Origin of the sequence: Paenibacillus xylanexedens (assembly GCF_007680605.1) — a bacterium.
In the GTDB taxonomy this organism is placed as follows: domain Bacteria; phylum Bacillota; class Bacilli; order Paenibacillales; family Paenibacillaceae; genus Paenibacillus; species Paenibacillus xylanexedens_B.
In genome coordinates this window covers 207,951-265,621 of record NZ_VEIO01000003.1, presented here as the reverse complement: position 1 = coordinate 265,621, position 57,671 = coordinate 207,951, and the positions used below count along the sequence as shown (strand labels likewise).

The 57,671-nt window shown below is 47.6% G+C and carries 53 protein-coding genes and 1 pseudogene (1 of these 54 only partly in view); 45 read left to right on the top strand and 9 right to left on the bottom strand.

Features of this window, described 5'->3' with window-relative positions:
• Positions 1-1,409, top strand: the 3' portion of a protein-coding gene (locus FS818_RS18985) for an alanine/glycine:cation symporter family protein (RefSeq protein WP_145333691.1). It extends 16 nt beyond the left edge of the window; the window shows 1,409 of its 1,425 coding nt (coding positions 17-1,425); its start codon lies off the left edge, out of view; it ends in the stop codon at positions 1,407-1,409.
• Between the two features lie 164 nt (positions 1,410-1,573).
• Here the strand turns inward: FS818_RS18985 and FS818_RS29515 are convergent, their stop codons facing one another.
• The gene (locus FS818_RS29515; RefSeq protein ID WP_145333839.1) at positions 1,574-2,413 is read right to left on the bottom strand and encodes a methyl-accepting chemotaxis protein; all 840 of its coding nucleotides are present in this window, start codon (positions 2,411-2,413) and stop codon (positions 1,574-1,576) included.
• Between the two features lie 293 nt (positions 2,414-2,706).
• Here FS818_RS29515 and FS818_RS18975 point away from each other — a divergent pair, with 293 nt between their 5' ends.
• Positions 2,707-3,399, top strand: a complete 693-nt coding sequence (locus FS818_RS18975; RefSeq protein WP_145333690.1) for a Crp/Fnr family transcriptional regulator — start codon at positions 2,707-2,709, stop codon at positions 3,397-3,399.
• A gap of 94 nt (positions 3,400-3,493) precedes the next feature.
• Here the strand turns inward: FS818_RS18975 and pepT are convergent, their stop codons facing one another.
• Positions 3,494-4,732, bottom strand: coding sequence for a peptidase T (pepT, locus tag FS818_RS18970; RefSeq protein ID WP_145333689.1), 1,239 nt, complete (start codon positions 4,730-4,732; stop codon positions 3,494-3,496).
• 428 nt (positions 4,733-5,160) lie between these two features.
• Here pepT and FS818_RS18965 point away from each other — a divergent pair, with 428 nt between their 5' ends.
• A complete protein-coding gene (locus FS818_RS18965) occupies positions 5,161-5,346 on the top strand; it encodes a 2-hydroxymuconate tautomerase (protein ID WP_145333688.1) in 186 nt (61 codons plus the stop codon).
• Positions 5,347-5,886: 540 nt separating this feature from the next.
• Entirely contained in the window at positions 5,887-6,921 is a 1,035-nt protein-coding gene (locus tag FS818_RS18960; RefSeq protein WP_145333687.1) for an NADH:flavin oxidoreductase/NADH oxidase, read from the top strand.
• A gap of 529 nt (positions 6,922-7,450) precedes the next feature.
• Here FS818_RS18960 and FS818_RS18955 read toward each other — a convergent pair.
• On the bottom strand, positions 7,451-8,221 hold the full coding sequence (locus FS818_RS18955) for a class I SAM-dependent methyltransferase (RefSeq protein ID WP_145333686.1): 771 nt from the start codon (positions 8,219-8,221) through the stop codon (positions 7,451-7,453).
• A 194-nt stretch (positions 8,222-8,415) separates the two neighbouring features.
• Here FS818_RS18955 and FS818_RS18950 point away from each other — a divergent pair, with 194 nt between their 5' ends.
• From FS818_RS18950 to FS818_RS18910, 10 genes are all read left to right on the top strand, one after another.
• Entirely contained in the window at positions 8,416-8,835 is a 420-nt protein-coding gene (locus FS818_RS18950) for an SRPBCC family protein (protein WP_145333685.1), read from the top strand.
• Positions 8,836-9,254: 419 nt separating this feature from the next.
• The gene (locus FS818_RS18945) at positions 9,255-12,368 is read left to right on the top strand and encodes a hybrid sensor histidine kinase/response regulator (protein ID WP_145333684.1); all 3,114 of its coding nucleotides are present in this window, start codon (positions 9,255-9,257) and stop codon (positions 12,366-12,368) included.
• 104 nt (positions 12,369-12,472) lie between these two features.
• Positions 12,473-13,642, top strand: coding sequence for a response regulator (locus tag FS818_RS18940; RefSeq protein ID WP_186331744.1), 1,170 nt, complete (start codon positions 12,473-12,475; stop codon positions 13,640-13,642).
• A gap of 186 nt (positions 13,643-13,828) precedes the next feature.
• Positions 13,829-15,184: a cryptochrome/photolyase family protein gene (locus tag FS818_RS18935; RefSeq protein ID WP_145333682.1), complete on the top strand. Its 1,356-nt coding sequence runs from the start codon at positions 13,829-13,831 to the stop codon at positions 15,182-15,184.
• Positions 15,185-15,353: 169 nt separating this feature from the next.
• Positions 15,354-15,842, top strand: a complete 489-nt coding sequence (locus FS818_RS18930) for a GyrI-like domain-containing protein (RefSeq protein ID WP_145333681.1) — start codon at positions 15,354-15,356, stop codon at positions 15,840-15,842.
• A 211-nt stretch (positions 15,843-16,053) separates the two neighbouring features.
• On the top strand, positions 16,054-17,226 hold the full coding sequence (locus FS818_RS18925; protein WP_145333680.1) for an acyltransferase: 1,173 nt from the start codon (positions 16,054-16,056) through the stop codon (positions 17,224-17,226).
• 458 nt (positions 17,227-17,684) lie between these two features.
• Positions 17,685-17,834: a hypothetical protein gene (locus FS818_RS28900; RefSeq protein ID WP_186375546.1), complete on the top strand. Its 150-nt coding sequence runs from the start codon at positions 17,685-17,687 to the stop codon at positions 17,832-17,834.
• 36 nt (positions 17,835-17,870) lie between these two features.
• Entirely contained in the window at positions 17,871-19,112 is a 1,242-nt protein-coding gene (locus FS818_RS29590) for an HNH endonuclease (RefSeq protein ID WP_397351789.1), read from the top strand.
• Between the two features lie 191 nt (positions 19,113-19,303).
• Positions 19,304-19,963: a TVP38/TMEM64 family protein gene (locus FS818_RS18915; RefSeq protein ID WP_145333834.1), complete on the top strand. Its 660-nt coding sequence runs from the start codon at positions 19,304-19,306 to the stop codon at positions 19,961-19,963.
• A gap of 29 nt (positions 19,964-19,992) precedes the next feature.
• Positions 19,993-21,072, top strand: coding sequence for a DUF1835 domain-containing protein (locus tag FS818_RS18910; protein WP_145333679.1), 1,080 nt, complete (start codon positions 19,993-19,995; stop codon positions 21,070-21,072).
• A gap of 54 nt (positions 21,073-21,126) precedes the next feature.
• Here FS818_RS18910 and FS818_RS18905 read toward each other — a convergent pair whose 3' ends face one another.
• Complete coding sequence (locus FS818_RS18905; protein ID WP_260984682.1) at positions 21,127-21,615, bottom strand: cupin domain-containing protein; 489 nt, start codon at positions 21,613-21,615, stop codon at positions 21,127-21,129.
• Positions 21,616-21,808: 193 nt separating this feature from the next.
• Here FS818_RS18905 and FS818_RS18900 point away from each other — a divergent pair, with 193 nt between their 5' ends.
• Positions 21,809-22,810, top strand: a complete 1,002-nt coding sequence (locus tag FS818_RS18900) for an NAD-dependent epimerase/dehydratase family protein (protein WP_186331746.1) — start codon at positions 21,809-21,811, stop codon at positions 22,808-22,810.
• Here FS818_RS18900 and FS818_RS28895 read toward each other — a convergent pair.
• The gene (locus FS818_RS28895) at positions 22,805-22,972 is read right to left on the bottom strand and encodes a hypothetical protein (protein ID WP_186375545.1); all 168 of its coding nucleotides are present in this window, start codon (positions 22,970-22,972) and stop codon (positions 22,805-22,807) included. The two genes, FS818_RS18900 and FS818_RS28895, sit on opposite strands and share 6 nt — an antisense overlap.
• 43 nt (positions 22,973-23,015) lie before the next feature.
• The gene (locus tag FS818_RS18895) at positions 23,016-23,192 is read right to left on the bottom strand and encodes a CsbD family protein (protein WP_090921556.1); all 177 of its coding nucleotides are present in this window, start codon (positions 23,190-23,192) and stop codon (positions 23,016-23,018) included.
• A gap of 735 nt (positions 23,193-23,927) precedes the next feature.
• Here FS818_RS18895 and FS818_RS18890 point away from each other — a divergent pair.
• From FS818_RS18890 to FS818_RS18850, 9 genes are all read left to right on the top strand, one after another.
• Positions 23,928-24,365 carry a DUF1641 domain-containing protein gene (locus FS818_RS18890; RefSeq protein ID WP_145333677.1) on the top strand — a complete coding sequence of 146 codons (438 nt, stop codon included), beginning with the start codon at positions 23,928-23,930 and terminating at the stop codon, positions 24,363-24,365.
• Between the two features lie 25 nt (positions 24,366-24,390).
• Positions 24,391-25,572 carry an NAD(P)/FAD-dependent oxidoreductase gene (locus FS818_RS18885; protein ID WP_145333676.1) on the top strand — a complete coding sequence of 394 codons (1,182 nt, stop codon included), beginning with the start codon at positions 24,391-24,393 and terminating at the stop codon, positions 25,570-25,572.
• Between the two features lie 493 nt (positions 25,573-26,065).
• Positions 26,066-26,710, top strand: coding sequence for an SDR family oxidoreductase (locus FS818_RS18880; protein WP_145333675.1), 645 nt, complete (start codon positions 26,066-26,068; stop codon positions 26,708-26,710).
• Positions 26,711-26,763: 53 nt separating this feature from the next.
• Positions 26,764-27,516 (top strand): response regulator transcription factor, encoded by a 753-nt coding sequence (locus tag FS818_RS18875; RefSeq protein WP_145333674.1) that lies wholly within the window; start codon positions 26,764-26,766, stop codon positions 27,514-27,516.
• Positions 27,513-28,898, top strand: coding sequence for a sensor histidine kinase (locus FS818_RS18870; RefSeq protein ID WP_145333673.1), 1,386 nt, complete (start codon positions 27,513-27,515; stop codon positions 28,896-28,898). The genes FS818_RS18875 and FS818_RS18870 overlap by 4 nt, the downstream gene beginning before the upstream one ends.
• A 105-nt stretch (positions 28,899-29,003) precedes the next feature.
• Positions 29,004-29,840: a PepSY domain-containing protein gene (locus FS818_RS18865; RefSeq protein WP_145333672.1), complete on the top strand. Its 837-nt coding sequence runs from the start codon at positions 29,004-29,006 to the stop codon at positions 29,838-29,840.
• 241 nt (positions 29,841-30,081) lie between these two features.
• The gene (locus FS818_RS18860; RefSeq protein ID WP_186375544.1) at positions 30,082-30,711 is read left to right on the top strand and encodes a PepSY domain-containing protein; all 630 of its coding nucleotides are present in this window, start codon (positions 30,082-30,084) and stop codon (positions 30,709-30,711) included.
• A gap of 235 nt (positions 30,712-30,946) precedes the next feature.
• Positions 30,947-31,744, top strand: a complete 798-nt coding sequence (locus FS818_RS18855; protein ID WP_145333830.1) for an ABC transporter ATP-binding protein — start codon at positions 30,947-30,949, stop codon at positions 31,742-31,744.
• Between the two features lies 1 nt (position 31,745).
• Positions 31,746-33,413, top strand: coding sequence for a hypothetical protein (locus FS818_RS18850; RefSeq protein WP_145333670.1), 1,668 nt, complete (start codon positions 31,746-31,748; stop codon positions 33,411-33,413).
• A 1,072-nt stretch (positions 33,414-34,485) separates the two neighbouring features.
• Here the strand turns inward: FS818_RS18850 and FS818_RS29585 are convergent.
• Positions 34,486-35,472 carry a Glu/Leu/Phe/Val dehydrogenase family protein gene (locus tag FS818_RS29585; RefSeq protein ID WP_397351794.1) on the bottom strand — a complete coding sequence of 329 codons (987 nt, stop codon included), beginning with the start codon at positions 35,470-35,472 and terminating at the stop codon, positions 34,486-34,488.
• 216 nt (positions 35,473-35,688) lie between these two features.
• A pseudogene (locus tag FS818_RS29355) lies at positions 35,689-35,949 on the bottom strand (Glu/Leu/Phe/Val dehydrogenase dimerization domain-containing protein); the annotation flags it as partial.
• Positions 35,950-36,380: 431 nt separating this feature from the next.
• Between FS818_RS29355 and FS818_RS18835 the strand changes: the two are divergent.
• From FS818_RS18835 to nikE, 7 genes are all read left to right on the top strand, one after another.
• On the top strand, positions 36,381-36,896 hold the full coding sequence (locus FS818_RS18835; RefSeq protein ID WP_145333669.1) for a DUF2179 domain-containing protein: 516 nt from the start codon (positions 36,381-36,383) through the stop codon (positions 36,894-36,896).
• A gap of 314 nt (positions 36,897-37,210) precedes the next feature.
• Entirely contained in the window at positions 37,211-38,638 is a 1,428-nt protein-coding gene (locus tag FS818_RS18830; RefSeq protein ID WP_145333668.1) for a pectate lyase family protein, read from the top strand.
• Between the two features lie 357 nt (positions 38,639-38,995).
• Positions 38,996-40,633 (top strand): nickel ABC transporter substrate-binding protein, encoded by a 1,638-nt coding sequence (gene nikA, locus FS818_RS18825; RefSeq protein WP_145333667.1) that lies wholly within the window; start codon positions 38,996-38,998, stop codon positions 40,631-40,633.
• Positions 40,634-40,726: 93 nt separating this feature from the next.
• Entirely contained in the window at positions 40,727-41,671 is a 945-nt protein-coding gene (gene nikB, locus FS818_RS18820; RefSeq protein WP_090921753.1) for a nickel ABC transporter permease subunit NikB, read from the top strand.
• On the top strand, positions 41,671-42,498 hold the full coding sequence (gene nikC, locus FS818_RS18815; RefSeq protein ID WP_145333666.1) for a nickel ABC transporter permease subunit NikC: 828 nt from the start codon (positions 41,671-41,673) through the stop codon (positions 42,496-42,498). Before nikB ends, nikC begins: the two co-directional genes overlap by 1 nt.
• Before the next feature lie 34 nt (positions 42,499-42,532).
• On the top strand, positions 42,533-43,339 hold the full coding sequence (gene nikD, locus FS818_RS18810) for a nickel import ATP-binding protein NikD (RefSeq protein WP_145333665.1): 807 nt from the start codon (positions 42,533-42,535) through the stop codon (positions 43,337-43,339).
• Between the two features lie 76 nt (positions 43,340-43,415).
• A complete protein-coding gene (gene nikE, locus FS818_RS18805) occupies positions 43,416-44,216 on the top strand; it encodes a nickel import ATP-binding protein NikE (protein WP_145333664.1) in 801 nt (266 codons plus the stop codon).
• A gap of 103 nt (positions 44,217-44,319) precedes the next feature.
• On the opposite strand, the gene FS818_RS18800 is transcribed toward nikE, so the two are convergent.
• The gene (locus tag FS818_RS18800) at positions 44,320-44,781 is read right to left on the bottom strand and encodes a hypothetical protein (protein WP_145333663.1); all 462 of its coding nucleotides are present in this window, start codon (positions 44,779-44,781) and stop codon (positions 44,320-44,322) included.
• 253 nt (positions 44,782-45,034) lie between these two features.
• Between FS818_RS18800 and FS818_RS18795 the strand changes: the two genes are divergently transcribed.
• From FS818_RS18795 to FS818_RS18735, 14 genes are all read left to right on the top strand, one after another.
• Positions 45,035-46,111 (top strand): phosphotransferase family protein, encoded by a 1,077-nt coding sequence (locus FS818_RS18795; RefSeq protein ID WP_145333662.1) that lies wholly within the window; start codon positions 45,035-45,037, stop codon positions 46,109-46,111.
• A 38-nt stretch (positions 46,112-46,149) separates the two neighbouring features.
• The gene (locus tag FS818_RS18790; RefSeq protein WP_145333661.1) at positions 46,150-47,148 is read left to right on the top strand and encodes a glycosyltransferase; all 999 of its coding nucleotides are present in this window, start codon (positions 46,150-46,152) and stop codon (positions 47,146-47,148) included.
• A gap of 127 nt (positions 47,149-47,275) precedes the next feature.
• Positions 47,276-47,563 (top strand): hypothetical protein, encoded by a 288-nt coding sequence (locus FS818_RS18785; RefSeq protein ID WP_145333660.1) that lies wholly within the window; start codon positions 47,276-47,278, stop codon positions 47,561-47,563.
• Positions 47,563-48,030 (top strand): hypothetical protein, encoded by a 468-nt coding sequence (locus tag FS818_RS18780; protein WP_145333659.1) that lies wholly within the window; start codon positions 47,563-47,565, stop codon positions 48,028-48,030. Before FS818_RS18785 ends, FS818_RS18780 begins: the two co-directional genes overlap by 1 nt.
• Positions 48,031-48,276: 246 nt before the next feature.
• Complete coding sequence (locus FS818_RS28885; RefSeq protein ID WP_186375543.1) at positions 48,277-48,438, top strand: hypothetical protein; 162 nt, start codon at positions 48,277-48,279, stop codon at positions 48,436-48,438.
• 98 nt (positions 48,439-48,536) lie between these two features.
• Positions 48,537-50,774, top strand: coding sequence for a ribosomal protection-like ABC-F family protein (abc-f, locus tag FS818_RS18775; RefSeq protein ID WP_145333658.1), 2,238 nt, complete (start codon positions 48,537-48,539; stop codon positions 50,772-50,774).
• A gap of 688 nt (positions 50,775-51,462) precedes the next feature.
• The gene (locus tag FS818_RS28880) at positions 51,463-52,011 is read left to right on the top strand and encodes a hypothetical protein (RefSeq protein WP_260989914.1); all 549 of its coding nucleotides are present in this window, start codon (positions 51,463-51,465) and stop codon (positions 52,009-52,011) included.
• Positions 52,011-52,283, top strand: a complete 273-nt coding sequence (locus tag FS818_RS18765) for a hypothetical protein (RefSeq protein ID WP_145333657.1) — start codon at positions 52,011-52,013, stop codon at positions 52,281-52,283. The genes FS818_RS28880 and FS818_RS18765 overlap by 1 nt, the downstream gene beginning before the upstream one ends.
• A 54-nt stretch (positions 52,284-52,337) precedes the next feature.
• The gene (locus FS818_RS18760; protein ID WP_145333656.1) at positions 52,338-53,732 is read left to right on the top strand and encodes a glutathionylspermidine synthase family protein; all 1,395 of its coding nucleotides are present in this window, start codon (positions 52,338-52,340) and stop codon (positions 53,730-53,732) included.
• Positions 53,720-54,124: a DUF350 domain-containing protein gene (locus tag FS818_RS18755; protein ID WP_145333655.1), complete on the top strand. Its 405-nt coding sequence runs from the start codon at positions 53,720-53,722 to the stop codon at positions 54,122-54,124. The genes FS818_RS18760 and FS818_RS18755 overlap by 13 nt, the downstream gene beginning before the upstream one ends.
• Positions 54,125-54,237: 113 nt before the next feature.
• Positions 54,238-55,185, top strand: coding sequence for a nucleoside hydrolase (locus FS818_RS18750; RefSeq protein ID WP_145333654.1), 948 nt, complete (start codon positions 54,238-54,240; stop codon positions 55,183-55,185).
• Between the two features lie 208 nt (positions 55,186-55,393).
• Positions 55,394-55,720 carry a PadR family transcriptional regulator gene (locus FS818_RS18745; RefSeq protein WP_090921618.1) on the top strand — a complete coding sequence of 109 codons (327 nt, stop codon included), beginning with the start codon at positions 55,394-55,396 and terminating at the stop codon, positions 55,718-55,720.
• A gap of 6 nt (positions 55,721-55,726) precedes the next feature.
• Positions 55,727-56,704: a permease prefix domain 1-containing protein gene (locus FS818_RS18740; RefSeq protein ID WP_145333653.1), complete on the top strand. Its 978-nt coding sequence runs from the start codon at positions 55,727-55,729 to the stop codon at positions 56,702-56,704.
• Positions 56,705-57,030: 326 nt separating this feature from the next.
• On the top strand, positions 57,031-57,671 hold a 641-nt coding region (locus FS818_RS18735), incomplete at its 3' end, for an S-layer homology domain-containing protein (protein WP_186375542.1).

The following is a 57,671-nucleotide window of genomic DNA, read 5'->3' as shown; positions in this document are numbered from 1 at the left end:
AAGATGTTGTCGTTATTTTCAATGATTTTCTCTGGTCTAAACTGTTAATCATTCTGCTGGTCGTCTGCGGAGTCTATTTCACAACGAAAACGAGGTTCATGCAATTCCGTATGATCGGTGATATGGTCAAGGTGCTCAAAGAGCCAAAGAGCAAGGAGCCGGGGAAAATTTCTCCATTTCAAGCCTTTTGTATCAGTATGGCCGCACGTGTGGGTACGGGAAACATTACAGGAATCGCACTTGCCATAGCTTTAGGGGGACCTGGTGCTGTTTTCTGGATGTGGGTTATTGCAATTATTGGGTCGGCTTCGAGTTTCGTCGAGAGCACATTGGCTCAGATCTACAAAGTTAAAGACAAAGGTGGATTCCGCGGAGGACCAGCTTACTATATGGAACGTGGGCTTGGAAAACGATGGATGGGGGTTCTTTTTGCTATCCTGATTACCCTTTCGTTCGGCTTGGTCTTTAACGCTGTACAGTCCAACACCATCACAGTGGCATTCCAAAACTCCTTTGGAACAGACCGCTTAACGGTTGGCATTATTATGGCAGTTGTTTTTGCAGGTATCATTATGGGCGGAGTTAAACGGATCGCGAAAGCATCAGAATATATCGTGGTTGTGCTCGCCGTGTTGTATATTGGGGTGGCTGTATTTATCGTGCTCGCAAACATCACAGAACTTCCAGCAATGATTGCGTTGATTGTGAAAAATGCTTTCGGCATCGAACAGGTCGCTGGCGGGACACTGGGTGCTGCGCTGATGAATGGTGTTAAACGTGGACTATTCTCGAATGAAGCCGGCATGGGTAGTGCGCCAAATGCTGCGGCAACGGCAGATACCTCTCATCCGGTCAAACAAGGCCTGATCCAGGCGTTTGGCGTTCTGACAGATACACTGGTTATTTGTACAAGTACGGCTATGATTATTTTATTATCCGGGGTATACCAGGGTTCAGATCTGGGTGGTATTGAGCTGACTCAAGCTGCGCTCAGTGTACACATCGGTTCGTGGGCTTCAGGCTTCCTGGCGGTGATGGTATTCCTGTTTGCCTTCAGTACGTTGATTGGTAATTACTATTACGGCGAAACAAACATTGAATTCATAAAGTCTAACAAAGTCTGGCTCTGGGTTTATCGCGTTGCTGTCATTAGCATGGTGGTATTTGGTGCGGTGGCGAAGGTGCAACTGGTATGGGATTTGGCTGACCTGTTCATGGGTCTGATGGTTGTAGTTAACTTGATTGCCATCCTGATGCTGTCTAAAGTCACTTTTGAAGCGTTAAAAGATTATAAGCGGCAGAAGGCTGAGGGACGTGATCCTGTCTTCACCCGTGATCTGATTCATATTCCGGGCGAGATTGAATGCTGGGAGTCAGAAGAGGAAGTAACAGGTGCAAAAAAGGTTTAATAAACCAACGAATAAGCTTGTCATAACACCATAAAACAGGACTTGGACTACCATGATGGCATTCCAAGTCCTGTTTATTACATCCTTCAATCGAGCAGTAAGGTTTTTATGCGGATCGTTCGTGTATGAGTTGTTGTTATTGTTATTGTTGTTGTTTCCCCATGTTACTTTTCTACGGAGTAGCTGATCAATTGTTCGGACAGAGCTTTCATGCGTGCACCTGTATCATTCAGCTTCTCAATAACATCGGTGAAGGATGCAACCAGATTTGCCTGTTCCTGCGAGGAAGCAGCGATCTGGGATACTTCAACCTCCATCTGCTGAATCACTTGTTGTACGTCTTTCAAACTGGCATCAATATCGGTCGTTGCTTGTTTCGCATCAACAGAAAGTTTGCGTACTTCGGATGCCACGACACCAAACCCGGCACCGGCTTCACCTACACGGGCAGCCTCGATTGCGGCATTCAGGCCGAGCAGGTTGGTTTGTTCGGAAATCTCACGAATGAAGCCAGCAACCTTGTTAATCTGGGATGAGTTCTGGACAGCCAGTCTGGTGTTCTCCAAAATCTGTTCACTGGTAGCCTGCAATTCTTCGGCATGAGCGGCTACATGCTGCACCATGTCAACCAGGTTTGCATTGATGTCTTGATTTTCCTGAATGATGTCTTCAAGCTGATTCTGATTGGACTGGTCATACGATGCACAGAATACGGCAACGACATTGTTATCATCATCAAAGATAGGAATGTTTAGTGTGTCCAGCTCAATCCCAAACACTTCTTTGGACAGTGTAGAAAGCGTAGCTTCTCTTCCATTTTTCAAAACCGCAAAGTTCTGATAGGAATCCAGAAGTTTCATGCCTTTTTCAAATCCAAGGTCGAACTTCTCGGTGGCCAAGACATCGAGTACTTTTTCGTGATCGTAAATGGAGAGGCTGGCTGGCTCTCGGAGGATCAGACTAATATAAGGCAAGGCTTTTAACAATGCATCAACAATGTTTATGTTACTCATGGAATTAAATCATCCTCTCAATATTTAAATGTGAAGTATATTGGAAAATTTGCAGAACCTCTATTGTTCATCGGACAAAAATCGGATATCCTGAATGCCTGATTACATGAAAATCGAACTATTTTCCAAATCATATTCAAACTTTTTCCCATGTGGTGCGTTTTCTTGGATATTAGTTCTAGTTGTAACTGTTTTTATGCCAATTGATGGATGAGTTTTCAGTTGAAATATAGGACATGTGTCCATTTTGTATAGCAGGAAGATCACATTGGAGGTGGGGCTGGATGAAGGAAGTGTTGAACTTTGAGCTTATGCGGCAACTGGTTCGGGAGCATGGACTGGATCAGGTGTTGGACGAAACATTGCTTGGCGAGCTACGTCTTCTGGAGGCGGAGAAGGGCGAGATTATTTGTGAAAAAGGAGAACGTCCTGAACGTTTATATTTTCTCGTTGAAGGTAAGCTGAAAATCTTCACAACACTGCCGAATGGCAAGTCGCTGTTGCTGAGATTCAGTACACCACTCGCCCTTGTGGGTGACTTGGAGCTGGTGAACGGGAAAGAAGCGAACAATATCGTGCAGTCTGTGAATCGCTGTTTGTTACTCGCTATCAGCTACCGTGTCATTCAGAACACGTATGCCGAGAATCCGAAATTCCTTCATTTTATGCTGAGTCAGGTCACACACAAGCTGTACACGTTCTCGAATCTGTCGAGTTTGAACATGTTGTATCCCGTGGAAAGCCGATTTGCCAGCTATATGTTATCTACGGCTGATCAGGATACAGCTGCATCAGAGGAGATTCAGACATCCAAATTAACGGAACTTGCTGATCTGCTCGGTACCAGCTACAGGCACCTCAATCGGGTCATTCAGGACTTGTGCAGACGGGATATTATTCGCAAAGTAAGACGAAAGATTATCATTCAGAACGTGGAGGAACTGCGAGAGATTGCAGGAGGTAATGTGTACGAGTGAAGTGATACTAAAAAAGAGCACCCTTCAACGAAGAAGGTGCTCTTTTGCGTTCCGTCTATTCTGTATGAATCAACCTTGATCCCGTCTGCTTTGATCAGACATTCCCATGTTGTTCAAACAATTGTGCAATCTCCACAATAACCTGTGTGGCCTTGACCATATTATCTACCGATACATATTCGAACTTGCCGTGATAATTTTCCCCGCCTGTGAAGATATTCGGTGTTGGCATGCCCATGTAGGAGAGCTGGGAGCCGTCTGTTCCTCCCCGAATTGGACGAATAATTGGCTCGATACCCAGTTTTGTCATGGCTTCGTGCGCAATATCAACGATCTGGCGAACCGGCTCAATCTTTTCACGCATATTGTAGTACTGGTCGTTCATCTCTACCGTAACACTTTTATCTCCATACTTCGCTTTCAGTTCGTCCGCAATGTTTAACAAGTTGGTTTTGCGTGCTTCAAACTTCTCCCGATCAAAATCGCGAATAATGTAGTGCATCTTCGTCAGCTCTACATCACCTTCCATTGCCAGCAGATGGTAGAAGCCTTCGTAGCCTTCGGTGGATTCAGGTGCTTCCTCTACAGGTAGCTTGCTGTTTAATTCCATCGCGATTTTCAGTGAATTCACCATTTTGCCTTTTGCCGTGCCGGGATGCACATTTGTACCTCGTACCGTAATCTTGGCCCCTGCTGCGTTAAAACTCTCATACTCCAGTTCCCCCAGCGGCCCGCCGTCCACGGTATACGCATATTTGGCGCCAAAAGCAGCCACATCGAACTTATGCGGCCCACGACCAATCTCTTCATCGGGAGTAAAAGCAACCCGAATCTTGCCGTGTTTCACTTCCGGATGCTCGATCAGGTAAGCCATCGCCGTCATGATCTCGGCAATTCCAGCTTTATTATCTGCCCCTAGCAACGTTGTGCCATCGGTCGTAATCAGCGTATGTCCTTTGTACTCATGGAGTTCAGGGAAGTCCTTGGTGGACAAAATAACGTCCAGCTCCCGGTTCAGCATGAGATCAGAGCCATCATAGTTCTCGACAACCTGTGGTTTTACATTTTTCCCGGTAAAGTCGGTAGCTGTGTCAAGATGAGCGAGGAACCCAATGACAGGCACATCCTTGTCCGTATTGGACGGAAGGGTAGCCATCACGTAGCCATTCTCATCCATCGTGACTTCTTGCAGTCCAATGGACGTACATTCTTCGACAAGCAGTTTGCCCAGCGCCAGTTGTCCGGGCGTGGATGGGCAGGTGTCGCTATTTTCATCGGATTGGGTATCCATCTGTACGTATGCGCTGAGTCTCTTAATTAATATATCTTTCAAGTGAAATCGCTCCTTTACGGGTAATATATAGGTTGAATATGACGTGCCAGACTTTACATGTGGCTGACCACCCTCGTCATGAAGCAGTGCACTGCGTGCTGGGAGCTACACGTATTTCCATCTGATCTCCATCTGATCGCGTCACTTCAGGAATCTGGCACTTCAGAATGTCTTTGCCCTTCGCGGGATGGTAATATCCTCTTGAGCCTTTCAAAATGGAATTCATATTGGTAGGATATCCCTTTTGTTTGGTTTGTAACGATATCATACCATGTTTTGACGTGATTTCGAGAAGGGTATTCTGTTGATGGGATGGATTGGGGATATGAAGCTGAGGCGACTGCCTATGGAAGGGCACCAAAAAGTGCGTACTTGAATTTTTGAACCCCAGGTTCATAATAGCTATGAAGAAAGGATGTGTTTAGATCATGCCGTTTATTACAGTGAAGATGCTGGAAGGCAAAACGAAGGAGCAGAAGCGCCAGTTGATCGAACGAATGACCGAGGTTGCTTGCGATACGCTGGGTGTGGAAGCAAGTAAGGTTTTTATTTTCATAGAGGATTTGGAGAAGGATAACTACGGCAAAAACGGGAAAATGTTCTCCGATCTGTAACCAAACTGATCAAGTCAAGGAGATGCAATGCTAAAGCAATGCAAAGTGAAACGGAAATAATCGAATTAAAGGATAGATTAGTGAACAAACAAGATATACGCATGCAAGCATTCGTTTGAGGTGTGAATGAGTCTGCGTGAATAGCGTGAATAAGTGCGTGTGAACGTTGTTAAATGGTGTTTATAAGTAAACCGGTGTATAAAAGATGTGAGTAATGCGAATACGTGAGTAATGTGAGTGATGTCGCGCGCTAACGATCAGGAGAAGCCTTATTCAGGCGAATTTAGCCATTCCGATTTTCTAACGATCACCAGAGACGTTATTTGCTTCATTTTGCTTGAATGGAGCCTGTTTTTCAGGTTTTTCGATGATATAAGCTTACTGGTGATCGTTAGAATTCTGAGAGCCCCTTTTAGGCCGAAATAACGTCCGTGGTGATCGTTAGAGCAGAAACTAGGCTGGTGCTGATCACAAAGCTGATGACATATTCACAAAGCTGAACCTACAAATATAGACCATGGATAGGAGTTGTACCCAACAATGACAGAGCAATTATTCTCACCTTATCAATATAAAAGCCTAGAGCTGCAGAACCGTGTCGTCATGGCACCGATGTGCCAATATTCGGTTACGGCAAAGGATGGCATTCCGAATGATTGGCATCAGGTTCACTATGTGAGCCGTGCTGTGGGTGGAACAGGACTCATTATTATTGAAATGACAGACGTTGATCCGGATGGGCGGATTACAGACAATGATCTGGGGATTTGGTCAGACGAGCATATCCCTGCCTTCACCAAGCTGGTAGACGCAATGCATGCGTACGGCTCTAAAGTGGCGATCCAGATTGCACATGCAGGACGTAAAGCCGAGGATGCACCCCAGCCTGTGGCTCCATCTGTTGTCACGTTCCCGGGAGAAAAATATAAAGAGCCACGCGCGTTGACTACCGAAGAAGTGGAAGCAATGGTGCAGAAGTTCGCGGATGGGGTGCGTCGTGCGGTTCAAGCGGGTGTGGATGCAATCGAGCTACATGGTGCACATGGTTATCTGATTCACCAATTCCATTCTCCGCTAATGAATCATCGCGAAGATGTATATGGACAAGATCTGTCTCGATTTGGCGTAGAGGTGATTCGCGCGGTGAAAAAAGAAATGCCTGCTGACATGCCGCTGATTATGCGAATCTCTGCGGTGGAATATGCGGACGGCGGGTATGATCTCGACCATACTATTCAGATTGGTCGTGCCTATCAGGAGGCAGGCGTGGATATGTTCCACATCAGCTCCGGCGGTGAAGGGCCGTCCGGTCAGCGTAAACCTGGGAACTATCCGGGGTATCAGGTTCCTTTTGCCCGCCGTTTCCGTGAGGAGTTGAAGGCACCTGTAATCGCTGTAGGCATGTTGGAAGATGCGGCACTGGCACAGGCCGTAATCGGCAACGGAGATGCTGATTTGGTTGCCATCGGCAGAGGTATGCTACGTGACCCGTACTGGGCGAATCATGCAGCCCTTGAGCTGGGCGTTAGCAAAGAGCAGGCGGCGATTGCCGAGCAATATTCGCGCGGATATTAAAGGCTCGGGGGCTGACGCCTCCTATCGGGAAGCAGGGAACGGGATACCCATTGCTGGGAAAGTGATCCTGCGGATTATTTATGGATAGAAATGTCCAGGGAGCATATTAGTATGGTCCCTGGAAGGTGAGCGTGTAGTACCGTAAGAGATGATATGAGCAATCAGCATAAGCATAATGTGAGTACGAGTGCTAGCGTTTGGCGTGAGTGTGAGCATGAGTGCCGGTGTGAGGTAGGAGCAAGGCAGGAATGTAAGTATGAGTATGAGCATGAGTATGAGTAAGAGTGAGGGTGCTTCATATACGTAAAACGGATGTGGAGAGCGCTAACGATCAGGAGAAGCCTTATTTAGGCGAATTTAGCTATTCCAATTTTCTAACGATCACCAGAGACGTTATTTGGCTAATTTTGCTCTAATGGATACTGTTTTTCAGGTTTCTCGATGAAATAAGCTCACTGGAGATCGTTAGAATTCGGAAAGCCCTATTTAGGGGCAAATAAGGTTCGTGGTGATCGTTAGAAGTTCGGTTCTATGATGATCTGCGTCTTGCTTCATAGACGAACTTTTGACTGGATTGTGTAGGGGCTTGCCCGGGATTAAAGTCTGCATAGACTTCAATATCGGTGAATCCAATCTTCTCCAGCACAAGACGTAACTCTTCTACGCCATACCATCTTAGGGTGAGCTCCTGCATCTCCGTGCCCACAAGTTTGCCTTCGTGCCACTGTTCGTAGCGAATCAGGCTTGTTTTGTACTGGTGTAGCAGATTGATTTCGGTCGTTCTCGCTTCAACGGTAACCGTGTCACCATCTGGTAAGCGGACAGTTGATGTATCAATGGATGCGGGCTTCGTAACGTCTGGCAAAAAGAGATCAAAGATTAGCCTGCCCCCTGCCTCCAGGTGATCATAGAGATTTTGCAGGATTCGAATAGAAGAACGACGATCCTGAATAAGCATCAGTGAGCCGCTTGGAATAATAATGGCTTCGTAACGATAGGGAAGCTGCACATTTTCGAGATCGGCTACAAATAGCTCAGGCATAAGTAGATTACGTTCGGTGCATCGGGAACGGCAGGACTGAACCATAGCTTCTGAGTAATCGACTCCATCGACTTTCAATCCTGTTTCGAGTAATGGAATGAGCATTCGGCCTGACCCTGACATCGCTTCAAGGATGCGTCCGTTGCAATGCTGCAGCAGGTTGCTGTAAAATTCAATATCGCCTCCTAAGGCGTGTCCGATAGGCTTGGTAATATCGTATACCTTGGTGCATAAAGGGCCGTAATAACTGAATGACATTGTATAATACCTCCACGAGTAAGTATGTTAAAACAGAAGTGTGGAAGGTGAATTCTTGCGGAACTATCCCTTCCGGCAACCGTGTTTGGAAATGGATTTTTCAGAGCAGACTATCATAGGAATCACACACCTTATATGTAAGATAAACCCATTATAGGTTGGGTTAGAAAAAAGCGTCAAGGAGGTAACCCTGAATGGAATCATCACCAACGGCATTACCGGATATTAAGGAAGAACTTGTATTGATGGCATCTATTGAAAAAGTATGGCCTAAGGTCTCGACAGCAGAAGGACTGGGGTCATGGTTCATGCCCAGCAATCTGGAGCCCATCGAAGGACATGAATTCACACTGGAAGCAGGGCCGTTCGGACAATCCCCTTGCCAAGTGATTGAAGTGAAGCCGCAGCAAAAACTGGCCTTTCGCTGGGGTAAAGACTGGACGTTGACATTTGAACTCGCGGAACAAGCAGAAGGCACCTATTTTACATTGATTCATAGCGGCTGGGATGCGGATAAACTGACTGAATTCGGACAGGCTCACGCAGTGATCCGCGAACGCATGGCTCAAGGTTGGGCCGGACTTGTACAGAAGTTGGCCGAGGCCGTCAAGTAAAGCTTAAAACGCAGCCTTATATGATGAAATTGATGATGTGCATTGTGCAGCTAAATAAGAAAGTTATGAACCAATGCTTGGCTGTTAATTCGGATGAATATAGGAAGCCATGAATGGATGACAGGCTATCGTTAGATTAACAGATGATAGGTAGGTGTAATTCCCTGCTGGATTTACCCTGCGAACATTATTTGAGCCCCGGCTTCTCCCTGGTTTCCATCTGGCGAGAATAGTTCGGGGCTTTTTGGCCTGCTACCCTACCATAAGAAAGCCTCAAAAGTATTTTTTTGCTATGAAATGAGCTAAAACTGTTCATGAACTATTTCCGTGAGCACCGGAAACGTGTAACATGGATCTATAGGAATAAATCGACAAAAAGTGATATCTGTCGCTGTAATGAGGGTGGAAGGAATACATAGATGAGAAAACACTGGATCATGTTGACGCTAAGTTTCATTTGTGTTGTTCTGCTTCCACTGGGCTGGATCGCCCAGGTATGGATCAGTGAGCGGGACAATCCTCAGGTTATAAAGGGGCGTATAGATCTACGACAATGGGATTTCAGCCAAGAAGGTGTCGCACCGCTAAATGGCATCTGGAACTACTATCCTGACAAGCTGCTCGGTCCGGAAGATTTTGAAGCGGATATGTCAGGCCGCAGACCATTGTCCGCTCCTATGGATGTTCCCGTTCCTTCGAAATGGAATGCTGCACTTGGAAAAGGACAAGGTTATGGAACATACCACTTGCAAGTGAAACTCACCCCTAGCCACTTACAAAAACGTTATGGGATTCATACACAGAATATACGCATGTCACATCGCATTTTTATTAATGGAAATCTCATAGGGGGGATGGGATCTCCTGGGGTAACCAAAGATTCAGACCGTCAAAAGAATCTACCCTTTACAGGCTTTACTTCCATAGAGGGAGATACAGCTGACATTATTATTCAGGTATCCAATTATAGCTATGCCTCTGGAGGTATAGTTGCATCTGTTTTATTCGGGGATGAGGCTAGTATTTTCCGAAGGCAGCAGTTGGACGGGCTTAAGGATCTAATGACCTTGTTTGGATTTATTCTGCCCGCTGTTTTTTTTCTCGTATTGTTCAGGCTGCGTCGAAGTGAGAAAGAGCTTCAATTTCTAGGGCTGTTCAGCCTCTGGGGTGCATTGTATGCACTCACGCATGGAGAGAAGTTGCTGGCCACATTTATACCTTTACTGACGCACGATGCGATGCTTCGGCTTCAACTTCTCAGCGGAGCATTCTCGTATTACTTTTTGCTTCGATATCTGGCTGCACTAGTACCGGGGGCCGTCCATGGTTGGTTTGTGCGTTTGGGCTTGATTCTGCTTGTTGCTCAGTCTCTGATAGGTCTTACTTTTCCTACCACACTATTCTCGGCTTTTGAAGCACCGATGCTTCTTATTTCGTTCTCAGTGTTAATCTATGCTATACGAACCATGATCTTCTGGTCGCGTAAGAGGACAAACGATAGCCACTTTGCACTGGTCGGGCTAATGAGTATTATCATGGTTGTTGTGTTGTTCACGATCGGGGCATTTGTGGCGATTGACACCGCCTTTCTCGCATTGCTTGAACTTCTGTTATTTGTTCTGATTCAGATGTTTGTTACCGCTATTCGTTTTGCACAGTCATTCCTTGAAGTGGAAGCTTTGTCGGAGCGTTTGCTGGTGATTGACAGCCTCAAGGATGAATTCATGGCCAATACGTCGCATGAGCTGAGGACACCGCTACATGGCATTATTAACATTGCGGAGTCTATGCTGGAAGGAGCGGCAGGAGCTGTTACGCCAAAACAGGCCAAAAATCTGTCCATGATTACCGCTACGGGGAAAAGATTATCCCTGCTAGTCAATGACATTTTGGACTTCTCCAAACTAAAAAACAGTGAAATTGAGTTAAATCGCGTTCCTGTTGATTTGGAGTCGGTCGCTCGAACAGTGGTTGAGGTTTCGGGGTTTACGTTTGATGACAAGCCCATTGTGCTGATTCAGCAATGGCCTGATGCATTACCGCTGGTGGAAGCGGACGAGCATAGGCTACGGCAGATTCTCTATAACCTTCTTGGCAATGCTTACAAGTTTACAGAGCACGGCGTGATACGGCTGTATGCCTCTGTTGAAGGGGACAAGGTCATAGTATCTGTTGCAGATACTGGCGTGGGAATCGCATCCGAAAGGTTGGATGATATTTTCCAATCTTATGAGCAAAGCAATGGAACGATGGAACGGGCTTATGAAGGGACTGGGCTGGGACTCAGTATTACGAAAAAACTCGTTGAGCTGGGTGAAGGCGAAATATGGGTCGAATCAGAACCGGGAGTCGGATCGACGTTTCATTTTACGTTACCCATTGTACAATTACCGTTACTACAAGAACAGATCAGCCCCGTTCCGGCTCGTTATGTGACAACACAAGGGAAAAAGGCGAAGGACTATGTTGCCAGGGATTTGAATGACTCCAGTCCAATGCATGAGCAGGATGGGAATCATGCCGGGGAACCTACGATTCTGATTGTGGATGATGATCCTGTGAATCGGCATGTGCTTCTGAACTTGCTCTCTACGGAGCATTACCGGGTTATTGCAGCGGATAGCGGTTTTAAAGCAATCGAGCTGTATGAGCAACACCCATCCATAGATCTGGTTATTACCGACTGGATGATGCCCAAAATGTCCGGTCCGGAGCTTTGCCGCAAGCTACGGGAGCATCGTTCGTTGTCTGAGTTGCCTATTCTGATGCTGACTGCTCGCGGATTACCTGAGGATATTCGGCATGGTTTCCAGGCAGGGGCAAATGACTTTTTGAGTAAACCGGTCGATGCGGGTGAATTGCGGGCGCGGGTTCGAACGCTGATCGACCTGCGTACCTCCGTACAGGATACGATCCGGGCGGAGATGGCTTTTCTCCAGGCGCAGATCAAACCTCATTTTCTCTACAATGCGCTGAATGTAATTATTGCAACTTGTGCTGTAGATCCCGATAAGGCAACGGACCTGCTTATCGAATTGAGTCATTATTTGCGAGGCAGCTTTGATTTTCAAAATAGGGATCAACTGGTTCCTTTGTACAAAGAGCTTGAATTGGTGGAGTCCTACGTTCATCTCGAACAGGCGAGGTTTGAAGACAGGCTTGTCGTTAAATATGAAGTACAGCCGGATTTAAGATTGTTTTTGCCACCGCTCACCATTCAACCGCTTGTAGAGAATGCGATTCGTCATGGGGTCATGGAGAGGGAAGCAGGTGGTACGGTGCGGCTTCATATTTTCCAGGAAGGTGACGATGTCATCGTTCGTGTACAGGATGATGGTGTGGGGATACCTCCTGAACGTATGGCTCAGGTGAAGTCAGGCCGAACAGAAGGTCCCGGAGGTGTTGGGCTGCAAAACATCAATCGCCGTCTTATGTCGCTCTATGGACAGGGATTGAATATCCAGAGTCATGTGGGAAGCGGTACACAAATTCAATTTCATATTCCGCTGAACCAGGTTAATCATTTTACATGAGACTTTGAGTTCATGGAATGGGTAAGTATGGTTAACATGAATAAGCAAAAGCCGATATAGCGGCTATCCATATTAAATCTCTCATGGCAGGAGGTTGGGGAACGTTGAGAGCCATAGTCATTGATGATGAGAAGCCAGCGCAGCTTCATCTGCAGCGTCTGCTGCAGTCCGATGGAAGAATTAATCCTGTTCAATGTTTTTCAACAGCACGCGAAGGTATTCACTATTTGACCATCGATCGTGTGGATGTTGTATTTCTGGATATTGGTATGCCAGAGGTTAATGGTCTGGAAGCAGCTGAATATATACAGCAACTCGATTCAAGCATTCGAATCATATTTGTAACCGCGTATGCGGACCATGCGGTGGAGGCATTTGAGTTGCATGCTCTGGACTATGTATTAAAACCGGTCAGTTCTGCCAGACTTAGCAAGACCATTGATCGTATTGCAGGTACGATGTCTTATCACGCTCAGACAGCAGCGGCGATGGAGGTGCAGGAATCGGAACCTGAAGCCGAAGCCGGGGAGTTGGAATTCAAAGCACCCGGTTTGTTGACTTTTAAACATCTGGATATATTCAGAAGTATGGATCATAGCGACGAGAAACATAAATGGCGAACCACCAAATCACAGGAGTTATTTGCATTTTTGTTTCATCACCGGGAAGAGTGGGTAAGCAAGGAGGTTCTGCTTGATAAGCTTTGGGCCGATGTATCTCAGGATAAAGGGCTGACACTGCTACATACTTCTGTCTATCAGATTCGTAAATTATTGAAGGAATGGAATATGACAGGCAAGCTGGAGTACAATATGAACCGTTATCGTCTGCTGACAGGTAACTTGGTGAGCGATATTGAACAATTTGAGCAGGCCTTGTCCTATGAAGCGGTTACTTCGGATAATGTGAATCAGCTGAGACAGATTGCCTTGCTCTATCGCGGCGATTATCTGGAGGAGCATGATTATGATTGGGCCAGATCCAAGAGCAGGGAGCTTCGTCGCAAGTATATGGGACTTGTCATGGATATCGCTCATTGGGAGATGGCGCATGAGCGGGGAGAGCAGGCAATCGAGCTATTAATGGAATTGCAGGAGCGTGAGCCTTATTCGGAAGAAATCTGCCGGTTAATGATGGAAGTCTATGCTTCTATGGATGATCAACAAGGCATATTGCGACTGTATCATTCCTTTACATTGACCTTGAAAGAGGATCTGGGTCATCAGCCCGAGCCCGAAACGAGCAAACTCTACGAAAGTCTGACCAAACCATAGATATTAGGTCGTGTCTGAAAACGCTGAAGAAGGCAGATTTTGCTGAAGTTTCGTTCCAAGCAAGGAAGTTTCTGCAGGCGTGCCGGGGCACGTCAAGGGAAACTGACGCAGCAGGGGGCGAAAAGGCGGTGAAAGATGCACTTCAGCAGGTTTCAAGACACGCCCTAGGCAGAAGGGGTGTAGCGCGTGAAATTATTCATACACCGCAAAGATCTGCGTACAGATGATTTAAGCGCTTTGGATTATTTGCGTGAGCAGGAAGAAGAGAGCCTGCATGTGTTGATCTATGATCCATTCCTGCTCCGGCAAGGCCGGGAGAAGGAGCATAGCGGTGCAAACTTCCTCCGTCATGCTGCAGCACTGGGCAGAAAGTATACGAAAGCGAAACGGCAACTGCAAGTAGCTTACGGTAAACCCGCTGAAGTGGTGGATTGGTTACTGAGCCACATGGAGGGTAAGATCAGTGAGATTGTCGTCCATCGGGATATGACGCCATATGCGATGGAACGGGATCGGGAGATACGTAAAGTCTGTGAATCCTATGGGATCACATTCACCCAACTGACGGATCATTTGCTGATTGAACTGAAAGCCTTTGCCAGTTTCACAGGCAAATCAGAACCCTATAAAGTTTTTGCTGCCTTCCATCGACGCTGGGTTGAATTCATGAACGAACATCCTAATCCACCATCGGCAATTACGATTGCAGATGTGGACGTCTCTGAACGAAATGTGGATTGGCCGGAGGTTATGAAGGTTCCTGGTGCTTTGTTGGAGAATTCGGATGAGGCAGGAGATGGAGAGGACCCGCATATGTTGCTGGATCGTTTTCTGGCCGAACGGGTGGCGGATTACGGGGATCATCGGGATGAGTTCGAGGCCTATGAGCCAAGTCATCTCAGCTCTTATGTAGCTGTGGGGGCAGTATCTATTCGCAAGATGTATGATGCTGCACAGCGTATCTCCGAAGCTGGGGAGTGGATCAGACAGCTCTGTTTCCGCGATTTCTACTTATACAGGGCAGTTTATGAGCAGGATTACTTTACGTATGAAAAAGTGTATGATCTCTCTGTTCTTCAAGATACTCATTTCGAACGTTGGTGCAAAGCGGAAACGGGCATCCCGATTATCGATGCCGCGATGACAGAACTGAACGAGACCGGGCATATGCCCAATCGGCTCCGCATTCTGACAGCGATGTTTTTGACCAAAAACCTTCAGTGTCCGTTCACGCTGGGTGAAGCATACTTCAGAAGAAAGCTGAAAGATTACGATAACATCCAGAACCGGGGGAACTGGCTGTGGTGCGCATCACTGGGTGAAAATGCTGCGCCATATTTCCGTGTGAATAATCCGGTTACACAGTCGGAGAAGTACGATGCTCAGGGCGACTATATTCGCAAGTGGCTACCCGAGTTGAAGGACTTGCATAGCAAGGAGATTCACCAACCACGCAAGGATGCGATCGTAGATCTGAAAGTTTCCAGACAGGCAGCCATTGACGTGTACAAGCAGATTCTGGCGAGCCGGGAGAAAAACTAAATTTTGATAGGATGAGGAAGGCAGGGAGGCGACTCCTTGTCTTTTGTTTTATATATCAGGACATGTGCGACATATAATTACAAATTTTGTGATTTTTATAGTATAAGATAGAGTTAGAACAGAAAACATGGCATTGTCAATTCCATTGTTGAACGAAGGGATGAGGTGTATGAAACCAATACTATCGGCAGAGTTGGTCGGTAAAGAGGCCGCCACAATGATCGGTCTGAGATGGGAGGGAACGTTCGCTGAGGCAGGGGCTGGAGGTATTCGCAAGGTGCAGATCGAATTTAAGCGTCGCCTGCATGAAATCAAGAATATGATGCACCCGGATGAGCTATTGGGTTTGTCGTATCATATGACAGAAACCGGGTTTGTCCACTATGTTGCCGTCCAGGTAGATGACGTGGCATCTCCGAATGTCCCGGAGGGTATGGTTCAATTTGAAGTTCCGGCACATGATTATGCGAAATACAACCATATCAAAGGAGAATCCATTGAATCTTCATATCATCGAATCTATGCATGGATTGAAGAACAGGGACTCGTTTTATCGAATGAACCGCTTACGCATTATGAAATGTACCCTATGAAGCAGGATTCCAATGATCAAGAACCTGAATTTAACATTTTTGTACCGGTAAACAAAAAAAGTTAGAGTAATGACACAACAAGCCGTAGGCCGCGTCATAGCGGTCTTTTTGACATGTGTGACAATGTGAATAGTATAAAAACTTCTTGGAAATTAAAGAAAAATTAAGGAATTGGACTACACATGTTAAGCGATATGCTTTTTAATAGATAGAGAGCTTCATGGACTAAGTCATATTTAACATATTGACGAATACATAAAGGAGAACCTCTATATCATGAGTCAAACACTGAAAAGAGAACGAATCCCGGAGTTAAATCTCGTACGGGCTGTGGCGATTATCGGTGTGCTATTTGTACATTCCACCTCCAATGCTACGCTGGAAATGACCAATTCCAGTTACTATTGGTTGTACAACTTTGTTAATATTTTCATGAAATACGGTACACCAACCTTTATTTTTTTGAGTAGCTTTGTGCTGTTCTATAATTATTACACCCGTCCGCTAGACAAGAAATTAGTCACGAATTTTTACAAGAAGCGCTTTGTCTACATTTTGTTGCCTTACTTCCTGTTTTCGATTATGTATTTTGTTGTACAGCATTACCTGTATTACCAGGGACGCCCGTTTAATGAGTCGTTGATTACTTTTATTGAAAGGCTGTTTACAGGCAAAGCCTACACGCATCTATATTTTGTCTTTATTAATATGCAATTTTATCTCATCTTCCCACTCGTGCTATGGCTATTGAAGAAACATCCTTCTGTTGTAAAGTGGTCTATCCCGATCGGGCTTTTTATTCAATGGGCCTTCATCGTAAGTAATAAATACGGGTTCCAGGTGCCTAACAAAGGAAGCTGGGCTTTCTCTTACTTCTCCTATTTCATGCTTGGAGCTTTTATGGGGGTGTATTTCCCGCAAATCAAACAATGGTTTGTGATCAGCCGGGCGAATGCAACTAAAGTGCGCGTAGCTTCATGGATTGTCCTGTGGGTTGTGTGGATCACGGCGGGACTTGCTCACGTCTATATTTATTATTTGCTACGGTTGAAAATTGCGACCTATAACACGTTATGGTATGAGCTTTTCTGGAATGTGCATACCTTTGCCTGTGCGCTGGTCATTATCCAGATTGCATACTTGCTCTATCGCAAAGGTCCTGCACTAATCGTCAAACCGCTAAATCGACTGGGTGCATTATCCTTTGGCATTTATTTGATCCATCCGTTTTTCCTTCTGTTTTATCGTGAGCATCCACCCCAAACGGGGGTATCCTGGTTGATTCATCTGTGGTACGCCGCCGGATTTGGTATTGCACTGATCGCTTCATGGATTGTGGTCGGGCTGGCGGCACGATTCCTGCCACATGCCTGGATTATCTTTGGTAATCTGCCCAAACCGAAGCCACGTCTTGTACCGCAACAACATTCGGGGCAAGTGGATGTTTGATCTTGAAGTCAGATCATACCTGATTAAAAGCCATTTTCCGGTTCAGCCTTAGGTTGAGCTTGAGAATGGCTTTTTGTTGTGCTGAAGTGATTCGGGGGTTCTGCAGATACTATGGGTGTGTATCGTGGGAACGAATGTTTCTTTTTCAGAATACAAGGGTAATCATAAGGCGGAACGATAATAACTACTATATAAGTTGAACTATTTATTTACGCAGAAACGGAGAGTGCAGGAAAAATCTGGAAAGTCGAAGCGGTCGGCTAAAAGCTTTCTGCAAGAAAGCTACATCGGAAGCATAAGCTTATCATCGGATTTTTTTGATTCCCTTTAGAAAAGGGAATCAAAAAAATCCGGGGATAATAGCGATGGGAAGGTTATTCTGTCGTCGTAGTGCTCCGTGTAAACAGCTTTAGTTCAACTTATAGAAAACTTCGAGAACAGGATCAAGGTGATCATACATGACAAGATGTGAACAATGCGGGAAACCGATGCAAGATATATTGGAATATGTGGAGCACATTCTCCACGAATGCAGTGAGCAGGCAACTGAATTTAAGTCGGAAGAGTACAAGGGTTACGGCTATGAGGGTGTTCGCGAACAGTTGTGATACAATAGAAAGAAACCGGATTCATTCGGAACCGAGGTGACAACCGTGGAGACAGGATCAGCCGCTTTCCGCGAAGGGAAGACAGAACAGGAAACGCGGCAAACCAAGACATGTTTGTATTGCGGAGAGCGACGGCCTGCGTCGGAGTTTCGGCGTAGAACGGGAAGGCGTGCGAGTTCGGGAGCCAGGCGCGGAGCTTGTCGCCGTTGTCGTCAACTCGGTGTACGAGAACAACGTATGGCCGAAACAGCTCAATCCGTAAAGTCTGAACAGCGTCGAAATGCGATGGACAACTCCCTTCGGGAAGACATGGCTTCATCTCCGGTGAAGAATGATCGGGAACGGAGCAAGCATATTGGCTCAATGGAATCAGCCGCTGGAGATGAACCCGGCCGTGATCTGGTTAACCGGGTAGATTCAGATGAATTAGCAAGTCCGGTATCTTCTGAATCTGGTACTGTGCGGATCGGCCAGACGGAGAAGGATGGTACGATTGCTTCGGTTAGTGCTACGCCCAGCCAGCGGAAAAAGCGCCGAAGACGGCGGAAAAAGAAGCCGTCAGAGATGATAAATGCGCATGCTTCTGCTCAGGCAGAGAGCGAGAGTAAGGCATCCACCGATCTGCACGCGGTGGATGGTAGGCTGCCGGGCGGGGAGCGTCCGCCCGGCGATGTGCATTCGCCAGGCGTAGCCGCTGCGAATGGCAAGGGCAGTGCGGCGGCGAAGGCACAGCCAGCCGCCGCCGGGCGCGAGCCATCGCATGCCAGCCGCAGTCACGGGGCTGGCATGGATGGCCGTCCGCGGCGTCATCACGCGCCGCCGGCAGCGATTGACCCGGAAGATCCGGCTTCGCTCCGGACCAACCGTCAGGGCATGGTGCGCATGCGCGGCAAAACGGACAAAGGACGCCGCTGGCATCAGGAAGTGGATATGGAACTTGCCGTTACACTGGTGAAGGAAAAAGCTGCCGTTGTGATTAATCGGTATACCATTCGCCGATTGTTCAGCAACAAGGATTTCAAGCGGTTTATTCTGGAGCGTGACAAGTATACCTGTTACTTCTGCGGCTCCTATGGAGATACCATTGATCATCTTCTTCCACGGGCCAAAGGTGGACATACAACACCGCTCAATTGTGTATGTGCCTGCAATCTGTGTAATCAATCCAAAGCGGCGATGGATGCCGACGAGTTCATGCGCTCGGGCATTCCAGAGTGGAATGCAGCCCATCAGGCAGAACTACTCGCGCTGGAGATACAGGAAACGGGATTGGAATAAGCGATAGACAAGCTAAGCTCCTGAAGATTCAGGAGCGTTCATATGCAGAGCACACCTGGGTGAATGATCAGGGTGTGCTTTTTTGGCTTGTGCCCCAATTCGAATATTTCTTCAAATTGACAACGATGCGACATCCGAATGTACGTTATACTTGATAAATGAACTAGATCGAATAGATTGGATGGATGCGGATGACACCAGCGGCACTTGATATTATGTCATACATCACGGAAGAAAATATTCGGTTCTGGCTGGAGAAGTTTCGTTCTCTCGGTCCATTGCCGGGCATTTTGCTTACGTTTATGAAGTCTTTTGTACCACCGCTTCCAACGTTATTAATTGTGGGTGTGAACGGAGCGGTGTACGGGTTGTGGGCAGGGTTTTTGTACTCCTGGATCGGCATGGTGCTTGGCTGTACCGTGACCTTTCTGATCGTGCGAGAGATCGGGAAGTCTGCATTTGTGGAAAAGTGGGCACGCAAACCGCGTGTGCAGCGCAGTATGGTATGGATTCGCAGAAACGCATTCAGTTATGTATTCCTGCTTAGCATTTTTCCCGTGGGGCCATTTGTCATAATTAATGTGGCTGCAGGTATCGCCCGTATGCGATTGTTATCTTTCCTGCTCGCGGTGGGGCTCGGTAAAGGGATTATGATTTTCTCTGTAACGTATATTGGTTCAAATGTAGAGCAGTTTCTGGAGCATCCGGTACGCTGGATCGGCGTCGTGTTGTTCATTGCGGTATCCCTGTGGGCGAGCCGGAAATTGGAACGTCACTTCACCCGGTTTAACCCTGATCAAGATGAACAACATCCGATACATCAGGCTTCGGAAAAATCGATTTCCTCATGAACACCACTCAAATCTGAGGAGGCTCCTGCATGATACAAAGTGTCTTTGATTTTGATAACGAATTACACCAGATGAATGAGGATGAGTTAAGAGCATTGTTGCGTGAGCTTTACCTGCGGACAGACATGGCACGGAGTGACAAGCTTAAAGACACAGATAATATGTCGTTTGCAGAGAGGCAATACCAGTTGTTCAGCCTATTGCACCAAGAGCGGAAGCTTAGACAAGAGGGACTTCCATGGCCAGATTTGCAAAATATAAAGGAAATCCATATCGCTATTGGGGAATCCCCTTTGGGAAGTGTCAAAGTGGCCATGGGGAAGTTCCCCAATCGGGAACATAGACATTTCTTTTCCCTAAATGATCATTATGCTGTTGGTCCTTTGGGTGATTTGACGGATGCAGTGGTGTTGCAACGTAGACATCTGTGGTTGGCGGAGAAACTTTACCTGACGGAGCATGGGCAGTATCTTCTGCAAGGTTTGGAGCAGTTGAAGCGTATAGGGCTATTTATCAATTCAATTGCTGAAGAAACCCGGATCATTATCTGGTATGCGAATAATGCTCATGAACGAACCGGCCTGTTATATGTACTTCATCTGCTACGCCATCGTCGTCGAAGTCCAATTCAATTAATCGATACCACGAAACTGTTTCAAGCATTTGATGATGACGAATCTGAACGGGATCTTTTCCGTTTGGGCGAGTTGATGCCTGATCAATTGGCCTCCATGTGGAAGAAAAGTATGCATGCCCAGCCGTTATCTTCAGAGCAACGGAGCGTTATGGAACAAGAGTGGCTCGACTTGGCAACACAGCCAGGAACCTTGAGACTGATGAAAGATCATGTAGTCCACAGCGTCTCTGAGGACAGCCTGGATGAGTTCATTTTGGAGCAGGTGAAAAAACTTTCTGCTGAACGGGAATCCGGCGAATTCATCAATGCCGCACGAATCGTGGGAGAGGTGCTCGGAAATCTGTCTCAAGCTGTCGGAGACTCATTTATTGAATACCGGGTGCGTCAGCTTGTACTTCAGGGCAAACTTGATATGGAGGGCAGCCCGCGTGCCATGCGCTTCTATCGTGTTCGAATAGCAGGGGAAATGTAGCTCCATTCGGAAAATCATCCCCCTGCTTATATGGTTTTCATTACGACAACAAACTCAAACCCTGTGATTGAACCACAGCTTGGTTAAAGGTCCGCCTTTCCCATACACCGGGTCTGTGTCCGGTACAGGAACCTCTAGAATTTCTTGCAACACCTCAGGCCGCTCCCCCGGTTTGCCTGTACGAGTGTTGTAACGCATACCTTCAGGATAAGCTCCCGCGATCCGAAAATCAGGACTGGCTTCGAGACGTTTATGGCCGGTTCCGGCAGGCAATACAACCACGTCCCCACTCTCCAGATAGACCTTCTTTCCGTTCTCACCGCCGATAATTAACTTAACAAATCCGCTCATTACCGCAAGCGCCTCGTGTGCATTGCTGTGATAATGATGATAATCATATACACCGTTGATCCAGCTGTTGCCCCATCCGTTCCGGTTCAAGCCGGATTCGGCAAGGGTAGGTTCGGTACGCCAGACTCCTTTGTACAGAAGTACTGGCAGATGCGGATGATTTGGAATGACTCCGTCGTCTTGAAATTTCATGGAATGGATATCGCTATAATCTTGCCTTGGATCTCTCATTTTGGTTTCACCTCTTTCCATCTATTAACCTTTCAGGGAATAAAGGAATAAAAAATATTTGTAAAATGATACAAAATGTATCATTCTCAGGTTATACTCGTACAGACATTCTCTTTAAAGCGCCCGATGAAAAAAATGAGTAGGGGGAAAATGTGTGAACATTGTGGTTACAGGAGCTTCAGGATTTGTTGGATTTAATCTTTCACAGTTTTTGGCGCAAAAGGGACATCAGGTCACTATGCTTGATCAGGATGACTACTGTCAGAGACTTGTTCACCGCTCTCCATTGCACGACATGCCATTCATCAAGTGTAACCTTGCTAAAGACAATATTCATTTGCCCCCTAATACAGATTACATTATTCATCTCGCCGCCATGCCTCACGTCGACTATTCATATCATCAGCCTGCAGAGGTATTTCGCAACAATACTCTCAGTACACAAGCTATCCTGCAATATGCTACCGATCACGACATTCCTTTTTTACTGGCTTCGTCCGTTGAAGTGTATGGTGGAGAATGGGGCAGAGTGTACAACGAATCAGACCCTTATGCGCCTGTCTCCCCTTATTCTGCCTCGAAAGTCGCTTGCGAGACACTAGCCCAATCCTACGCTCAATGTTATCAACTTCCGGTAAAAACATTCCGTCTGACCAATTTATACGGACCATGGCAACTTCCCGATCGCATTATCCCGCGTAACTTCGGGCGCATGCTGGATGGATTGCCGCTGGATATTCAGGGATCAGCTGTACGTGATTTCCTGTATATCGATGATGCGCTACGAGCGATCGAGCAGATTATGACCCATGGCCAAGATGGACAGACCTATAACATCTCTACCGGTATTGGAACGACAATGCAAGAGATCGGGATGTTACTGGAACCTCTCGATCAATCGGCAACAGCGAAGGAGATCAGGGAGCTGGAGCCTACGCAATCCAGAGGTTCGAGCTTAGTTGTTCATTCCGGCAAGTTGCGCGCATCGTTTGGCTGGTATCCCCAGAATACACTGGAGCAGGGTCTGGAGAGGACATTCCAATGGTACCAGGAGCATGCCGACTGGGTTAGACTATTCAACCGGGAGTACCATACAACACGTACAAGTCGCAGCTTTATCATTGATATGGCACGGTATTCCGTACCAGCGTTATAAAAAAACAAAAAAAAAGCCAGGGAAGGGTGGTTTTTCGGCACCTTCCTTGGCTTTTTTTTGCGCCCCCGTCATCAGATTCAGATTCAGAATGTTCAGTGTATCCGAACGAATTGAGCCCAAACTTTGACGGTCAGGCTGGCTTGCCACTCTTGCGATCTTCACGCAAGGGGCGTAAAGACGATCCAAGAATGCAAGCCAGACTACATTATTCGTGATGTTTTTTCACATCGGCCACTTTATCTTGAACGGCCCCTTTGGCCTTATCCATTTTACCCTCAGCCTGAAGGGACTTGTTGTTCGTCGCGTTACCGATCTGATCCTTCACTTCGCCTTTGGCTTTGTTAATGCCTGCTTTGATTTTATCGCCAGTTGAATTACTCATATCGAACATCTCCTTCGTTGTCTGGTGTAGTCCTTATTAACCGGGCTGAGGATAATTTAAACGTTCACGATTACAAGAGATTTGAGAAGGGGTTCTAAACTGAAGTTGTGAGCACACCTATCTAGTGTGGAAATTTTGCAATCTCTTTCAAGAAGGTCCATACTTGCTTGAGTAAGATGTTTGAACGGGGAGAATAAGGCTGGGGCTGTCGCTGCATAATAACCAAAGTGACCAAATTCGTTGCATGAACGGTAGATTTCTGGGAATCCAATCCTGAAAAAACGTTCAACATGCACTTTCATATGTGCTTTTCGTACATATGGTTTGTTGTGATCATGTCTTAATACCACATATGGTAGCTTGTGGCGTTTGGCAAAGAAATATGACCCGTCGAGACAAGCCAACACTCCTTGACAAAAAAATCGATTTTGTTACAATGTTCACAATATCTTCACAAGTGTAAAAAATTTCTTTTTCATGTTCATGTGTAAGAGGTGTAATATAAGGGTATAGAGTTCGATTTCGGCCTGCTTGTCGTTTTGTGCGTCAACATGCGTTGTGCGCAACAGACCCAACATACCATGCATGCGTGAGAGTCGTCTTTTTGGATGCTCTTATCCTAATGTGTGAAATTTGGTACATTTAGTGTATTGATGTATTTGTGGTTCGGCTCAGCTTGACAGGCATCATGAAAGTCGCGGACTTCTATCCCAAAGTAAAGGAGGACTTTCTCTTATGTCACAATCGCCTACTCAACAAGAGGTGCCAGTAACAGAAGGCGCAGAGCGCCAGTCCCTGGACGTACTGGATCAACTGATGAAGCCCGAGGTACAGGAGTCTTTAACTGTATTGGTGGAGAACCTGCCTAAATTGGCTGAAATGGTTACTGCAATGACGAAAGCTTACGACTTCGCACAAGGTATCGCTACGGACAAAGTTCTGATCAGCGACACAATGAGTGCAATGGGCGAGTTCGCTAAACCTGTTGTAGACAAAGCCAAAGGTGTTGCTTCTGCTGCCATCGAGGCAAATGACCGTGCGCAAACCGAACAATCTTCGGTTGGCCTGTTCGCTATGCTCAAAATGCTTAAAGATCCAAACGTACAACAAACGCTTCGTTTTGCTCAATCTTTCCTGAGCGTCCTGAACGAGCGTGGGCAATCGAAACGTTAAGACTTAGAAAGAACGGAGGATGGATATGTCGAAGCAAATTTTGATCTTGGGTGGAGGATACGGCGGTCTGTTGACTGCGCTGACTGCGCGTCAATACTTGACCCCGGAAGAAGCGACAATTACAGTCGTGAACCGTTACCCTACACACCAAATTATTACGGAACTGCACCGTCTTGCAGCAGGAAGCATTTCTGAGCAAGCTGTTGCTCTCCCGCTTGAAAAATTGTTGCGCGGTAAAGATGTGAACCTGAAAATCGATACGGTGGATACAATCAAGCCGGACGAGAAAAAAGTTCTCATGACTAGCGGCTCCACATACTCTTACGATGCACTCGTTGTTGCTCTGGGTAGCGAAACAGCTTACTTCGGAATTCCGGGACTGCAGGAATACAGCTTCACGCTGAAATCCGTTAGTGATGCAAACCGTATTCGTGCGCATGTTGAAGCACGTCTGGATGCATACAAGCAATCCGGCAACAAAGCAGACGCTACATTTGTTATCGGTGGCGGCGGCTTGACAGGTATCGAGCTTGTCGGCGAATTCGTTGATCTTCTTCCAGGTGTATGTAAAGAAAAAGGTATCGATTTCAACGATATCTCCCTCTACACGGTTGAAGCAGGTCCTTCCATCCTGGCAGGTTTCCCGCCAGAGCTGGTTGATCGCGCAAAATCCAGTCTCGAAAAACGCGGCGTAAACTTCATTGTTGGCGTAGCGATTACAGAGATGAAAGAAAACGAAGTTATGCTGAAAGACGGCAGCTCCATCCCTACAAACACACTGGTATGGACAGGTGGCGTACAAGGTAATGCAGTTGTTGCCAACAGTGGAATCGAAGTGGATCGCGGCCGTGCAAAAGTAACGGAAGTGCTGCAATCCACATCTCACAAAGATGTGTTTGTTGCTGGTGACAGCGCAGTAGTCTTCCCTAGCGAAGGCGCTCGTCCTTACCCTCCAACGGCACAACTGGCTTGGCAAATGGGTGAAACTATTGGTCACAACCTGGGCGTAATGTTCAAAGGTGGCGCAATGGAATCCTTCTCGCCAATCTTCTCCGGTACGCTGGGAAGTCTGGGTCGTAAAGACGCTGTCGGCATGATCGGTGGCAACCAGACTCGCCTGAAAGGTCTGCCTGCAACCATGATGAAAGAAGCAAGTAACATCCGTTACCTGTCCCACATCCATGGCTTGTTCGCACTGGCTTATTAATCTATAACACTAACGTTAAAGGGCGCCCATCGGGCGTCCTTTTTTGTTATGCAGTCGTTACCTAACGTAAACCCAAAGAGGCGAAGACGGGAGCTTTACAGGTATGAACGCATGGATTTATACAGATATTATACGGAACGAAGAAGCGAAAGAGAGAAATAGTGAAGGAGAGGCAGGGCCCCTTTATCGTAAGCAGGAAAATACACATGCATGTAACCAAGAATCCTGTTGGTATACCTTATTATGACACGTATCATAGGGCCTCCATGTGAGACAGTTTATATATCCACAGACTGTAGGATGAATACGGTGCGGTGTGGCACGGAGCCAAGATGTATAGGGTCTACCGACTCAGCTAGCGCTTAAAAGCAGCCGCTTTCGTTTAAAAGATAAGGTGAGGCTTTTACATTAAAAGTCTATAAGATAAACAAAATTATAGCAGACAGGGAGCATTGTTATTGCTCTTTTACACAACCTGAGAGGAGAATGAACAATGAACGTACTGGTGATTGGAGCAAATGGACAGATTGGTAAACACCTGGTGGAACAGCTGTCTCAGGAAGGCAAACATCAGGTTACGGCCATGATTCGCAAGTTGGAGCAGGCAGATGCACTGAAGGAACTTGGTGCACAGGTTGTCATGGGTGATCTGGAGGGTACCGTGGATGAGCTTGCCGAAGCGATGAAAGATCAGAATGCCATCGTGTTCACAGCTGGTTCAGGCGGCTCAACGGGTCCGGACAAAACATTGTTAATTGACCTGGACGGTGCAGTGAAAACGATGGAGGCCGCAGAGAAACAGGGTATTTCCAGATATATTCTGGTCAGCGCCTATGGGGCCGATCAGCGGAGTAAATGGCCGGAAGAGATCAAACCGTATTATGTGGCAAAGCATTTTGCGGATCGTGCATTGTTTGCCAGTGATCTGAACTATACCATTATCCGTCCCGGAGGTCTGAAAAATGAACCGGGAACCGGCAAAGTGGCTGTGGGTACTGACCTGAAACCGGGTAGCATTGCTCGTGAAGATGTGGCACGTGTCATCGTAGCCTCCTTGCAGGAAGAGAAGACGTATCGGATGGCCTTTGATCTGATAGCTGGAGATCATGCCGTATCGGACGCTTTAGGCAAATTGTAAACAGATGTTGTAAACTAGCGGGAGAAGGATATGACGGGTGAGGGGGAATCAGCATGAATGAAGCTGTGCTGGTCATTGAAGATGAACCCAAGATTGCAAGGTTGCTTGAACTGGAATTGCAGTACGAAGGGTATCAGGTCACGAAAGCAGGCAGTGGAACAGAAGGGTTGGAAAAGTATAGCGAGGGGCAATGGGATTTGATTTTACTGGATATCATGTTGCCTGGTCTGAGTGGCATCGAGGTTTTGCGACGAATTCGAGCCAGGGATGCTGCTATCCCAATCCTCATGCTGACAGCGAAGGATTCAGTGGAGGATAAAGTGTCCGGTCTGGATCTTGGCGCCAACGACTATATCACGAAGCCTTTTCAGATTGAAGAGTTGCTGGCCCGAGTTCGTGCAGCATTGCGACTTGCTGCGGCTTCTTCTGCAAGGACATTGAATCATGCCCCGGAGCAGGAAACGGTGAATGAATCAGCAGTTCAGCAACAGGAAGCAGACACAGCGTGGTTAACTGCTGCTGATTTGAAACTGCATGAAGGGACGCGCGAGGTTTTTCGGGATGGACAAGCAATAGAGCTTACCCCTCGAGAGTTTGATCTGCTGGTGTATTTGCTACGCAACCAGCGTCAGGTGCTCAGTCGGGATCAGATCGTACAATCCGTGTGGGGATACGATTATTATGGGGATACCAATGTGGTGGACGTGTATATCCGTTATGTGCGCAAGAAGGTGGATAACGGATTCACGCCACCTCTAATACATACCGTAAGGGGCGTAGGATACGTCCTGAAGGAGCAATCATGAGCTTGCGCAGTAAAATCTACGGATATTCGTCGGTTTTATTTGCTGTGCTATTAATTGCGGCGAATCTTTCCGTTTATCTCGTATTTGAGCGAGTATCCATTAATAATGAGATTCGCCGAGTCGAAGCGGAAGCCGAGTCGATCGTCGCGGGAGTACGACAGTCCGCTGGCTCAATTCCGCCAGACGATCTGCTTCGGGCTTATGCGCCCGTGAACGGCATGCTACGCATTGTACATGAAGACGGTAGCAGTTCACCTGTGACTACAACGGGAGCATCCGAACAACTCAGCAAGTTGTCTTTTCAATATGAGAATGAGAAGAAAGCCGCGTATCTCCAGTTGGATCAGGTTGGTTATGTGTGGGTTTCCATGCCATTAATTTGGCCGGATGGAGAAGTCGTAAACTTGCAGGTTACCCAGAGTGTGGCAGAAACAGAGCAGGGGCTTGCTACCCTACGAACGGTATTAGTGATTGTCACCATTATTGCGCTGATTCCTGCGGTGGTCTCCAGCCGAATTTTGGCGAACCGCATGACAAGACCAATTCAGCAAATGACACGTACGATGAGTGATATTCAAGCGAGTGGACATTTTAAGCGGCTAACGCTGGAGGAAACCTCAAAGGACGAATTGAACACGATGGGCCAGACGTTCAATCGCATGATGGATCTGCTGGAGTCGAACTTCGAACGGCAGGAACGCTTTGTCTCGGATGCATCACATGAGCTAAAAACACCGCTGACGATCATTGAGAGTTATGCCAGTCTGCTCAAGCGCAGGGGGAAGGAGCGGCCTGAAGTATTCGATGAAGCGGTGGAAGCGATTCTGTCGGAATCGGTACGTATGCGTGAGTTAACGGAGCAGCTGTTGCTCCTGGCCAAGCAGCCGGAGCAATGGAATGTACAACTGGAGCGTATAGATATTGCGAAGCTGGCTGAGGGTTCTACGCGTGCATTCCGTGAAGCATATCACCGTGAAGTGCATTGTGACGTTTCGGGCCCCATCTGGGCGATCAGTGATGAGAGCAAGCTGAAGCAGCTACTGTTTATTTTGCTGGATAATGCACGGAAATATAGTGAAGATGCCATTGAAGTCAGACTGGAGAGCCAGGGCGAAAACTGCCTGATACGGATCGTGGATACAGGTATAGGTATGCGGCAGGAGGATCTGGCGAAAGTATTTGACCGTTTTTACCAGGTCGATGTCTCCAGAACCCGAAGCGGAATTGCCAGCGGGTCTGGTCTCGGACTGTCGCTTGCCAAGGAGCTGGCAGGCGCTGTCGGAGCACAGATTGAGCTAACGAGTGCAGAGGGTGTTGGCACGGAGGCATGTATTATTTTACCGCGATCCAAATCGGATAGCCGAAGTAGCACACTCTCATGAAATTCTCATTCTTCTCTTCTATACTGATGACATACAAGGCTGGTAAATGGCGTTTCAACGTAAATACTCAGATAAGTTGTGGAAGAACGTGAGGAGGAAGTGCGTATGACAGAGCAGGAAAAGCGGCCTGAAATGATACGAAGTGAACATGAGCATGAGCATAGGCTCGGAAATAAAAATATAAATAGAAGTCACAGAGGTATAGGATCACCAAAGGTACTGTGGTTGGGGGCCGGAACACTGGCTGTAATGCTCCTCGTAGCAGTGATATGGTGGAAACCTTGGGAACCAGCCCGTGAGCAGTTATCTGCTGATGCGGTTGCTCAATCTGTGCTGAATCAATATCCGGGGGAGATCGTTCATTCTACCCTGAAGGACGGTACGTATTCGATGCAGCTCCGTTCGGAGACCGGTTTATACGATGTGCAGGCCGATGCATTCACGGCGACCGTTCAATCCATCAAACGTCTGGAATCGAGTCCGCAGGCTGAAGAGAAGACGTTATGGAGCCGTGAGCAGATGAAGGCGGAGTTACTGAAGCAAAGAGCCGGGGAGCATCTTGTGTCGCTGGAACTGGTTGAACAACAGGGTAGTCCCGTGTACACCGCAGTGGTGGAAGCCAGGGATAACAGCCGCCAAGAACTGACGCTTGATCCATATACGGGCGAGATTATTTCCTCCAAAGCGATCAAGCCATCTCCGCCATCAGCAACGGGAGGAACGGATAAAGAGCCACAGTTTCTAAATGAGAAGCAGGCCGAGCAGAAGGCGCTTGCGAGAGTTCCCGGCGAAGTGGATGATGTGGAACTACGTGGCACGAACAGTGGCAATCCGTATTACCTGGTTGAGATCGATCTGGAAGACGGGCGGGAGGCGACGGTGCAGGTGAATGCGATCTCGGGTGCCATACGTTCGGTAACTTGGGATAAGGACGACGATTAGGAATTTCTATAAGGATCTATGTATTGATAAGTGATGGTCCCCTGAAAGGATATTTCTTACATTGAAGTAATCGTGTCCATACTCATTGTAGTTCAATTTATGTTATTTTCTGAAAAGGGGTAAGAATACTCTCCTCATTTTCTCATCAAATTCTAATCTTTCTCTCTCTAATCTCTCATTCGCCCAGGTTATTCTAAATATGTAGACGAGAACGAGAACAATAACAAGGAGATGAATGATGATGATGAACAAACATAAACTTTGGATTGGAAGCTTGTCGGCAGCGGTGTTGCTTGGTGGATCAGCGGTCGCGGCTAGCGGCAATATGAACGGGCAACCGGCGCCACAAGTACAATCTCAAACGACACAATCCACGAGTGCGAACCAGAACAACAAAGGTAAACTGCTGACCGTATCCCAAGCTAAATCCATAGCGCTGAAAGCAGTGGAAGGCAAAGTGGATGATGTGGATCTGGAGCGTAGAAACGGTCAAACCTTCTATGAAGTCGAGATCGACAGAAAAGGTAACCCTGATGTGACAGTTAGGTTGGACGCTTATACGGGTAAAGTTTTGGCCGTTGTTAATGATGATGACTACGATGACGATGATGATTATCGGGATAATGGAACAGGTAACTCTTCAAGTACTTCTGTTTCCAATCAGGTGAAATTGACGGTTGCACAAGCTTCCAACATTGCACTGAAACAAGTGACTGGTGGCAAAGTAACGAAGGTTGAGCTGGATCGTGACAATGGTCGTTATGTCTACGAGATTGAGCTGAGAACAGCTCAAGGTGAGGCAGACGTGGATATCGACGCGAACACAGGTAAGGTGTTGTCGTTTGATCAGGATTTTGATGACGAGGATTAATTGATAAATTGCAACGAAGTGTGGAATGGATGGAATTGATTTTCGACTAGGATCACTGTTTGTAGTATATACAGCTTAGACCGATCATATTAGCAGAAAGACGCTTTGAATGAAGCGTCTTTTTTTGTCGTACTTTATAGAGTTCATAGATCCCCTAATCCAAACTGTGGTAAACTAGTAGAATTGTAGAAATAGTATAGACAAGGAGCTGGATAACGAAGTGGCTGGTGAACAAATGAGATCGGAAACGACTGGAGAACAAGTACTGTCAATTGAAGGCTTACGTATGCGGTATAACGGGCGTTATGTATTAAACGGCATCGATCTGGAAGTGAATCGCGGGGAGATGATCGGATACATCGGGCCCAATGGAGCTGGCAAGAGTACAACGGTCAAAATTTTGCTTGGATTAGTGGAAGGTTATGTAGGTAACGTTCGTATTTTTGGACAGGATATCGCTGGCGGCGATGTGGAATATAAGCGTAGAATCGGGTATGTGCCGGAAGTGGCAGAACTGTATGAACAATTAACTCCGGCGGAGTATTTAACGTTTACGGGAGAGTTATATGGCTTGTCTTATGAAGATGCGGATTACAAAGCAAAGCTGTTGATGGATTGTTTTGGACTGGAAAAATCATATCATTCCCGCATTGCCTCCTTCTCAAAGGGGATGCGTCAGAAAGTGCTGTTAATCTCGGCTCTGCTGCATGATCCTGATCTGTTATTCCTGGATGAACCGCTGAGCGGGCTGGATGCCAATAGTGTGATGGTAGTGAAAGAGATTTTGTCACAGTTGTCCGCAAAAGGCACAACCATCTTCTATTCGTCACACATTATGGATGTGGTGGAGAAGATCAGTAGCCGGATTATATTGATTGCCGAGGGGCGTGTCGTGGCAGACGGTACGTTCAAGCAACTTCAGCAGCAATCGATGGAAGGGTCACTGGAGGAAGTGTTTAATCAATTGACAGGCTTTAATGAACATAAGGCGATTGCTGAGCGCTTTGTGTCCATTGTGCAGGAGGTGAACTAATATGGCGGAACCCTCCGATTTTCGTACGCTCCAGATTATGGATCGTTTTCGGCCGATTATCACCAAGACGGGTGCTGATTATGACGTGCTACGCCTCATTTTACGGGTGAAGTTCCAGATGGATCAGCGCAGAGTGCCTACGATTATGGCCGGAAGGTCAAAGAGTAAGGAGAACAAAGAAGGTAACCAGTATGTTCGTTCTCTCTGGCTGTATGCCTTGATGGGAGCAATCATGGTTCCCTTTGTCGTCTGGAATACAGGGCAATTCATGCTTCAGATGGGCATTCTGTTTGGCGTGCTGATGTTTATGATTATGACGTCGATGATTTCCGATTTTTCATCGGTGCTTCTGGACATCCGGGATCGCAATATTATTCTGACCAAACCCGTCAATGCGCGAACCGTGGGAATGGCCCGAGCTATTCATGCGGGGGTCTATCTGGTGCTGCTGACAGGTTCAGTGACGGCTGCGCCGCTCATTGCCGGATTGGTTACGCACGGAATTGGTTTCTTCCTGATCTTTCTGTTTCAGATTATTCTGATTAGCATACTGATCTTGGTGACCACATCCCTCATCTATCTCTTCATGATGAAGTTTCTGGATGGGGAGAAGTTGAAAGACATGATCAATATGGTGCAGATATTGCTTTCCGTGGGGATCGCAATTGGATATCAGTTTGTCGTTCGTTCCTTCGATATGATTGATTTTAAAGTAGCTTTTACGCCGGAATGGTGGCAACTGCTCTTACCTCCGCTATGGTATGCTGCTGCATACGAATGGTTATTCGCAGGTCATGGCGGGGGGTGGATCTATACGTTAACAGCGCTTGCTGTTGTTGTTCCGTTGGTTTGCCTGATTGTATATGTGAAGCTTATGCCATCCTTCGAGCTGTATTTGGAAAAAATGGCCCACTCCGGCCAGACATCCAGCCGCCGCCGGGGAAACTGGGATCGCATGCTTGCCAAGCTGTTCAGTCGCTCTACAGAGGAGCAAGCCTGCTTTCGTCTGTCAGCCAGCATGATGCGCAATGAGCGGGAGTTCAAGCTGAAAGTGTATCCTTCGCTAGGTTTTTCATTAGTAATGCCTTATATCTTTTGGTATACCGCTTTACAATCATCGACCTGGACGGAATTCAGGCAAAGTTCATTTATGTACACCTTATATATTATGCTGGTTCTTTTGGTAACGATCGTAATCATGCTGAAATATTCTGGTCAGTACAAGGCATCATGGATCTTTCGCGCCGCGCCAATGGCTAATGAAAATGTATTATATCGAGGCGCCCTGAAGGCATTTCTAAGCAACATATTCATACCTGTATTCCTGCTGAATGCGGTTGTGTTCACATGGACATTCGGACTTCGAATTTTGCCAGATATTGCGATTATTCTGCTCACAGCTACGGCTCTGATCCCGGTATCCGGGAAGTTTATGCTACAAAAGCCGCCGTTCTCCCAATCGTTCAGTGTGGCCCAGCAAAGTGACGGGTGGTATATTTTCGCTGCTTTACCTGTGTTCGCTTTACTGTGGGGTGCTCATGTCTTTTTCCGTTCTTTCTCCGGAGGTGTCTGGATGTACGGCGTGATCTTGATTGTGGCGAATGTGCTGCTGTGGACGCTGTTGTATCGTGTGAAGAAACCAGTGGTCAAGTCGTCTGTAGTCGTTTGAGCTGGAGTCTGCCGAGGAGCTTTCCAGGGTTCTTACTCTGGTTGAACTTGCTGAAGGCATAAGTTGTGTAATTCGATGTAGTGAGTCTAAGCAAGATTGATGGAAGTGAGTATATATTTTCGCCCCGTGAGCGGCTTGCAATTAACCGCACGCGGGGCTCTGTTACATAACAAGGGTGGTTAATCAGGGGAAGAAGTAAGGGATGGAGTAAGGTTTAAAATAAAGTGCATGAAGTATAGGGTAGAAATGAAGAAATGAAGTAAAGGTAGAAATGAAGAAATGAAATAAATGATATAAAGGAAGAAATGAAATAAGTAAGCAAACAAAGTAATTGAACTGGATGAAGAAATGAAGCGAACAAAGAAAACGGAGTCAATAAAGAAAACAAAGTGAATAAAGAAAACAAAGTGAATAAAGAAAACGGAGTAAACAGCGTAAATGAAGTAGGTGAACCGAGTGAAACAGGTACAGTGAGTAACCCGATACGCGGTAAATCGGATAAGTAAATCATACAAGTAGGCCAGTGTGCAGTAGTGATTGAAACAAGTAACCTGACGAGTAGTAGAGGGGGATAAGTAACTCAAACAAGTAATCCAGGTACAGTAGATGGATAAGTAACTCAACAAGTAACTCTAGGTGTGATTCTAACGATCTCAGATGAGCTTATTTGGGTGAAAAGTGGCCCTTGGGAATTCTAACGATCACCAGGAAGCTTATTGCTGCAAAAGAGGATGTTTTAGGCCGAAAAAGAGCTGAATTTTGCAAAATAGCGTGTCTGGTGATCGTTAGCTTGGGGCAACATGCAAAATGGGCCAAATAACATCTCCTGTGATCGTTAGAATGTGGTGACAACTAACTGGTGTTGCAGACGTTAGTGTAATGCAGATGCAGATACAGATACAGATACAGATATAGGTGCATGTGCAGGTGTAGATGTAAGTGTAAGAGTAAGTGTAAGAGCACGTGGGGAACTGTTTAGAATAAAGAGCTCTGCGAATCTCCGGATAAAATGCTAATCAGTACTCACCTCATCCATGAAAGACAGACATGTTTTAAGTGTGACTTATTGGGTCTAGTCGGTCTGGCCTGATTCGAGAATAGCTTCGGCCAGACGATCGGCTGCATCTGCTGTGAAGATTCCAGATTGCGCAGCCTCTGCGTATACCTTGCTGAGCGTGCCTGCTATCCCCGCCACTTTCTGGCGGATCAGGTCAGGCCCAGCTCCCTGCAGTTCGCAGGCGGTGCTGATAATGCCGCCTGCGCTCAGCACGTAGTCAGGCGCGTACAGAATGCCGCGCGCCTGCATGCGGCCAGCAACCAGCTGTCGTTCACTCAGCTGGTTGTTGGCCGCCCCGGCGACAATGGAGCAGCGAAGCTCCTCCACGGTCGCCGGGGTGATCACGCCCCCTAGGGCACAGGGGGCGAACACCTTGCAGTCAGCGGCGTGAACACGGGCCGGATCGGCCGAGATGGCGCCGCTGAACTGCACAAGGGCACGTTGTACACGTTCCGGTACAACGTCTGCCACGATCAGCCGTGCCCCGGCTGCATGCAGGTAACGGCACAGGGCATACCCGACCTTGCCCAGTCCCTGGACGGCAACGGGAATGCCCTGCAGATCGGCTACGCCCTGGTGGCGCAGAGAGGTGACAATGCCGATGTACACGCCGTAGGCGGTCATGTCGGCAGTGAAGTCATCCTGTGCGCCAAGGGAACCCGTGGTATCCGTCACATATGCCGTCTCCACCCGGATCTGGTCCATGTCTGCCGCCGTTGTGCCCAGATCCAAACCTGTCACGAAGCGACCGTGTAATCGCTCCAGAAACCGCCCGAGAGCCCGAAACTGCGATGCACGAATGTCTTTATTCTTCGCTGGATCTGCCAGACCTTCGCCAAACGTACCATTCACTGACGAGTCTGCTTGCGTCCTGCTAAAAGAGCCATCTTTCGTTGTGTCCATCCACACTTTGTCTTGTGCTTGTGCTTGTGCTCGGCCTCGTGTTTCGTCTTTTGAAGTATCCGCTACCATCCCGTTGAAAGCTTCGTCTGCTTCGTCCATCCCTGAGTTTACCAGCATCTTGCCCAGCGCATTATTCTTCGACGAGTCCGCTAGCGCTTCTGCAAACGTGTCTCCCTTAGCCGAGTCCAGCAGTGCCTCATCAAACATATCAGCTTCATGCGAGTCTATCAGCACGCTATCAAGCATATTGCTCTTCACGGTGTCTACCAGTCCCCCGTCAATCCGTTCCCCCGTCGTCATCTGCTCCGAAGCACCGGTCACATCCCAGACAACAGCCTTACCACCGCCATAAGGCAAACCTGCCATGGCATTTTTGTAAGTCATGCCTTTGGCCAGCTTTATCGCATCCCGGATTGCTTCTTCTTTGGATGTATAGGCCCAGTAGCGGCATCCACCCAGAGCCGGGCCAAGAGTTGTGTTATGAATGGCAATGATTGCTTGAAGTCCGCTGGAGGAATCGTGGCAAAAAACAAGCTTTTCCATACCTTCCTGCTCCATTTCCCGCCATATTTCCATGGAACACTCCTCCTTTGAAGTTCATCCGTGCCGTACTCACCAAAGGCAACTGATTTCCTTATAAAACCTGCATCCCGTCTATATTTTGCGCTCGAACATTTCTCTTGCATGGGCTCGAAAAGGATAAGGAATCACCCTAAATCCAATGTGCTTCATACATCATATTCACGCTACCGTTATTACGCCCCTGGGACCTTCGCCGGGTTGAACATCGATACAAACGGTCTTATAATGGCAGTTCCGGCATACTGAAAATTTACATGAAGCCGTTTAAGAAGAGGGCATAACGTCCAATGATGGAGATAGAAGAATATGATGGACCGCATGAGCTTAGATTGTTAAATGCATTTCAATGAACTAGAAGTTTTCGCTTTGCAGCACGTAACAAAGGCCCCGATTCATCGAAAAGGTCTAGGAAAGAGGGATCGTCATTGCTTAAAATTTTGTTATTTATCTTTTTGATTCAGATTGTATATGTATCGGCCTACACCCTTCGCATGATCTTAACGCTCAAAGGACAGAAATACATCGCTGCCTTGATCAGTATGGGTGAGATTGTAATCTATGTGCTGGGCTTGAATCTGGTACTTAGCTATTTGACCCAGCCATCTGCGCTGATTGTATACGCCGTGGGATACGGGCTTGGAGTACTGCTTGGAGCATGGATTGAGGAAAAGATTGCACTTGGATATGTTACCGTGAAAGTGATTTGCAACCAGATGGACGGCAATGTTGCCAATGCGCTTCGGGACAAGGGGTATGGTGTTACCGCTTGGGTAGGCAGCGGACGTGACGGAGATCGGCTGGTCATGGAGATTTTGGCGAAACGTAAAAACCAGAAGTTGCTCTACCAGACCATTCTGGCTCTCGATCCCAAAGCTTTTGTCATTACCGTGGAGCCCAAACAGTTCCATGGCGGCTTCTGGACACGTTCAATCAAAAAGTAAAATCGGGCAGGTCTGCACTAGATGCGGTCCTGTCTTTTTTATTTCACTTATCTATACACGTGTTATTCCCTTCGTCGATTTCTCATTCCACCCTCAAATCCCGTCATACAAGTTAAGTTGATACGATGCGAGGTTGTTTCGGGTACCATTTGCATCCTGTCAGCCGTTCTCACAGGAATGTGAAATCAGGATTATTGTTGTAATCGCTTCCATGATTTACATTGTGAATATGTCACTTGCGACACGACATGCCGCAGAGGGACAGGAAGGACAACTCATCATTCAACATTATACTATCGGGAGGAATCAATTCGATGAAAAAAACAGTACGAAGCTTATGCAGCACGGCTCTGGCCCTCACGCTGGGGTTCACCTTATTATCCGGACCTGCGAGTGTGCAGGCAGCAGGCAATGCGGATTACAACCTGACCGGTTTCTCCCAAGGCAACACGGGCGGTGGAATCATCAGTGAGTCAAACACATCCGCGTATAAAAAAGTGTATAATGCCACCGACCTGGCGCTGGCTCTGAAAAAGAACTCCGGTGTCAAAGTCGTTGAAATTATGAACGACCTCAATCTAGGATGGAACGAGATTCCAAGCGCGGCACAGACTTCGCCTTTCGCGAAGCATAACGATGCACTGACACATCCGGTATTGAAGCAGACGGGTGTCAGCAAAATTACGGTGGACGGCTTCAACGGACTAACCATTTTCTCGGCTAATGGCTCCAAGATCAAACACGCTGCCATCACGGTGAAACGAAGCTCTAACGTGATTATTCGTAACCTGGAATTCGATGAGCTGTGGGAATGGGATGAATCCACCAAAGGGGATTATGACAAAAACGATTGGGATTACATCACCCTTGAGGACAGTAGCGGCGTGTGGATCGATCACTGCACGTTTAACAAAGCCTATGACGGACTCGTCGATTCGAAAAAAGGAACCAGCGGTGTAACCATCTCCTGGTCCACCTTCAAAGGGGATGACGGTAGCGCGAACAGCTGGGTTACCCGTCAGATTAACGAATTGGAAGCCAATAAATCTTCCTATCCAATGTATAACCATCTGCGTAGCAGTGCAGTCGGCTTAAACAAGAATGACATCATCGCTATTGCTGGGCCGCAGAAAAAAGGACATCTCGTCGGTGCAACCAGTCTGGAATCCGCTAACGCTAATTTGTCGATTACTCTGCATCATAACCTGTATAAAGACATTCAGGATCGCATGCCGCGTCTGCGTGGCGGTAATGCCCATGCCTATAACATCATCATGGATGCTTCGGGTGCCCGTTCAGCTCAAGCGCGTATTACTAACGCTATGGCCACAGCCATTGCATCTAAAGGCTACAAATTTGGGATTACCAGCAATGGCGCTATCTCTACCGAAAGTGGCGCTGTGTTGGTTGAAAAATCAGTAATCAAGGATGTACAGTACCCTGTACGCAACAATCAGACGGACCCGACCAACGCCACATATACCGGTAAAATCAGCGTGCTCGATACGATGTACTCTCTGGACGGAAGCTCCTTCCGTGGTAATAGTGATACGGCAGGTAGTCCGCTTGCACCTGTTCCGGCCGTAATTAAACCGTTCTCCTGGAATGGATTCTCATCTCTTCCTTATACGTATACAACGGACGATCCATCCACACTGAATGCACGTCTCACTGCTTCCAACGGTGCAGGAGCAGGAAAGTTAACTTGGTCTAAAGACAACTGGCTGAAGACAAGCTACTGATTCTATACTGCAGTGCGATCCTGTATCGTAAGTTGCTATATGACCAAGGTGAATAAGGTTAAACTTTAAGCGAGAATGAAAATGCACAGCAGCATGGAATATTTGAATTCAAACATAAGCTGTTCCGCGAGTAAGAAGCGGAACAGCTTATTGTTTTTTTTAGAACGTATCCCGGCTGGAGATATTATATCTAGTGAAGCTTTCTCAACGAGCAAAGATGGCTTTCTTCAAAGATTTAATAGGTGTGCATATTATGTCGATTTTTGTTGACAAAAGGCGGTCTCCTGCCTATTCTTAATGAATGAATATGAGAATCATTATCAAGAATATAGCATATAGAAAAGGGGTTCAATGTTTATGTTCTCTCAGCATCGCAAATCCTCAGCCTTCATACTGGTAACAACGTTGTTGTTGCTGCTTGTTATTGTAGGCTGCAGTAATACAGGAAGTGGCAAAGAATCTTCTTCAGCTTCAGGCGATCAGGCGGCTTCGGCGAAGTCGATTACGATGTCGTGGCCACGGGATATCGGTACCATGAATCCACATACGTACAATCCGTCCCAATTGTTTGCCCAATCCATGATCTATGAACCACTGGTGAGTTACCAGAAGGATGGTAAACTGGAACCGGCACTTGCGGAGTCATGGACCATCTCTGATGATGGCAAAGTCTATACATTCAAGTTGCGCCAAGGGGTGAAATTTTCCGATGGCACACCTTTTAACGCTGAAATTGTGAAAAAGAATTTTGACTCCGTGATGAAAAATAAAAAAACACATAGCTGGCTTGGCATCGTTGGCGTGCTGGACAAAACCGAGGTCGTAGATGATCATACGTTCCGCATGACACTTACGGAGCCGTATTATCCTGTGCTTCAGGATTTGTCCGTTGTTCGCCCGTTCCGTTTCCTGGGTGCGGCCGGATTCCCGGATGATGGGGATACATCCAAAGGCATCAAGGAACCAGTAGGTACGGGCCCATGGATGCTGGCTGACTATAAGCAGGATGAGTACGCGGTCTTCAAACGTAACCCGAATTATTGGGGTACTGCACCGGCGTTTGATCAGATTACGGTCAAAATCATCCCTGATGCAGAGACACGTGTGCTTGCTTTTGAAAAAGGCGACCTGGATCTGATTTACGGTGAAGGCGTGATCAGTCTGGATGCATTCCAGCAGCTTCGCGAGAACGATAAATATGTAAGCGAACTGTCCGACCCTGTAGGTACTCGTGACCTGTTGCTTAACTCTTCGAATCCGAAGTTGTCTGATGTGAGAGTGCGGAAGGCACTTCAACAGGGCTTTAACAAAAAAGCAATGGTAGAAGGTGTCACATCGGGTCTGGAAGAACCGGCTGATACGGCACTGTCCAAAAACTATCCATATACCAATGTGGATCTGAAACCGATCGAATATAACGTGGAGCAGTCCAAAGCGTTGCTGGATGAAGCAGGCTGGAAGCTGCCGGCAGGCGGAACCGTGCGTGAGAAAGACGGACAGAAGCTGGAGTTTGAATTGATTTTTGATAAAACCGACCCGATTCAGAAAGCGATGGGCGAAACCATTCAGGCCGAATGGAGCGAGCTCGGGGTTAAAGTAAACCTTACCGGACTTGAACTAACGGTACAGATCAAACGTCTGAAAGCCAATGATTTCGACCTGTACTTCTGGTACAACTATGGTGCACCGTACGATCCGCACTCCTTCATTAACGTCGTAGCAAGCCCGGGATTCGGAATCTCCGAGACACTTACTGCTTTGCCTATGAAAAAGGAACTGGACGATCAGGTGCATGCAGCACTGTCCTCTACAGACGAGAAGAAACGTCAGGAACTGTATACATCCATTCTGACGACATTGCAGGACCAATCGGCGATTGTACCGATTTCTTATGTGAAGAAAACAGCCGTATATCAGAAGAAAATTGCTAAGTTTGTCTTCCCGGCGAATCGTGATGAAAATCCGTTTGTGGGGATGCAGTTAAGCAATCCATAATCATAGTTGATGAGCGTCAAAAACGTAGTAATGAACACGTAACACATCAGGCAGCAAGAGCTTGTGTGGCATGGTAAAAGGGAGGAAAGTTTGGTGATCGGCTATATAGGTAAACGAATGATCGCGATCATTCCTATCGTTTTTATCGCTACACTTGTCACTTTTGGGCTAATCCACATTTCACCGGTTGATCCAGCCGAAGCATATCTGACAGCTGCACATATATATCCAACACCAGAGCTGCTGGCGGAGAAGCGACATGAATTCGGTCTGGATCGGCCTTTGCTCACTCAGTATGTGGATACGTTGAAGAGGATGGCCCAGCTGGATTTTGGTACCTCGTATCTCACGAATAAACCGGTGATCGATGAGGTCAAGGATAAGTTCCCGGCTACAGCAGAACTGGCCTTGTGGAGCATTCTGTTCTCTGCACTGGTGAGTATTCCTCTCGGAATTTTGGCGGCGGTATACAAAAATAGCTGGATTGATATGGTCAGCCGGGCGATCTCTTATTTTGGTGCTTCCATTCCGCAGTTCTGGCTAGGTTACCTGCTCATTTTCTTTTTTGCCGTGAAACTGGACTGGCTCCCCGTCGAAGGGCGAGGCTCTTGGGAGAACCTGGTATTGCCTACGCTTACGCTTTCTATGGTGATGATTGCGTTATACACCCGTATGCTGCGTACCAGTGTACTCGAACAATTGCAGGAAGCATATGTGCAATACGCCAGAACGCGCGGCATACGTGAACGGGTCATTATGCTGAAACATGTACTTAAGATTGCCATTACCCCGTTTATTACGGGGATGGGCATGACCATGGGCAGGCTGTTAACCGGAACGATTATCGTAGAACAGGTTTTCTCGTGGCCGGGTTTCGGGCGTTATTTTGTAGAAGCGATCTTTAACCGGGATATTCCGGTGATCCAATGTTATGTCTTTATTTCGGCATGTCTGTTCATCGTGTGTAATCTGATCGTTGATCTGGTACAGCTGTATATGGACCCGCGGATTTCGGCGAAAGGACGGGCAGAGCATTGATGAACCGATGGCAAACGATGTTTCGAGGAAAAAAAGTAATTTGGATTTGCGCTGCGATTGTACTGCTTTTCTTCATTCTGGCATTATTGGCTCCATGGATCGCACCGCATGATCCGGTCAAAGTTAACCTGTTGCAGAAGCTAAAGGACCCATCTGCCGATCACTGGCTCGGCACAGATCATCTGGGCAGGGACAACCTCTCCAGACTTCTTTATGGAGCACGGATTTCAATTGGATTTGCAACGATGATCTTCCTGTCGTCTTTGGTGATCGGGCTTATCGTTGGGTCGATCTCCGGTTATCTGGGCGGCTGGATTGACAATGTTCTGATGCGTTTATGTGAGGGCATATTGGCATTTCCACAGCTGGTACTGGTGCTGGGCATCGTGGGGATTTTCGGCCCGGGTCTGATGCAGATCCTGCTGGCGCTCATGATGGTACAGTGGGTGCATTATGCGCGGATATGCCGAAACATGGTGGTTAGCTTGAAGGAACGGAACTTTATCGCAGCCGCTCGAATTAGCGGTTCCTCCACCTGGACGATCATTCGTAAACATATCATTCCCAATGTGCAGCGTCCTATCGTGGTCATGGGTACACTGGAGATGGGCTGGGCGATTATGGATATCTCGGCACTGTCTTTCCTTGGACTTGGTATTCAGCCGCCTAACGCGGAGTGGGGAGCCATGATTCATGAAGGCACAGGGTATATTCGCAGTCATCCGGAACTGATGATCTATCCGGGTGTAGCCATTCTGCTGGTGGTGATGACGTTTAACATTTTGGGAGAAGCACTGTCTGATCGTTATGGCATTTCCAAAAAGTAATCGTGAAAATAAACTGGACAAGGGGGATGTGACGATGGACGAGGCAGAGATTGTACTTGAAGTGCGTGATCTGGAGGTTAAGCTCAAGACAGCGAAGGGAGCCGTCCCGTTACTGGAACCTGTTCAGTTGAATTTGAAAAAGGGGCAGGTCTTCGGCCTTGTTGGTGAGAGTGGCTGCGGCAAAACGATCACCTGTAATGCGCTGATGCGTTTGCTACATCCTCGCAGGATGGAATCGTCAGGCAGTGTCCGTCTGAACGGAAGGGAGCTTGGCAACTTATCCGAAGAGGAAATGCGGCGCATACGCAGCAAGGATATCGGATTTATCATGCAGAATCCGATGAATGCTTTTACCCCCGTATATACGATCGGCTCTCAATTCATTGAAACGCTGCGAACTCATACGAAGATATCCAAAGCAGAGGCACGGGAACAGGCCATTGATGCGCTGGCTGATATGAAACTTCCAGATCCGGCAAAGCTGATGAAACGTTATCCGTTTCAGCTCAGCGGAGGCATGCTGCAACGAGTGATGATTGCCGTATCCATGTGTCTGCGGCCTGCTTTGGTTATAGCAGATGAGCCTACAACCGCACTGGATGTCGTGAATCAGTTGAATGTGCTCCGGGAATTGGATCGACTTCGCAAGGAGCACGGTACGTCTATTTTGCTCATCTCGCATGATCTAGGTGTTATCTCACAGATGGCAGACGAAGTGGCGGTTATGCAGAAGGGGCGGATCATCGAGCAGGCAGATGTGTATCAATTGTTTGATCATCCGCAGCATGAGTACACCCGGATGTTGCTCAATGCTAGGCCGAGTAGGGCTCTTAGGCATTAAGCAGGGTTCTCCGTCATTGTTCATAAGGGAACAGGATGAGTGGTTTAAGAACGAAGGAAGGAGGGCGATGAACCGGATGTTACACGTACATGAAGTAAGTCATAGCTATGGCAAGCGGAGCTGGCTCCAGCGCTCGGGATCGCGCCCTTCTGTTCTCGAAGATGTTTCGCTTACGATTGAAGAAGGCATGTGTTTAGGACTGCTTGGAACGAGTGGAGCAGGTAAAAGCACCTTGGGCAAAGTTATTCTTGGGCTGGAAAGACCAAGCCAGGGTCAGGTGTTATTTCAAGGCCAGGATATCTATCGAGCGGATAAAACGGTGCTTAAAGGGCTACGTCGTGATCTACAGGTCGTTTTCCAAGACTGTTACTCCGCCGTGAATCCAATGATGACGTCAGCGCAGATTATTGGCGAGCCGCTGGACAATTACGAGCGCCTGTCCGCGAAGGAGCAGCAACGCACCATTGAACAGCTTCTCGTGCAGGTCGGGCTTGCACCGCAGGACGCGAGCAAGCTTCCGCATCAGTTCAGTGGCGGTCAGCTACAACGGGTCAATATCGCCAGAGCCATTGCCCTTAAGCCGAAGTTAATCGTGCTGGATGAATCGATCAGCAGTCTGGATATGGTACATCAGACTCAAATCCTGTCCTTACTGGTAGAGTTGCGAGCGTCGTATGGGCTGTCCTATCTGTTTATCACGCATGACATCCGCGCCGCACTAACGATCTGCGACAGCATCGCCGTGATGGATCAGGGAAGGCTGGTCTATACCGGGGATGCCACGGATTCCATCTTGGAGTCGGATCAGCCTGCTGTCCGGCAACTCGCCTCCTCCATTTTGCCTGAGCATCCGTCAGGGAGAATTGTGTTTGAATAGGTAAGAAAAACCAAGACCAATTTGAGTTACCAAAAGAACCAAGTCGAATGATCGGCCTGGTTCTTTTTTTGTATGCATTGGATTCGGGCGCCGCACTGTATCTTTATTCTAGGTAAACGTTCTTATCCTTCAACGCAAACTGATAGGATGAGGCAATAACCTCAACATAACTGTCATATCCGGCGACAAGGTAATGCTTCAGATCAAGCCGATTTCGGGGATCAAAGAGCGTTCTTTTTTCGTCTAGAATGGGTGAATCTACGACCTGATAGAAGCCGGGATCGGGATGATACCCGTTAGTCTCCCAGAAGGCGACTACATCGTCTTGCTGGCTGATCCCTTCAACCTGACCTGTATGGTGCTCGAAGAAATTAAGCGTGATGCAGCGCAGTTCAGCAACGGTGTCGAAAGTGAGTTCGATTTCTCGATAATGATCAAGAGGCACATCCTCACGCGTTTGCACATCTATACGCAAAGTGACACCGCCGGATTCGGTATAGATGGCCTTCAGATCGGTTGTGGAGATGCAGAAATCTACTTTTTCAGGTATCAGTACAATGCCCATGGTCGTTCCTCCTATGTAAATGTCCAAGTACCCTCACAATCTGTCATTCCATTATATCATTGTCTACAGAGGGATCGGAAAGGAACGAATTGCAAGGGGAGAAAAATTGCGGACATATTGCAAGCGTGGGATGAATGCACTTGTGATCCGCCTCTGCCTCAGTAAGTCCCCCCCTCTTGCGGGCCGTTCATCTGCAACGTATGATGAATAGAAATCCTGTACGGAACGGTAAAACAGAAGGGAGGGTGAGTTTATGAAGAGCATGGAGAATATAGAGGACGCAGAGAATTTCGAGGACATGAGGAATATGGAGAACACTAGAGACAAGCAACAGATGAAGCACATGGAGAATTTAGCGAATGACATATATCCAGAGCGCTGGGTGACATCCGAAGGAACAATAGATGAAAAGCAGGTTACAGCAAGGCAGATTCTCTATAAGGGCATGAACGGAAGACATGTGGAACGGTTTACTGTTCAATCGGGTCAGACTTATATTTTCAAACCGCTGACGAATCCTGCACAGCATGGACGGGAACGCTGGATGTACGAGCATGTGATGGCACAATTGCCACCCGTATATCCGCAGCTCATCGCGGCTTCGGATCAAGCGGCGGCTCCTTCGCAGAGCTGGATGATCTACGAGGACATGGGACAGCTGGAGCATCACTTGTGCGAATCGACGATATTGAATGTTGCCGCACATATGGCAGCTTGGCATGGACTGCCCGTTGCAACGTGGCAAGAACTGCCGCGAGTCGGGCATAAGCCGCCCATTCGGGATATGCTGCATGAACTGCTACAGTACCCGTCAGCAACGGACAAACTGCTACGCGAACTGCATCTGACGTTGTCTGCAGCGGACTGGGACAGACTCACCATGCTGATCCTCACGGCAGGGGATCAGCTTCCGCAAGTACTGTGCCATGGTGATTTGCATCCCGGCAACGTAGCCGAGGTAGAAGGCAGGTTGGTCATTCTGGACTGGGAACATGCCCACTTGAATACGCCGCTGTGGGACGTATACCATCTGCTGGACTTGTCGCATCCGCTCTTTCCTCGACCGATGACGCCGGGGCTGCGGGCGCGGGTCATGAAGGTATATCTGGACAAGCTGGAGAGCCTTGGTGTTCAGGTTGAACGGGGTTCTTTTGCAAAGTGGTACGATGCTTATGGGATGGTATTCTCGCTCTGGATGTTACGTCTGATCGACGGCGATTTACGGAATCCGGACTGTGTGTGGCCGCAGGAACAGCTGCGCAATCAATGGCATGAAACGGCTACGGCGCTGGAGCAGTGCATGGAGCATTTGAACGGGATCAAAGATTAGACGGTTGAAGTTCATTATGGATATAAGGGGTGAAAAGTTTGCGTAAAGTCGGACTGGTTATGCGTAAAATTCAATTCACGGAGGCTCAGGGGCCGCGGGTGTTCGCGGATCGACTGAAGCAGATCGGGCTGGAGCTTGGCGTGGACGTCGTGTTCATCTCGCCGGAGCGTCATGTGAGCGGATACGACTGGCTTCCGGGGTACGAGCATGAGAAGGGTGACCTGGTGAATTATGATATCGTGCTGGATCAGATCCATAGCCAAAATATTGAGCATGTGATCTATACGGTGTCGGGATTTACGTTTCTGAAAATGTTTTTGCCGAAAAGTGTTCTGTTTCCACACAGTTTTCCTGACCCGGCACTGACGGGATATGAGATGATGAAGCCATTCTATACGATGGTGGATAAAGCGATTGTGCAGACGGAGTTTTTGAAAAGAGAGCTTGGGCGCAATTTCGGCGTGCATGACGTGAACGTCATTCCGATTGGCTTCAACGAAGAGCTGGCGCACCGCCATTATGACCCGAGTCAGGTCGTGCATAACCGCGTGCTCTGGATCGGGCGGGATGAGCCGAACCGCCGTCCCGACCTTGTGCTGGAATATGCCCGGCAGAACCCGGACAAAGAAGTGTACATGGTATTTGGCGGTGTGCGCTACCAGGAGAGCATGAAGAAATACGATATCCCAAGCAACGTGAAGCTGAAGTTTGCACTCACCCAGGATGAGATATTTACGTTGATGAACTCAGCGAAAGTGTACTGGAGCTGTTCGGCGTTTGATACGTTTGCGATGCCACTTACAGAAGCGATGGCGATGGGGAAAATGGTCGTGAAGCCCGAGCATGCCTGCTACGGACATATTAGATCCACACATGCCTTTGCCGGCAACGAGGATAATTGGTTTGAATTGGTGAACATGGCTGCGGCTGCGCCGCGCAGTGTATCGGAGGACAACCGCGAGTATGCATTTGGTGCCTTTTCTAGGACGGTTATGAAAGAAGGGTACCGGAACTTTTTTGCAGACTGGCTGAAGTAAGAGCGCCACAGCATGAATATGTATGGGTAAAAAGTAATCAATCTAGTTCATGCTCTATGGAGAGGTTATACCGTAATATAGCTCTGTAGCCGTCAATATAAATATCCAACATTAAGGAGAGGATTTTGTGGATATCGTTATTTTGTGGACGCTTGGGATGTGGTTGGTTCAACTATTGATCGAATGGGTGGTATATCGGGTGCAGGGGCGCCGGATGACGTGGATTCAATCCATTTTGCCGTGTCTGACGTTGCTTGGCGGGGCGGTTATTATTTTGATCAGCATCGATATAGGGGGTTGGAACGGCATCGGGTATGCGCTCCTTGGCGCGGCATTAGGTACATCAGGACTGCTGACGCTGGTCACCGTTGCGGTTACGGCTCTGGTGCTTCGGCGTCGTGGAAGGAACATATGATGAATAGCTTAATCATGGAACATTGGTCTGCCGAACAGCAAGCGTTGCCAGGGGTGAATTGCATCGCTTTTGCAGATGGAACGGTCATTATTTTAGATATCCGCACATATTTCGACCCTAACAACAATGAGCGTACCATGTCTGTTTCTCCTCTGTGTGATACGACGATTGAGAGTATGGTAAAGTACAATCCGGATTGTTGGACGATGGTGGATGCATGGACAAGTGTGGATTATCAGGGTGGGAAAATCATTGGTGGAGACGGGCAAATGGGGAATGAAGGCTTCATTGCTTGTACCGATGCAGAAGATCATTTGGTGTGGGGAATTTTTTTGGAGAATACCAACCCCATCAAAAAATTGAGTGTTAGCGGTAACGCATTAATTGCGATCAATGAGCATGACGAACTGTGCGTGGAGATAAATTTGGAGAATATAGTGGATATCAAGATGGCTTACATGGGGTGATTCGTCTTCTGGGTAGAAGAGTGGTAGAAAATCGGAAGAAGAGCCGTAGAAGATCGTAGAAGATCGTAGGAGATCGTAAGAATGTAGCTGGAGTAGTCAGGAGATGAAGACGGCTGACGGAGAATGATTGCATAAAAAATGCGGGCACCAGCATATGACAGGGATGCAAGGCGCATGAGGTGGTTGCAGAGGTGCAGCCGTCTGTGATATATTGACATTACTTATGACAAAGGGAGGTGAAGACAGGTGAATCACGAGATGCTTAACAACCGTATTAGCCAGCTGCCGATTGCTATGGCTGGCATTGTTCACACTTTTTCGAACAACGGGAGAAGTCTGTCCAATTTTGAATATACGGAAGTTAACATTTGCGAGAAGATGCCTGCCTTGACCTCATTCGGACGATAAGCATATTTGCTTGAATTCTGAAGGGCCGCGGAGCTAACCTCCTGCGGCTCTTTTTGTGTTGCGGTCAGGCTCTTCCAATCCATAGGAGGAACCTTATTATGATCATTATTAGCGCGCAACAGTTGAAACAATATCACGGAGCACATCTGGTGCTGGACGGCATTACTTTTGAGATTATGGAAGGGGATAAAGTTGCCCTGATTGGCCGCAACGGAAGCGGTAAAACCACTTTGATGCGTTTGATGGCCCGGTTAAGCCAGCCGGATGAAGGCCAGTTAATGTTGAAAAAAGATACACGTGTCGGTTACGTTGCCCAAGTACCGGAAGGACTGGATGACCATTCTGTACTGGATGTGCTGGGCCTTGGGTTTCAGGAGTTGATCGTTTGTCGTAACCAGATGAAGGAGATGGAGCAACAGATGTCTGATCCGGCCTGCATAGCAGATCCGGAGCAACTGGAAAGATTGCTGAAACGGTATGCAGCGCTACAGGAGCGGTTTGAACGCGAAGGCGGATACGAGATGGATGCACGGATTGATCAGGTCGCGGATGGCCTGGATATTGCCAAGGCTCATTACGGATGGCGCTTCGGTTCTCTTTCAGGCGGCGAGCAGACGCGTGTGGTGCTGGCTTCACAGCTGATTGCTAGTCCTGACCTGTTATTGCTGGATGAGCCGACGAACCATCTCGATTTGGAGCGAGTGGAGTGGCTGGAAGGATTTTTGCGGGATTACTCCGGCACGGTTATTCTCATCTCGCATGACCGCTATTTTCTGGATCGGGTCGTGACGCGCACTCTGGAATTGGAGGATGGGGAGGCACAGACCGCTGCGGGGGGATACACCGAATATATGAGGGTGAAGGAACAGCGGCTACTGAAGCAATTTGAGGAGTTCAAAGAGCAACAGAAGGTCATGAAAAAAATGAAGGAAACCATTCGCCAACTGGAGGAATGGGGCCGTCTCGGCGGGAACGAAAAGTTTTTCCGCCGTGCAGCCTCCATGCGCAAAGCGCTGGAGCGGATGGAGCAAGTAAAACGTCCTGTGCTGGAACGTCGCCATGCGGATTTTGATGTGCGTCCGACGGATCGGACAGGTAAACGTGTAGCCGTGCTGGAAGACGTGGAGAAACGATACGGTGATCGAGATATTTTACAAGGTGTCTCGGCGTTACTGGAATACGGGGACAAAACGGCCTTGATCGGCCGTAACGGTTCCGGTAAAACCACGCTGTTCAAGCTGTTGCTGGGTGAAGAACAGCCGGATGCAGGCAAGCTGGAATGGGGCGCGCGCGTTGATGTGGGATATCTGGCCCAGCAGGAGGAGCCTGAGAATCCAAAGCTGAGCGTGCTGGAGCACTTCCGTCTGGAAGCAGGCGTAGAGGAAGGGGAGGCTCGTGGCATTTTGGCGAGATATCTCTTCTATGGTGCAGATGTTTTTCGTTCGATAGGACAGCTGTCCGGCGGGGAATGGACTCGCCTGAGGCTCGCGCTGCTGGTACATCGCAAACCCAATGTATTACTGCTGGATGAGCCGACAAACCATCTGGATATTGCCTCAAGAGAAGCGCTGGAAGATTCACTTGCTGGTTTTGAAGGAACCGTGCTGGCTATTTCCCATGACCGATACTTTGTGAATCGCCTTGCCTCAGGTGTCTGGGAACTGGAGAACGGAAAATTGACAGCCTACCTCGGAGATTATGAAGCGTATCGGGAAAAGAAGCTTGATTTGCAGGCACGTGCAGCACAAGGTGGATCGTGGGAAAATCGTGCAGGCGCTGGGAACGGATTGAAAAACGGTAGAAGAGCAGCCGAAAAGGGAACCGGGACGGGGATCGATGGAAAGCCAGCGGTGACGGGGGCAAACAAAAGTGCCAGTGAACCGTGGGGAAGCCGAGAGGTAGGAAAATCCGAAAAAAGTAGGAGAGCACACGGTTCGGAATGGAAAGCGCCGGGAAGCAGAGAGGTACAACGGACCCGACTGGAAGCTGGAGGCGACGGATATAGTGCTGCATCTGCAAGCGGAGAGACCATGTTGGATCAAGCTCCTACGGAGCTTGATGCTGGACAGGCGAACAAGAATGTCGGAAGCGGGCACGGTGACCCCAGTAGCAGTCAAAACCGAAGTCGAAGCAAAAGTGGTGGCAAGGGTAGTAATCACAAATCTGCTCAGCAGCTGGAGGAGGCGATGGCTCGTATGGAGGTTCAAATTCAGGAGCTTGATCAGCAGCTTGAAGAGTTAGCCAATGATTCGGCAGCTCTGGAGCAGACCTGGAACGAGCGGGAACGGTTATCCGCAGCATATGACGAGTTATTGGCTCAATGGGCCGAGATGTGATAGTTGGAGCATTGTGAATGGAGAGGGTGTTTGCTACATTTGCTTCAACAAAGAGATATTTCTAGATGCCTGTAAACAAGTGAAGATGATCATAAAACATGTAAGGTTCGAACATGGGATAAATAAAAGGCTGATTGTTGAAGGTAAATAGCTACAAGTGCAAGGACCTGACTAGAGTACAAGGAAACTAAATAGAGCACAAAGAAACTAAATAGAGCACAAAGAAACTGATTAGAGCACAAAGTACGTAAAGGGCTGTCTCACGGTTGATGCATTTGGTGTGCATGGACTGACATGAGGCAGTCCTTTTCTATGTGGTAGTAAATCAGAATATTCTAACGATCTGAGGAGACGCTATTCGGCTGGTTTTTAGCGATTTAAAATTCTAACGATCACCAGGGACGTTATTTACTAGTAATGTGGAGCTTTTAGCCGATTTCGCTGGTTTTTCTCCGAAATAACGTTTCTCCTGATCGTTAGAATTCGGAAAGGGTGTTTTTCCACAGAATAAGCTCTGTGGTGATCGTTAGCGCATGAGCGGGGGATAAAATGGGTGGGCAAACAGGTAACTACGCGGGCATGTAGGCTGTCGAGTATGCAGGCTGGAGTACAATTATATAGAGAATCATATAAATGTCTGTGTTTCATTTTACATGTCTCGGCGAATAGTGTAACTTTTTTCCTCCTCATGCGTTTAATACGTTTGTGTATATTGAATCGGCTCACCTACGAGCTTGCAGATCGGGAGGGACTTACCATTTATTATTCATTGATGTATCTCAGTTGGTCGGAGGATAAACAGGCAGAAACGGGCGTGCTTGAGCAGGCCTCGGTGACGCGGGATGAACTGTTCATGCGTAAGCTGGTGGATGCTACCCTGATGAAAAACAAACTATGGGCCCATCTGTCCAATGAATGTCAGGATCGGCGGGATCACGCCATTTATGTGACTGCGTATGACCAGCAGATGCCGGAAGGGCACGGTGCTGCTATTGCGGATGCAGCGCTGGGCATGTGTAAAATGTCTTCCATGTACAGCCCGGAATATATGCTGTGGAATGGACGTTCCTTTGAGGAACTGCAGCTTGCGGAATCCTCTGGTTACACGATGGAACTGGCCGAACAGCTGCTGGATCACTACATGGTACGTGGAGGCAAGACGTACGAGTTTTTGTATTCCGTGCTGGATACGGATCGGAAGAAAGTACTGTTTTTCATGAAAGAGGTGGATCTGTAATGAAGGAAGAAAGTGCCAAACCAGGCTCCAAAGCGAAGCTGGTTGCATTCTCGCTGATGCTGGCTGTGCCTGCGGTGCTTGCGGGATGTAGCAGCAATGACGAATGTGACCCCGAATATGATACGGGCTGTGAGTACGACTCCAGCAGCGGTCATTATTATTACGGCGGATCTTCTTATCGCGGAAGCAAAGACGGCAGCAGCTCTTATAAGAGCTCGTCCAAATCCAAATCGAGCGGCTTTGGCAGCTTTTTCCGAAGTTCGGGAGGTTAATGACATCATGAAGCAGGCAAATATTCTCGGCATCATCCGGGGGAGGTTGATGGGATGAGGGAAATGTACTCATTGCCGTTCAGTCATGAGGATATTTTCTCGGGCAGGGCTGGTGAGCAGATCCCCTATCATCGCATGTACGGCAAGCAGTACTGTGTGCCCGCATTGACGGTTTATACACCGGAAGAACTGGAGGAGCTGCACACTGCGGCGGGGGCAGTGGACGCGATCTACGGCAAAGTGATGCGTTTTATTCAGCGATATATGCCGGATTCGTTTCTGGAGCATGCACTTGGCATACATCCGGGGCTGATTCCGGCAGCGCGTATGGAGGCTGTTACAGGGGGAATCACACGTCAGGACTGGATTATTGGCGAAGCGGGTTTGAAATGTATTGAAAATAATACCGACACGCCTACAGGCATTCCTGAATCGGCGGCACTTGAACGCATTTTGATCGGACGGACAGAAGACCGCACATGGACTGCACCATCTGTGCATATGGATGCACGTATTCGAGACTGCTTCCGATCATGGTTAACCTTTTATGCTGAGCAAGGGCTGGAGGGTCCGGTCACATTCACCTCTTACGGTGAGCATGTCGAGGATCGTACGAACACCGCCTACCTGATGGAACGCTGCCGTGAGGCGGGGTATGAGGTAAAGTATGCTCCGCTGGAGGAGCTTGAAATTGTGCCAGGAGAAGCACTGTATCATCAGGGCCGCGAGATTAGGCTGTTGTATCGGCTGTATCCGCTGGAATATCTGATTGGGGATCGGGACGAAACGACTGGTGTGGACATTGGTGTTGCTCTGATTGAACTGGTACGCGAAGGACAGCTTGGCCTGATGAATCCTGTCCAGCATGTGCTGATGCAAAGCAAAGGTTTTATGGCTACCATCTGGTCGCTGTACGAGCGGAATGAGCAGACGCCAGAGTACTGCGGCTTTACGCTTTTTGACGAGGCGGAGATGGAAGTGATCTCACGTTATCTGTTGCCAACCTACTTCACCGCGGAGCCATTTGAGCAGAGCGATGTACCTTACGTTGCCAAGAGCTATTGGGGGCGTGAGGGGCGTGGGACAGTTTTGCTGGATCATCAAGCAGAATCCCTTTCTTATTTTAAAAGGGAGCTGGAGACAGACGTCACAGGGGACGGATATATGCTTCTGAATAAAGATGAGGACGAGGACGAAGAGGTCGCCGCCTATTACGAAAATCAGCCTAAGATATATCAGCAACTTGTGCCAATGGAACAGGCTGTCATTCAGACAGAGGATGGGGAATACCATGGTTATTTGCTGACAGGAGTATTTGTGATTGGTGGGCATTTTGCCGGAATGTTACCCCGAGTCGGGGAGAAAGTGACCGGAGATATGGCGTATTATTGCGCAGCCGCTGTACGTGAAGCCATGAATGATGAGGAGGAGAAGGAATGGAAAAGCTAGGGTTGAACCTTGTGAATGTTGCGGTGGGGATCGGTATTCTGTTAGTGGTGTTGATTGTGGGCTATTATGCATTTAGCAAATTGACCCGGTATAACGACAGTGAGGAAATCGCCAAAGGCAACGAGGCAGCAGGCATGTACATGGGCAGCAAGCTGCTGGGTTTGTGTATTATTGTGGGTATGGTTTCGTTCTCAACGCATGCGTGGCTGGATATGCTGCTGTGGTCGGGCCTCGGTATCCTTATTCTGTGCCTCGTCTATGTCATATTTGATTTCCTGATCCCGAAAATGCGGGTGTGTGACGAGATTGCGCGTGGGAATATGGCGGTAGCACAGTTGTTACGCTCCGTGATCATCGGCGTTTCCATCGTCATCGGTACGTTTTTGATGTAAAATAGATCCTGACGTTTCGCATAGATATATCCGTTGAATCAACATGGTGATTCACACGAGCGGCGTTTGGCGGATATAGAACGAATACTATACAGTAAAAGGAGCGCGGCAGCATGAGAAGAGTCATCATTGATACCGATACAGCAGGAGACGATACGATTGCGATCCTGACGGCATTGCATCATTTTCAGGTGGAAGGCATTACGATTACCGGAGGGAACGTGCAGTTTGACCAAGAGGTTGAAAATGCACTGTACACCGTGCAGGTTGCCGGACACGGCGGCAAGGTTCCGGTATATAAAGGCTGCGAGCGTCCACTCATGGCCTATGGTCAGGCTCAGCATCGTACGGTAGAAGATGTGCATGGCGATGACGGTATGGGCGGCGCGCATTTCCCCAAAGCGGATCAACGTCCCGAGAGCGGGCATGCGGTTGATTTTATAATCGAGAAGGTGCATGCACATCCAGGGGAGATTGAACTGCTGGCCATTGCGCCGCTAACGAACATTGCGATGGCGATTCAGAAGGACCCAACCATCGTTCCTGAGATTGCTCATCTATACATCATGGGCGGAACGAACAATGCATTGGGCAATATTACACCTGCGGCAGAGTATAATTTCTACGTGGACCCGGAGGCGGCCAAAATTGTATTACATGCAGGTATTCCGATTACGATGGTTGGCTGGGAGATGTGCACCCAATATTCCGTAATGGACGATGACGATCATGCCGAGATTGCAGCACTCGGTACCTCTGGCTCCGATTTCTTCATTGCGATCAATAAAGTGGTCATGCAATTCAACAAGTCGGTACATAAATTGAACGGAACAACACATCCGGATACCCTGTTAATGGCGGTAGCCGCAGAAGAGTCACTCATGACGAAGTCTGGTCATTATTATGTCGATGTTGAAGCGGCAGGGGAATTGACACGCGGATACAGCGTGGTGGATATCAACGGACGTTTTGGTAAAGCGCCAAATGTACGTGTCTGTGAAGCGATTGATCGTCCGAAGTTCAAGTCCATGCTACTGGATGTGCTGTCTGCAATTAAGTAATGGCATCGTTAAATGCAGAGCAGGAGAACCGTTTGTAAGTGGTTGATAGAACATGCGTAGACTAAAATTATAGCTCTTAAATCCGTACCTCTAATCAGGTGCGGATTTTTATTTTGCCTATTTTTAACCAAACTACTTCATCTGTCGTAGTAAATGTGCTATACTCAAACTACTACGACAGATGAAGTAATGAGGGGGAATACCTTTTGTGATTAGCAGTGACGTAATACGGGGGTATAATGATACGCTGATCCTCTATATGCTGCTTGAAGGAGAATCGTACGGATACGAGATTTCCAAGAACATCAGGCAACTGACCGATGAAAAGTACGTCATGAAGGAGACCACGCTGTATTCGGCCTTCACCCGCTTGGAGAAAAACGGTTATATTGAATCTTTTTATCAGGATGAAAGTCTGGGCAAACGCCGCACGTATTACCGGATTACGCCAGCTGGCCTGGACTACTACAGGGAAAAATGCGAGGAATGGAAGGTTACGCAAGAGGTCGTTAATCTGTTTATCAGGGAGCTGTGATCGGATATGGAGACAATAATGGTGTATCTGGACAATATGTTTGCGGGATTGCCGAGAAGTCCTGAGGTGGAGCGCATGAAGCAGGAGCTTCTTTCGGGTATGGAAGATAAGTATATGGAGTTAAAGCAGGAGGGCAGATCGGAGAATGAGGCGGTTGGCATTGTGATCTCCGAATTTGGCAACATCGAGGAACTGATGGAAGAGCTCGGTATTCAGACGGAGGATGTTGCGGAAACATATCCAATGCTGACCGAAGAAGAGGTTCACGCCTATCTCGCGGCTAAACGGAGTGCAGGCTTCTGGACGGGGCTGGGCGTGTGGCTGTCCTCAGCGGGAATAGCTTTTCTTATATTAATGGATACGTTGTTCGAAAGCATGGGTACATCATCAGATCAAGGTACGGTCAGTATTGGCTCTGTGCTGGGCATGAGTGGTATGTTTGTATTGGTTGCTCTTGCCGTGGGCATGTTCATCTACAGCGGTATGAAGCTGGGACGGTTTGAGTATATGGAAAAAGGGTTCCAGCTCCCTCGTTCTCTTCTGATGGCTCTTCAGCGAAGCAAGGCAAGCTTTGCACTCACATATCGTGTGGCTCTCATTACAGGCGTGTGTCTGTGCATCCTGTCTCCTGTTTTCATCTTTGCAGGGGCCTATGTGAATGATACCTACGCCGCTTACGGGGTGTCGGCTCTCTTGGCTACAGCGGGGATTGGTGTGTTTTTGTTTGTCTATTACGGTAATATTCAGGGTTCCTATACGACGTTGCTGGAGGACCAGCATCTGAATGCAGCCAAGAGAGAAGAGGCACGAGCGGTACGAGCCGTTGAGGCTGTGGTTTGGCCGCTCGCGACAGCGTTCTTCCTCTTTACGGGTTTCGTCTACCAGCGCTGGGATATTAACTGGGCGATTTTTCCGATTGTCGGCATTCTCTCCGGCAGTTTTAGCAACGTGTATCACATTATGAAAAATAAAAAGCCATCCTGATCTCAACTATAATTCTCCTGAGAGTTTCGATGTACTAACTTTCAGGGGATTTTTTTTAATTTAACTTTTATCACATTCTAACTTTACTTAAAAAGGTCAATTCATCATGAAGACCTACATTCCTATAATGATCTTACTTTTTGTATTAATGGTACCTTCCAGAAAATGCTATACTCTATTTATAGAGATTAGAAAGTGAATGGTCGAATGAAGCACAGAGTCTCTATTCAACATGAGAAGGGAAGGAAGTGAAGAAAAGCTTTGTCTGATCAATAAGTGAAAGATATCAATATCTAAATAGGAGGAAATATATGTTTTATAAAAGGATGATTCAAAAAGTAAACATATTTATCTTAGTTATGAGTATGTTATGTCTGTCAGGTGGGGTTGCCTATGGTCAAGATATGACCTTAGATATTAAAGGGCATTGGGCCCAGCCTACCATTGATAAATGGCTTTCAAAAGGATTGATCAAAGGATACTCCGACGATTCCTTTACACCCAACAATGTAACTACACGTGGAGAATTTGATCGTCAATTTGAATTTTATGAGGAAGCAGGAGTACATTATACGGATCTGTCTGCCTTAGATTGGAATTATTCAGAAGTACAGAGGGCGGTAAAAGAAGGATACATAAAAGGTTATAAATTACCTAGTGAAGAGAAAGTAGCTTTAGCATTTAAGGATTCGTCAGAATTTTCATTGTGGAGTAAAGGTTCCGCAGGTGCTGTATTCTCCGAGAATAACATAGGCTGGAATGTGGATTATGCTGAAGACAATGCAGGCACAGCACAGGTAGTAACACTGGAAATCGAAAATGGAGCGACAGCTCCAGGTTCATATTATGTCTATTTTACAGATGGGGGAGCACTGATCCCCCAACCTATTTCTATCACAGGTACAGAAACTGCAGTAGAAGTAGCGGCGAAAATAGCCGCAGCATTTGGGACATCCATATCGGGGTG

What these genes read in the sequence shown, in the direction of transcription:
- FS818_RS18955 (WP_145333686.1), bottom strand. Translation starts at nt 8,221, where the DNA reads ATGTCATTCAGTTATTACGGCCCTTTATGCACCAAGGTATACGATATT.
- FS818_RS28880 (WP_260989914.1), top strand. Translation starts at nt 51,463, where the DNA reads ATGCGTTTAATACGTTTGTGTATATTGAATCGGCTCACCTACGAGCTT.
- FS818_RS18760 (WP_145333656.1), top strand. Translation starts at nt 52,338, where the DNA reads ATGAGGGAAATGTACTCATTGCCGTTCAGTCATGAGGATATTTTCTCG.
- FS818_RS18960 (WP_145333687.1), top strand. Translation starts at nt 5,887, where the DNA reads ATGACAGAGCAATTATTCTCACCTTATCAATATAAAAGCCTAGAGCTG.
- abc-f (WP_145333658.1), top strand. Translation starts at nt 48,537, where the DNA reads ATGATCATTATTAGCGCGCAACAGTTGAAACAATATCACGGAGCACAT.
- FS818_RS29585 (WP_397351794.1), bottom strand. Translation starts at nt 35,472, where the DNA reads ATGGACGAAGCAGACGAAGCTTTCAACGGGATGGTAGCGGATACTTCA.
- FS818_RS18930 (WP_145333681.1), top strand. Translation starts at nt 15,354, where the DNA reads ATGAAACCAATACTATCGGCAGAGTTGGTCGGTAAAGAGGCCGCCACA.
- nikA (WP_145333667.1), top strand. Translation starts at nt 38,996, where the DNA reads ATGTTCTCTCAGCATCGCAAATCCTCAGCCTTCATACTGGTAACAACG.
- FS818_RS18780 (WP_145333659.1), top strand. Translation starts at nt 47,563, where the DNA reads ATGAATAGCTTAATCATGGAACATTGGTCTGCCGAACAGCAAGCGTTG.
- FS818_RS18875 (WP_145333674.1), top strand. Translation starts at nt 26,764, where the DNA reads ATGAATGAAGCTGTGCTGGTCATTGAAGATGAACCCAAGATTGCAAGG.
- nikE (WP_145333664.1), top strand. Translation starts at nt 43,416, where the DNA reads ATGTTACACGTACATGAAGTAAGTCATAGCTATGGCAAGCGGAGCTGG.
- FS818_RS18865 (WP_145333672.1), top strand. Translation starts at nt 29,004, where the DNA reads ATGACAGAGCAGGAAAAGCGGCCTGAAATGATACGAAGTGAACATGAG.
- FS818_RS18750 (WP_145333654.1), top strand. Translation starts at nt 54,238, where the DNA reads ATGAGAAGAGTCATCATTGATACCGATACAGCAGGAGACGATACGATT.
- FS818_RS18855 (WP_145333830.1), top strand. Translation starts at nt 30,947, where the DNA reads ATGAGATCGGAAACGACTGGAGAACAAGTACTGTCAATTGAAGGCTTA.
- FS818_RS18830 (WP_145333668.1), top strand. Translation starts at nt 37,211, where the DNA reads ATGAAAAAAACAGTACGAAGCTTATGCAGCACGGCTCTGGCCCTCACG.
- FS818_RS18740 (WP_145333653.1), top strand. Translation starts at nt 55,727, where the DNA reads ATGGAGACAATAATGGTGTATCTGGACAATATGTTTGCGGGATTGCCG.
- FS818_RS18905 (WP_260984682.1), bottom strand. Translation starts at nt 21,615, where the DNA reads ATGAAATTTCAAGACGACGGAGTCATTCCAAATCATCCGCATCTGCCA.
- FS818_RS18950 (WP_145333685.1), top strand. Translation starts at nt 8,416, where the DNA reads ATGGAATCATCACCAACGGCATTACCGGATATTAAGGAAGAACTTGTA.
- FS818_RS18925 (WP_145333680.1), top strand. Translation starts at nt 16,054, where the DNA reads ATGAGTCAAACACTGAAAAGAGAACGAATCCCGGAGTTAAATCTCGTA.
- FS818_RS18965 (WP_145333688.1), top strand. Translation starts at nt 5,161, where the DNA reads ATGCCGTTTATTACAGTGAAGATGCTGGAAGGCAAAACGAAGGAGCAG.
- FS818_RS18915 (WP_145333834.1), top strand. Translation starts at nt 19,304, where the DNA reads ATGACACCAGCGGCACTTGATATTATGTCATACATCACGGAAGAAAAT.
- FS818_RS18895 (WP_090921556.1), bottom strand. Translation starts at nt 23,192, where the DNA reads ATGAGTAATTCAACTGGCGATAAAATCAAAGCAGGCATTAACAAAGCC.
- FS818_RS28900 (WP_186375546.1), top strand. Translation starts at nt 17,685, where the DNA reads ATGACAAGATGTGAACAATGCGGGAAACCGATGCAAGATATATTGGAA.
- FS818_RS18870 (WP_145333673.1), top strand. Translation starts at nt 27,513, where the DNA reads ATGAGCTTGCGCAGTAAAATCTACGGATATTCGTCGGTTTTATTTGCT.
- FS818_RS18910 (WP_145333679.1), top strand. Translation starts at nt 19,993, where the DNA reads ATGATACAAAGTGTCTTTGATTTTGATAACGAATTACACCAGATGAAT.
- FS818_RS18945 (WP_145333684.1), top strand. Translation starts at nt 9,255, where the DNA reads ATGAGAAAACACTGGATCATGTTGACGCTAAGTTTCATTTGTGTTGTT.
- FS818_RS18800 (WP_145333663.1), bottom strand. Translation starts at nt 44,781, where the DNA reads ATGGGCATTGTACTGATACCTGAAAAAGTAGATTTCTGCATCTCCACA.
- FS818_RS18885 (WP_145333676.1), top strand. Translation starts at nt 24,391, where the DNA reads ATGTCGAAGCAAATTTTGATCTTGGGTGGAGGATACGGCGGTCTGTTG.
- FS818_RS18755 (WP_145333655.1), top strand. Translation starts at nt 53,720, where the DNA reads ATGGAAAAGCTAGGGTTGAACCTTGTGAATGTTGCGGTGGGGATCGGT.
- nikD (WP_145333665.1), top strand. Translation starts at nt 42,533, where the DNA reads ATGGACGAGGCAGAGATTGTACTTGAAGTGCGTGATCTGGAGGTTAAG.
- FS818_RS18860 (WP_186375544.1), top strand. Translation starts at nt 30,082, where the DNA reads ATGATGAACAAACATAAACTTTGGATTGGAAGCTTGTCGGCAGCGGTG.
- FS818_RS18890 (WP_145333677.1), top strand. Translation starts at nt 23,928, where the DNA reads ATGTCACAATCGCCTACTCAACAAGAGGTGCCAGTAACAGAAGGCGCA.
- FS818_RS18765 (WP_145333657.1), top strand. Translation starts at nt 52,011, where the DNA reads ATGAAGGAAGAAAGTGCCAAACCAGGCTCCAAAGCGAAGCTGGTTGCA.
- FS818_RS18880 (WP_145333675.1), top strand. Translation starts at nt 26,066, where the DNA reads ATGAACGTACTGGTGATTGGAGCAAATGGACAGATTGGTAAACACCTG.
- FS818_RS18795 (WP_145333662.1), top strand. Translation starts at nt 45,035, where the DNA reads ATGAAGAGCATGGAGAATATAGAGGACGCAGAGAATTTCGAGGACATG.
- nikC (WP_145333666.1), top strand. Translation starts at nt 41,671, where the DNA reads ATGAACCGATGGCAAACGATGTTTCGAGGAAAAAAAGTAATTTGGATT.
- FS818_RS18975 (WP_145333690.1), top strand. Translation starts at nt 2,707, where the DNA reads ATGAAGGAAGTGTTGAACTTTGAGCTTATGCGGCAACTGGTTCGGGAG.
- FS818_RS18850 (WP_145333670.1), top strand. Translation starts at nt 31,746, where the DNA reads ATGGCGGAACCCTCCGATTTTCGTACGCTCCAGATTATGGATCGTTTT.